Below are 57,671 nucleotides of genomic sequence, written 5' to 3'. Positions count from 1 at the left end.
TTTAGGCGCGATTTTTCCAGCACTAATAGAAAGTTACAGCATAGGCCTAACGCTCGCGGGGTTTTTCCCATTCGCCTTTTTTATCGCGTATGGTGTGATGTCTATTCCGGCGGGACTGCTAGTTCAGCGTTTTGGAGAAAAAACCGTTATGCAGCTCGCATTTACCCTTGCTGCAATTGGCGCAACGACCTTTGTGCTAATGCCAACGTTTGCCATTGCCATGGTTGCGTTGTTTATGCTCGGCTGTGCCATGGCACTACTGCAAGTGGCTATCAATCCACTATTACGCGCTAGCGGTGGTTCAGAACACTTTGCCGTGCTTTCGGTGTTTGCGCAGTTGATGTTTGGTGCTGCCGCAACACTCGCGCCTCTGGTGTATAGCAAACTACAGTCTCAAGTCACCACCGCAGAGGGATTTGGCGGGGCACTTTCTGGTGTTATCCCAGCAGACAAAGCTTGGCTAAGTATCTATGCGGTATTCGCTATCCTAAGCGTCGTGATGCTATTGCTCTCGCAATTTACGCCATTTAGCGCGGTACCCGAGCAGAAAAAGCAGCAGCTGAGCTGGTCACAAAGTATCGGTTTTTTTAAAGATAAAACCGTATTGAAATTTTTTGCCGCCATCGCCGCTTATGTTGCGCTAGAACAAGGTGTCGCTAACCTTATTTCCGTGTTTTTGCAGCAATATCATGGCCTAGACCCAGCCACCGAAGGCGCAAAAGTGGTGAGCGAATTCTGGTTATGCCTAACCTTAGGCTGTTTACTTGGACTGGCACTACTTAAACTTATTGATGCACAAAAGCTTTTGATTTTATTCAGCTCTGGCGCTGCTATCGCACTACTAAGTGCGTTATTCGGTAGCACTACCGTAGCGCTTATTGCTTTTCCAATTGTGGGATTCTTCCTCTCCATTATGTGGTCGGTCATCTTTGCTCTGGCATTAAATTCATTCAAAACCGGCCATGGCGCAATCACAGGGATTTTATGTACCGGGATCATTGGCGGTGCTTTTATGTCTCCCATCATAGGTTTTGCGGCTGAATTGAGTAACAACTTACAACTTGCTGCCCTGCTGTTACTACTGCCACTTAGCTATATTCTGAGTGTTGGTGTATGGGCTAATCCTTTGATTAAAAATAAAACTTTTGGCAATAGTCAAAAGACGCTGTCTCAACCTCTAAATGAAAATAGTTAAATTACGATGAATCACTCTTTGTTATGTATTGACTTGGGAGGCACCAAAGCGCTTGTGGCTTCGGTTGCCCACACTCAGGTCGAGCAGGTACGCCAGTATGCGGTGCCTAGTCAGGCCAACTTAGACCAAGTTAATGCCTTTGTTATCCGTTTAATTGAAGAAAACCTAACGACCGAAACAACTGGTATTGCGATTGGCGTACCAAGCACACTGGATGTGTGCAGCGGCACCGTGCTGACAACACAAAATATTCCTCATTGGCAAAATGTGCCTCTGAAGGGATTGTTAGAACAGCACTTTTCTTTGCCCGTTGTTGTCCATAATGACGCAAACTGCTTTGCATTTGGTGAATACTTATATGGTGGCCACCATGCCAACAACCTAATTGGCGTATGCCTTGGCACAGGCATTGGTGCCGGTTTTGTGTTTAACGGTAATTTATATACGGGTAACCATAGTGCTGCAGGAGAGCTAGGCAACTTAAGCTATCTTGATGGAATTATTGAAGATTATGCTTCAGGACAATTCTTTGGGCGACAAGGAATTGAAGGGAGATGGTTGGCCGAACAAGCACGCAGTGGCGACCCATTTGCACTACAACAATTTGAGACTTTTGGCGGTCACGTTGGTCATGCACTCGCGCAAGTAGTCATGGTGCTGAACCCAGATGTCATTGTACTAGGCGGCTCCGTGACGCATTCATATGACTATTTTAACGCCGCACTTGAAGCCAAGATGCAGCAGTTGCTTGGCAATGCTTTATATCAATCCGTTCGTGTCATTCCAAGCACCTTAAATCACGCGCCACTTTTAGGGGCATACGGATTGTTTCAACACAATAAAATTAACCATGATAACAAGGAACTAGCCAATGAAGTTTAATCGGCTTATGGCCCTACTTTTTGGGGTGTCGTCACCCCTTTATGCGCTCGACCAAACCGCAGTAAACTGGTTAGGCCAGAATCTTGATGTGAAGTACACCTTGCTAGATAGCAAGCCAAGCACCTGCCCCAAGGCACAACAAAAATGCTATTACTCAGAGCTGAGTTTTAGCGTAGCTACAGAAAATACCAAGGCAAATAATGACTTTGCTATCTTTTTTAGCCAACTGATGCCGATTTACCAAGTTGAGGGCGATAACTTTGCCATCACCCATATCAATGGTGATATTCACAAAATCACGCCTGCAGCAGGGTTTAGTGGGTTTTCAAGTACTCCCACTACCGTGCGCTTTTATACCAAGGACTCTCAGGTTACACGCTCGGAATTTATGCCAAATTATGTTGTAACGGACGCGCAGCTTAAGCTCACCCCACAAGTGATCAAAAGCACGCAAACCCAGCACGATAACGACACAGGACTTGAGCTACAACCTTATCTGACGTCATTTGATACGCTCAACCAGCTGCAAACCAGCAGTAAAGATGACACGCCGTGGATGGGCAGCGAATACTTATATCAACATCAAGTGAAGCCAACGCTCAATGCTGCAATTGGGCTGATACCAAAGCCCAAACAACTGACAGTGCTGTCCGATAAACGACTCAATCTAGCAGCCGGTATTAATCTGCAACTTTCAGGTATTTCAGCTGATGCTATCGCCATGGCACAACAGCGACTCAATACCCTCGGGGTAAAAAGCACCAAGGACGGACTTGTAGTTAATGTCGCTGTAAAGCCAAATAAACAATCAAGTCCACATTATCAACTGACGGTCGGCAAAAATAACATCTCAATCCAAGCCAATAACAGCGCCGCTGCATTTTATGCGCTACAAAGCCTTGCAGGACTGTTGGATATCAATGATTTGAGTATTCCCATGGTGGATATTATTGATACACCAAGGTATGACTTTCGTGGTTTACACGTCGATGTTGCCCGCAACTTCCGCTCCAAAGCCTTTATTTTACAAACCATTGAACAGATGGCAGCGTACAAGCTAAATAAACTGCACCTTCATTTAGCGGATGATGAAGGCTGGCGCTTAGCCATCGACGGTCTTGATGAACTCACCTCTATCGGCGCGTACCGCTGCTTTGATTTGACCGAAACTCGCTGCCTATTGCCGCAATTAGGCGCAGGGAATGATAAAAACGCGCAAGTGAATGGCTTTTACTCTGCAGAGGATTATATTGAGATCCTGCGCTATGCCAAGGCGCATCATATCGAGGTGTTACCCTCATTAGATATGCCTGGTCACTCACGTGCTGCAATCATCGCCATGGAGGCGCGATATAAAAAGCTGACGGCACAAGGCAAACCAGAGGATGCACAGCAGTACCGGTTAGTAGAAGCTGCTGACAAGACGCGTTATAGCTCCATTCAACATTACAACGACAACACGCTAAATGTCTGTATTGCAAACACTTACACCTTTATCGACAAAGTATTAAGCGAAGTAAAAGTGCTGCATGACCGTGCAGGTGTACCACTCAACACTTACCATATAGGTGCAGATGAAACCGCAGGTGCTTGGCTAGAGTCGCCGGCTTGTAAAAAATTGCAGGCAAGCGTGAAAGATTTTACTAACTTTAACGGTTACTTCATTGAGCGGATCGCAAAATTACTTGATAAAAAAGGAATACAGGTTGCAGGGTGGAGCGACGGTTTAGGTGATGTACGTGCTGCAAATATGCCAGCAAACGTACAGAGCAATGCTTGGGCGACATTAAGCGAAAACGGGCACGCCGTCGCGCATCGCTTCGCCAATCAGGGCTGGCAGGTTGTCTTGTCTAGCCCTGATGTAACCTACTTTGACTTTCCATATCAATCTCACCCAGAAGAGCGTGGTAATCACTGGGCAAGTCGCGCTATCGAAAGCAAAAAGATGTTTGAATTTATGCCAGACAACCTCCCTGCGCATGCAGAGATCTGGAAAAATACCAATCACCACGCCTACATAGCTAACGACAGCGACTCATCACTAAACAAAGGGGTTAAGTTTGCCGGGCTACAAGGGCACTTATGGAGTGAAATGCTGCGCAGTGATGCACAAGCCGAATACATGCTTTATCCACGGCTATTGGCCCTTGCAGAGCGAGCATGGCACCATGCCGAGTGGGAATTACCGTACCAAGCAGGTCGTATATACAGCCAGTCTAGCGGATATTTTACGGCTAAGCTACAGGCGCAACGTGAGGCTGATTGGCAACGATTCGTGGCTATTTTGGGCCTTCAAGAGCTGCCTAAATTAGCACAAGCCGGAATTGAGTTTCGCATCCCTGTCGTCGCCGCAAAACAGCTATCTGGAGCAAAACTCGACGCTTTTACTGCCATCCCGGGTTTTGTTATCGAAGCACAGCTTGAAAACGGCAACTGGGTGCCCTTCAATACCTCACTTAATCAAGTACAGGCGCTTAGAGCAGCGCAGCCAAACTCCGGCCGCAAAGGACGAGCTTTGAGTTTAGAGAAAAAATAACGAATAAGATCGACATGTGATGCTAAGCCCACTTAGTGCTTAGCATCTCTATCACCATTATCAGACGCAAAAGAACGTTGAAAAAATGTAATTAATAGCAAAATGTTGAAAAAGTAATAAATATGTTTTAGCTTAGTTGTTGTGTTACTTTTTTGTTCATTGAAGAATAAATCGGATGACATAACTACAATATAATGAGCTCAATCAGAGTCTATAATTTAGAAGGAATACTGAAATGAAATTATCGTTAAACAAGAAAAAAATCAAAGCTCTATCAGCTGATAAGCAAACTGTTCCAGCAGTAATGACTCCACAGGTTGCAGGCGGCGCGCTTCGTTTCAGCCAAGACAGGCTAACGCATTGTGTTGCCAATACGTGTGGTCGCCATACTTGCCCTGATATTTACTAATCGAGAGTAAATAATACAGTTCAGTGCCTCCAAGGAGGCACTTTAAAGCTTACTTAAATTTAACTTTTTTGTCGCTTTTTGTATAAATTCTCGACTCAGGTTCAGTCCACTCGCCGTTTTTCAAGTATTGTGTCGACACCGTAAATTGACCACTCTCAAACTTACTGATAGATTTCACCTTTGTAATACCATCTTTGTTATTGATAACCTCTTCGTATGCCACAAACTCGCTCTGGTTCAGGACTTCCATTGTTCCTTGGGTGTAAAATCCTGCCGTCGTAAAATAGTAAAACACTAGACTGTTTTTACTTTTATCCCAGAAAATTAATGACTCTCCGCCGTACATGCCATCGTTGATTGAATGTAAGGTACGAACGGCTGTTCCATTTAAAGCCCGTTCCCAGTGACTGACATCCTGCATCTTTGGTTTATCTGAAGGCACGTCAAAGTCCGATTGCCAAGTACCAAGATAAGGTGTAAACACCGAGAGTTCTTCATTTAATTTTTCATTAGCCCAAGATAGCGTACTGAATACCACCAATATGGCGAGCCCGAATTTTTTCATCATTTTTATTTCCGTTGATTGTGTCTCACTCAGTATAAAACTCAATACTAAGATTTGCGTAGCTAGTCAATCCCCATGTGGGGCAGTGTCTAATATAAACGGTAATAGCTAAACTGCTTGAGCTACAAAAAACTAAGGAAAATTACGAGAATCCATTCAAACATCAAATGTAACTTTATAACACAACAAAAAAGTGCGAGATAACATTACACCAAATATGCTTTAACTATAACATTAATTATTATCTAAAAACTCAATTACTTCAGCGATTAAAGTAGTCACTTGAGCCCGATCTTCCCAATTTACATTTTCCCAATCAACACCAAGGTCTAATTCAGAAATATCAGTAAATAAAAGCTTTTTAAGCAATGAACTCGAAGAGATATTCTTAATAATGTAGTTCTGTTTTTCAATACTAGTGGCAGCTTTCCCCTCTAGTACATCTGAGATTTTTGCACCAATCGCTTTTCGGTCACCAATATTCAATACTTTTTTATCGTGTTGGACCTTGTAATCATTTTCAATTTTCAAAACGATCTTTTTTACTTTTACAAAAGAAAAGCTTAATCCATTTTCGTATGCTCGAATGACCTCTGGGTACCTTGTTAAAACATTGTAGTTATCAAAAGCCCCAAAAGAAATACCAAGATATTTTGTCTTTTCCCTAACTGTAATTCGCTTTTCACCAATTTTAAGGCGAGCTTGATCCAAATAGTCAACTTCCATCATCGCAGCCAAAAATGCTTGAAGCTTACCGTATTGAGGAAGATCCTCTCTACTAGCATTTTCTTGAAACTGTTTAACTTTTGAGAGTATAGGCTTGCGCGCATAGACTTTAAACTGAGCAACATGGCCAAACCCATAAGCGAAAACCAGTGCAAAAAAGCGTCTGTGTCCAGTTAGTATCTGATACTTTCCATCATCGATAGGGTATACCGTAGGCACTTGGATCATTTCAGAAACAGCAATATTTTCTCCAAGCTCAACGATTGACTCAATTGTTGTATTCGCCTTTTTCCATTCACTTGAGCCATATTTAAGACAATTTATGATGCAAGATTTACCAACAAGAACATAGTTCTCCCCGTTGTATAGATCACATAGTTTACGCTTAGATATCGCTCTAGATATAAACTGTTTTGCATGTTCATCTTCAATAAAAATACATGGCATAAACCTAGCGTTGGAAATGTCCGGAGTAACCGAGCTGAGAAAAAGTGATTTATACTCAAATGATTCACTATGCAGAAACTCTTTGTTATTCAGTGTCGCAAGTAGAAGCTGTTCAAGGTTTTCAGCCATGATTCCTGATGACTCCGTATTAATATTTAGGTACAACAAACAGGTTGCACGCCTGTAAGGCACGCTCCCTATAAAATTTAATAGCTCAGATGCTATCTAAGGACAAAAGTAAAGTGCGTCATTATATTGCAACTTAAAAGGGTTTAGTATCTTTTAGTAAAATAATTACTACGTTACAAATTGACACTAACGCCCCACACTAATTTCCCATGCTCCCACCAAAAATCAGAAAATAAAAATAAAAGCTTAAAAATCAAAACTTTAAACTTGAACGTTTGCTAGGGTAGATAAGAATTCATAAGTACCAAATAAAACTTTTCCTCTGTAACCTTAAAGATAATATATAGGTACATAACTTCAACATCGAGCCGTACTTCATGTTAAAGCTCAACAGCAAAGTAGGTTACTCATGAAACAAAATACAGCGATAAAAATAGAAGAAACATTTAATCATACACTTTCAAGCAGAGAGTACCAGCTAATCAAGTGGGCATATAGTCATGGCTACTCTAAGGGACAAGCAAACGGCTTAGATGGTGTTTTCATTAGTTCCAGTGCAATACAAGGGCTACTTGATACCGATTTGCATAAAGAATTTGATACACAAGGCTTTATAACTGACCTAGCTTAAAGCGCTCTGAGTGTGTCAATTTAAACTAGGTAAAAGTACCCACTCATATAATTCCGACAAGCCTGACTGACCGCAAAATTATAATAAACGAGTCAGTCTGAGCTTGTTGGCTTTATGCACGGCTTAATTGCCAATCAATCTCAATAATATTGCGCCTTCTTTTGTGTTTATTTATTTGCATATAGCCTAATATTTCCAGAGCACACTGTGATTATAAGCTCTAATTAATGTCTCACGAATGAGATGCGCTGTTTAAAGAATATAATGATACATAGCATGTATGGTATGGAAGCGTCTGATATTAAACGCCTCAAAGAGCTTGAAGAAGAAAACCATAAGCTAAAAGATATGTTTGCAACGCTTAGCCTAAAGCACTCGAACTCATCAAGGAAAAAATGCTGTGGTAGAACGCCATTTGAAACATTATTAGATGGGAAATCGATCTGGGTTGAAAAGAATTTAGCCCAAATCGAGGCTGACAGTCACCGATTGAAAAACGGGTAACTGTCAGGTCAAGTCTGAGCTAGTACACATACTCATCGATTAGTATCTGCATAAATTAGTGAATTTGAAGATACACTGACGGTATCTAAAACTAGCTTTGAACTTCCCTGAAGTATATATATATTATTAATAAACATATTATTAGGTAATTCGGATGTTATGAGCTCAGGTTTAAAATCACCCAATTCAAATCTATATTTGAATATGTTCTTTCCGTCCGAGTGAAACAGCTCACCCTCTCTTAATGCAAAGGAATCTATAAAATAGCTTTTTGTTATGTTGGCTACATTTTTAGTACTCCCATCACTCTCTTTAACCCTGACACTTCCTTCAACATCGACATATATATAACTTCCATTTTTATAGGGGGCAAACCAGCTCACCTTGTCTAAGGGTAAAAGAATCATTTTCATAGCATTTAGGTCATAGAGAAATGCTTGGTTCTGTCTCAATTTGTCATTCTTTATTAAGCCAAAAACAACATTTTCAGATTTAAATCCTATACTTATTGGGTAGTTTTTTAGTGTAACCTCGGCTCGCAATTCTCGAGTTATTAGGTCATAGACCTTAAATGAATCCTTATATAGGAAGAGCGCCGTTTTTGATTTCTCAGCAAGATCAAAGTCTAAAATATTTCCTACCATCCAAGGTTCCTCACTGTCAATTCCAGAACCTGTAAGTACTAATTCTTTAGACCCATTACTGTGTTTCTTAAGGTAAGCATTGAATTCACCTTTGTAGATCGCCTTAAATTCATCTTCGCTACTCACGTAGAGAGGACTGAATTTCCTTTCTTGCAAATCGAAATCATAAATATCAAAAGAGTATGGAACACTCACAGCTATAATCTTGTTATTACTCAAATTGTACGCGAGCGAGTAAGCGCTTTTCTTATCTAACTTTTCGACTTTTGATACAGAAAACTTATTCAACGAAAAGTAGACTATAGCCTGATTGATATTATCAAACCACGATATTGAGTCATTCTCTTTATCGTAACTCACTCTCCATATTCTTCCTTCTGTTTTATATAAGCTTTTTACCTCTGTACCTTCAATGTCTGTCACCATTAATTCCGTAAATCCAAACTGCACTCGCTCAAAGTATACCTTCTTGCCCTGTTCATCAAAGTAAAGAAAGTTATCTCCAAATGAGCTAAGACTTGGAGAAGTGATCTGGTATTCATCACCTGACTTTATATTTCTAATCACAACTGTAGATAAGTTATTATTATTTCTATAGCCAAACTTAGAATATATTATTGTTTCATCGCTTATTCCGGCCATTACACGCTGTCGTTCATCGCAATTCATAACAAACTTTTGAGACTTTTCCTTATCCTCTAAGTCAACTTTCCAAATTTCACATTGGTTGTTTCTAATCTTTTTGACGAAAAGCTCGCTCGACTTTAAAGACCAACCTGAAGGAGAAAGATTAACATCTTGATGTGAAATCATATTTTCTTGATTTGTCACTAAATTTCTAACGATAACACTAGAAAACCCTTTCCCTTCAGGAGTAAATTCAAAAGCAATAAATCGTTCAGATGGGTGTATGATGATCGAGTTGTAGCTACCTTCAAGCCAAGAAATTGTTTTCTCATCAACACTAACTTCTCTCACATCTACATCACGTGTTTTAAACGATATAAATACGAATATCAGACTTGTGATTAGCATGGCAAGTACAAAATAGAAAATAAACGCCGTACGAGGGGGAAAAATTTTTGGCGCACTATCGTGAGGATAAGACTCGGATGTGTTTTCGAAATAAATGATTTCAGGCTCAAGGAAAAAGCTATAACCTTTACTGTAGTGCGTTTTAACCACAATACCTTGCTGCTTGTTTGAACGTAAGATCTTTCTTAGTTCTGACATAGCGCGATTGATAGCATTATCATCTACATAGCGCTGACACCAAACACTCTCAACAAGGTCTTGCCTTGTTACGACCGACTCATTGTTAACAATAAAATAACAAAGTAGTTTAAAGATAAGAGGCTCCAATTCTCTGGAGACTTCGCCATCAAATATTCTTTGTGACTTGGGGTCCAAAACCCATTCACCAAATCGAACTTCTCTAACTTTCCTTGAAAAACTCACTTCGTTCATTATTTACTTTTAGCTATAAATATCTACTTAATCATTCTACTCAATAAGTACAATAACTCAACAATTACATAGCGAAAATAAATAAAACCCAAACAAAACAACCACAACAATAAAACACAATACTAACAAATGCAACAAAAAAACTACACACAACCATGATTATCATCCATAATATTGATGTCGATTTTTGATTGCCACTCAAATGACACATCATTAGCTACAAACGTATAGCTTCCTTTTTCTTTGCTCTGGATAATAACTTTCGCAGATACCCCTCTATTACATAGTGTTACTATTTGTCCAACCTTGAAACCTTCATCAGTATCGCTAGGCATCCTGATAACACCATAAACCGTCCTACTCTTCAATTTCATAAGTAAATCACCAGAGCTAAACCCTTGTTGATCAAAGCTATGCTTTCTTATCCAATTAACTAAGCTGGATGATGTGGCTAATATTTTTTTTTCTTCATTTTTTTCATTGATATACTTAATTAAAATATCTCCTTCAAAAACTTCTACATTTTCCGAAGCTAAAAACTCAAAAGCAATCGCATTTTCATATGCATACACGAGTTCAACTCTTGGAGGCTCTACTTCAATAGTAAAAGATGGTGAAGTAGAAGCAGAGATCATTAAAGAATATGTAGTGAAGCACCCTAATAATGCCTTTCCTACATTCATTACTAACAATTCTAAAGTTTAGGTTCTGGATCAGCGACACTATGTGTGGTAGTCACAATACCGTCCGTATTACCGCCTACAACTTTTTTGGTTAAAGACTTATTAAAGTGACCTTTATCATTTAATTCTTTTAGATTTCTTTTTATAAATTTCAATTTCAGCATGACGTCTACACCTTTTATGTTTGTTTCTTCGTAGTTATAGTCTCAGTCGACCTTTCAGCTCAACCGTCCCACTCCAGAGTACAAACAAAGTGTAAAAATCAGTAATTATCAATCCTTAGAAAAAAATAAGAAAATGATATTTATAGCTTTATTATGGATGAAGATAATGTTTAATATGATTTCTTAGGTGGCTATTGTCGATAATATTTATAAAAAAGTTTTCACAAAATATGCTAACTTTTAGTTTTATTGGCGGGATAGCAGTGCTTTTCAAGCTAGTAGGCACACAAGGTAAAAAACTAAATCTGTTACCTAAAGACCACTAGGTCATTAGATCCACATAGCAGATTTGTAATTCCTCCAATTATACGCTCTAAATAACCTTTTAGTTTTACTTAGCTCCTGTAAGTCCAGATGCTACTTCAAGCCCAACTTACATATTGCTACTGAACAAATTCAAGGTATATCAATGTACTTATCAAAATTCTCATATTATTTAGTATTTGCTCTCGTCCGCAGGTAAGTTAGCTTAGTCAAAGAGAGCATTCTAAAGTCACTAAACTGAAGAATATCTCTAGATAGTACATAGCTAATACCTATTACCGACTATTAGCTTTTAGTCATTGCTTACCTTAGTTGCACTACCTGCGACTCCCTCCCTAAAAATACATACTGGAATTCGTGTTACCGCCCAGTTGGTAAAAAAAACATTGCAAATACACAATTAATACACATTTTAAAACAACAATTATACAACAAATTAATATCATAACTGCAATAGGGAAAGCGGGGAACGTTACCCTGTCTAGAGTAGTTGTTGCAGCACCAACACCAACAAGGAACAACGAACATGCTTGATTATCTTATTATTGGCGCAGGCCCAGCAGGGGTCCAAACCGCATACCACCTAAAACAAAGTGGCTTGTCCTACCTCATGTTGGAGTCAGGTCAGCGCGCAGGATGTTTTTTTGAAACATTCCCAATTCACCGGAAACTAATTTCAATTAATAAAGTATTTACCGGCTCAACAAACCCTGAATTCAACTTAAGACACGATTGGAACTCCATTTTAACTGATGACTACAGCCTCAACTTTTCCAGTTTTGACCGCGACTTTTTCCCAAGTGCTGATAACTTAGTCAAATACCTCAACCATTATGTTGACCAAAATCAGCTAAATGTTGCTTATAACCAGCGTGTTAAATCCGTCGAAAAGATTGCCGATCACTTTGTTGTGACCACAACTCATAATGAACAATATACAGCAGCCCGCGTCATCGTCAGCACAGGTGTCCCTAAACCTTATATTCCGAAGATCGAAGGAATAGAGCTAGTTACACAATACTCAGACTTAAATATTGATTTGGCACCATATGAAAACAAACGCGTACTTGTTATCGGTAAAGGAAACTCAGCTTTCGAAACGGCTGATCACCTTATCCCTGCTACCAGCCTAATCCACGTTTGTAGTCCAAACCCTTTAGATATGGCATGGAAGACCCACTATGTTGGCGACCTACGTGCAGTAAACAACAATATTCTAGATACTTATCAACTGAAGTCGCAAAACGCTATCTTAGACGCTGACATTAAGCGTATTGAGAAACAAGACAACCGTTTTATCGTGCACTTTAGCTATGCTCATGCTAATGGTGAGCAAGAAACCATAGGGTATGACGAGATCATTTGTTGTACTGGATTTGCCATGGACAGCAGTATTTTTGCCGATAGTGCAAAACCTGATCTCATGATTGAAGGCCGCTTCCCATCTCTAGATTGCAGCTTTGAATCCATCAATGTAAAAGGCCTTTATTTTGCCGGCACGTTGACACAATCCACCAAATATCGTAAGTCGACCTCAGGCTTTAGATACAATAGCCGCGCCTTAGTCGAGATGCTAAAACAAAAGCATCATGATACTACGCTTGCATGCGACCAACACTTAGGTACGCCAGAAGCAATCGGCAGTGCAATCCTGAACCGTATCAATGAGACAAGCGCACTATGGCAACAACATGGCTTCATGGTAGATGCAGTTACGGTATCACAGAGCGGTATGGCACAATATTATAAGCACCTGCCAAGTCCGTACCTCCATGCTCACCTAGGTGATCACTATCATTTGCAGATAGCATTAGACTTTGGTGCACCAATTGAAGGCGACCCGTTCAATCAGGTTCGAGTGCATAAAGACAACGCGACTGATGCGGAGTTAAGTAAATTCTTACACCCCATCATTGAACTTTGCTATCAGGGTGAAGTAATAGAGACTCATCATATTATTGAGGACCTAGAAGCGGACTGGACTGACGTAGAAGCGCACGTTAAGCCACTTCAACAGTTCATTGAGCGAGTATTACCAAAACTTGTTGGTGAGAAAATGCAAAATAAAGTGTCAGCATAACTCATAAATGAAAAAGGTTGGCAACCAAGCCAACCTTTTTCATTCTCTAAGAAACTTTAGACTCAGAGAAGTACTTTCGTCTCAACATATCATGAATAACAAATTCCTGTTCTCGACCATAAGCTTTAAACATACGGTTGTTATGCATATGCAAAAGAGAGCCGAGTAATGATTGTATACTCAAATTAAGTGAACCTGACTTTGCTAATGTCAAAATTTCCTTCACCACTGGCTCTGCCTGCTTCTGCCACGCCTCTAACAGCGCCAACATCGCTTGTTGCGTCTCATCACATTGCGCCAAGCTCGCAATATTAAGCTTGGTAAAGTCATCATCGAGCTGCGTTTGGTGATCGCGATAACGATTACCGAGCTGCTTTCTAAGCGCGCTACTCTCATTGAATTCTTTACCAAACCCCGCGCGTAATGAAGAGATCAGTGATAGCTTTTGTTCCGCATCATAATCAAACAGTGTAAGCAAACGGTTAGTACAAGCCAATACGATACGCCAACGGACATCTTCTCCGAATTCTTCAACTAGCTGACAACTTTTCGCAATAAGCTCACTGTCAAACATAAACAAGCTTTCGATCAAAGTCATCGATTGCGGACCGCCGTAGCGCTCGACTTCTCGCTCATAAGTCATTAATTCAACTTTATGCAGCTGAGAGCTCTCTATCATAGGTGACAATAGCTGATTGAGTTTTGGCAATAACTCTCCACAAAGCACTGCTGGCTTGCCTTGGAAGCGTAAGCGTAGGTGCCAATCCGGATCGCCATAGCGAATAAAGAACCACTTATCGAACAATGCACTATTTTCCTCAATAAGCGGCAATAACTGCTCATAAAGTAGCTGCTCAACAATGGTATTACCTGAATATATTTTTAAGCTGAGCCACTCGGAACCTGCACTGAAGCGCCGAGAGATTGGTGTGGCGGTAATATTTTCTAGTGGCTTTTCTGCAAAATGCGAATGGGGAGTCGCATTCTCATTAAGTAAAGGAACAATGATTTCATTTGCGTAATGACGACCTTGTGCATCCGTTACACGCGGCGTCAGCTGATATGCCAATACTTCGCTGAGCTCAACCGTATTGCGGCCTTTGGTTTCCATCAGCAACACTTCTACCATCGCACTTTGGCTTAAGTTCAAAGTTAAAACATTATCTCCTGCGGCAAAACTGACCCAATCATCTAACAAATACTTCTCTTTGAGTTGTTGAAGCTTATTTGCGTCGATGTGTTGATTAACTAATAACGCTTCAAGTTCTTTGCGTTCAATACGCCATGTTTTCTCATGTAAAATCAGGTTATCTAACATGATGCGCGGCACATAAGTTGCGTTTCTTAGGCTCGAAGGCAGTGAAAACTTGGGCGTTTCACTTTCTTGATGCTGCAACATACAAAGGAATTTATATGCGCTCAAGCTTCGAGCAGAAAAGTTATGTGCACTCGACAAACGCGGAATAATGCGTTTATTGAGTCGCTTACTCCAGAGTTTAACCTGCTGGCTTTCGACCCAAACATACAGATCACTTAGCGGGATCTGGTATTCAAGGTCTAGTGAACTGTCTGCCATAAAAACGATTTCGTATTGTCGCAAATGCGGCCTCGCAATCACGTTACCAGGCCTTCCCTCGGGCATATGTACAATTTCTGCGAAGATTACCTCTTCACTGTGACTATGCTCTTGCTCTAAATGATGAATAACCGATTCTTTTAATGTTTCATCAAGGTGGCAAAAACGACCCAAAAGATTAGCAGCCGACGGCCCATAACAGCCATTGAACTTGAACACAGGATTCGACTTTTCGTCCTCAAATAAACTCAACATCACAGCCATTGAACGTGGCAAGTTAAGTTCTACTTTATCCTTAACTTTTTGCTTTAATTCGCTACTGGTCAGGACCACACAGCTTTTGCCTAAATTACTTGGCAATGTCACAGCCTGCTCAATAATGTGATCCAGTTCGGTGTAGTCAGGGGCGCTAGCTTGTCCACTACTCGCTCGACCCAACTGTAAACCACCTACTAGCGGGGCATCATAGCCAGTTTCAGTGGAGACACTAATACCCGATTCATCATCCAACACCATATCCAAAGGTACAAATTGACCTTCAAACCGCGTGTTGAACTTATTAATAAAGTTTTCAAGTGGGTTATGCTTAGCGCTGCGATTTAAGCTCGCGATCAATTGCAGTTGTTTATTCACCCTTGCAACTTCTTGCTGTGACATTTCACAATGTAAAAAGGCGCGATAAGTATCTGATTGGAAAAGTTTGTTTTCTTGAACTTTAACCGGTAGCTCAGAAAGGTATTTAAAAATGGCTTGGTATTGCTCAGGCTTCGCTTGTCCCGCTTCATCCATCACTGCAAGGTCATGACTCGCCTGCTCCAACTTGGCGTAAACTTCCACAGGCGCAACATTTTTCAACGCTTTAATCAACGCGATGTCGGGACTTTCACCAGTAAGTGGTAGCGGAATATCGGGAATTAATACCCCTTCACTGATGAGCTCTTCAAGGTATGCACTAACTTCCTCATATTCTGCTTCACTATAGCGCAAACAAAATTGCTCAATGAGCTGAGAAAAGCTTAGCTTCTGTTTCGCCAGTTCCAGCATAGTGATGAAGTACTCATCACTATCAACGGCACTCAGGCGATACTGCATAGTGTCATCAGAAAGGTAAGTTTCGATGTAGCGGCACTGATCTGCTATAAAGTAATGAGATGGATTAGGTAAATAAGACAAATTATCTGATTTTGCTTCAGTTTCTGCTAAATGAGAGCGAATTGCAGACAGCAGAAACATGTCTAAGCGAGTTTTGCGGGAATCATGCTCTGCGCTATCACTCACAAGACGAGTTTCTGAGCCGATTTTACCCGTATGGACACCAGAAAAAAGACCAAAAGGTGTAGGTCGTGAAGACATTCGAATGAGGTATCGCAATAGCGCCAATGCGACTTTTTTCCCCTGCTTGGAGTTCGGCTTTTCACGCCACTGTTCCAATCGCTCTAATAGAGATGGACTTGCAACGTACAAAGCTTCCATCACCCCTGGTGTGGCAAGCCAGGCACTTAACATCGCATTACTATCTTGCTGATTGAACAAGGTTTCAATCGGCAGTTTTGGTGTTCGCAGAACAAAAAAGGAGTCTGTTGTTATTTTAGCTGGCATAGATACTCCTTAACTCATTAACAGACAATCGGTCCAATCAAGATTGTCATCCAGCACACCGATGAGCGCTAAACCAATACCCGCAAAACCCATTAAAAAGCTATGATCTTCCTGGTGTGCCTTTTCCAGACCGTTATATGAATACAGGGCTTCTAGTCCACGTTCTTGGTACTGATTTAAGCCATAATCTAACCAAGTTAAGGCGGCCTGCTGTAACTTAGGATGAGGCATAACTTGGTTGAGTAGTTGATAAATGGTTACCAACCCAAAAAAACCATGACAAAGTCCGGCATCGTTAATATGGCCTTGCTTCGCGTCTCTATCGACGTTAAACAACGCGATTTCCAGTGCCTGTTCAACATAACTTGGCTTGTCTAACGCATGCCCAGCTCTTGCAAGTGTTAACGCAATCGTTAAGTCACCATAGCACCAACCCAAGCGAGAATGGTGCTCATCTCCTGCACATGATCCAAAGCAAGCTTTCTTATCATCAGCATGACTTTGTTGTTCAAGCAGCCAATCACAGCCCGCAACGACCAGTTTTTGCGCCCGCAGCTTTACTTTTTCGTCCTGAAGCGCAGGAATAAGTGCCGCGATAATCCCGGGTACACCATGAGCAAGCCCAAGGTTAAACTCATGTTGTTCGAGATTTTCTTTGTCAAATCTATATACCGATTGCTTCGGCTGAGACCAAGCAATCTGCTGACCATCTAGCTCTACCGCAACCGACTCGTATCCCGTAACAAGACGATCAAACAAAGTACTTTGTTGTGTTTTTTTTGCACGACGTGAGATATAGGGAGAATATCCGGCAAGGCCTAACACCATTTCAATTTCTCCAGTCCAAGGAGAAAAGTCGAGTGCAGTGTCGAAGAAGTTATCTATCTCCTCCAGCAGAGCAGAATCATACTCTTCGTCGTCATACTGGTTAAAATACTCAAGCACCCAAGCTTGCCCAGCTAACCCTGAACTGAGTTCAGGGGTTTGCTCTGCCAATTCATTTTGGAGCTTATCTAGCGCCTGATGAAATTTTTCCTCATCGACCCAAGCATCATTAAAGTTTGCAGCTCGAAATAAAAACAACAAGTGTCCAGCTAAACCACTAAGCAAACCGTTACTGTTCACAGCTTCAAGATTTGATTCAACCTGCTTGGCTAGCTTTTCCACTATAGACAGGATTTGTTCTTTTTTTTCTAAATCTAACGCCTTTAGCATACTTATCCTTGTTTCAACTCTTAATTGTAATATCTGTACTTACCATAGGTAAGTTAACCTTTTGTTTAGCCAAACTCAAACTTTGATATAAAGGTTGCCATAAAAAAACAAAGTATTGACATTTATTCAAACTAACACTAGCTTAACTTTTGTACACACGCGTTCAATGCGTGTAGCAAAAGGATTGAAATAAAGGACTGCTATTAACCAACATAAGTAAGGAAAAACGAATGAAATTGACACTAAACAAAAAGTGCATAAAAGCACTCTCAAATGACAGCAAATCTATTCCAGCGAATATGACACCTCAAATTGCTGGCGGTGATGTTCGGGCTAATTCTCCGGCTGGCTCTCTATTCACAGATCGCTATGGCGATTGTTGGACAGGTCGTAACCACTCTTGCCGTGAGCATACTTGCCAGATCCCATAATCTGACTAAAAAGAGTAGGGAACTCTCTACTCTTTTTCAGCTTTAAAATACAAAACACCTGAATAAGCAAAAGATATTGTAAACACTAAAATTAATTAACTGTTACTTACATCTTTAATAAAACAAAAACCAATAAAGGAGTTAATTATGAAAATAGCATTCAAAAAGAAGATCATAAAAACACTTTCAACTACTCACAGCAAAACGCTAGATAAAAAAATGACACCGCAAGTAGCGGGTGGCGTTGACGGTAACGGACCCACTATCACAGAACTTACATGTTACGACGACTGCTTTGTGAAAGTCACTTTATGAACTATGCTTGTTATTCAAAAATAGAATAAAGCGAGCTGCATGCTCGCTTTATTTATTCAGATCCCGATGTCGAGGTTTGCTCTTCCCCTTCATGGTGCACTGGCTTTTTGAGCTTAATTTCTCTGTCAGCCGAGGCAATGGTTTCTTTCCGGTGCGCGATGATAATACGCGTTATCTTCAACCGAGACACCGCATCATTGATATCCTCTTCCAACCCAGTATCAAGGTGACTCGTTGCTTCATCCATAAACAGAATTTTCGGATCTTTATAGAGAGCACGCGCCAGGATGATCCGCTGTTTCTGTCCTCCAGATAAGCTCGACCCCATGTCACCAATCAAGCTGTCATACCCCATTGGCATATCGCTAATATCATCATGAATGGCTGCAAGCTGGGCACAGTGCACTACCTTTTCCATATTAATCGGGGAATCGAAAAAGGCGATATTATCAGCCACAGTACCAGATAGGAGCTCATCGTCTTGCATCACCGCAGCTATCTGCTGGCGGTATTGTCTAGCGCCAATTTGGCTAAGAGATATACCATCCACCAAGATTTCACCGCTGGATGGTTTATTTAGCCCCAGCATTAACTTAAGTAACGTCGACTTACCGCAGCCAGAAGGCCCTGTGATTGCAACTGATTCACCCGCATTGATTGTTAAGCTCAGTTTGTCTATGACATTTGGGGTTGCGTCTGAATAAGCAAACGACAAGTTTTTTACTTCAATTTTGCCTTCGATATTCAGTTTGCGATATTGATCTGGTTGTAACTCTTCTTTGTCCGTTAAAGCAATATCAGCGATACGGTCAAAGTGGAGGCCTAACATCTTAAACTCAATCAGTTTCTCTATAAGATTTGCGGTCTTATCCATAAACTGACGCTTGTAAGACATAAAGGCAAACAGCATACCGGTACTAAACCCACCTGCAATCACTAAATGTGCAGCCAAATAAACCACAATAATATTTTCAATACCAAATAGCGCGCGGTTAATCGCGTCATAGCCAATTTTAAAATTACCCAAGCGTATATTGTGGTTAATCGCGCTAGCATAGCGATTTTGCCACTGTCCTTCTCGCTTGACCTCTGAGCCAAATAATTTAATCGTTTGGATCCCGCGTACCGTTTCCATAAAGTTGGAATTTTCTTCCGCGCGCGCCATGATTTCTTGCTCACTGATATTGCGAAATGGCTTATACATGACCATTCTGATAATCGCGTAAGTGATCACAGCCACCAACACCACAGCGGATAGCATAGGACTATAAAAGAAGATCATCGCTAAGGTAATAATCGCCATTAAGCCATCAATAATCGCCTCAATGACCCCTGTTGTAAGGAGCTGCTTTACTTGCTGAAGAGAGCCGAAGCGAGAAACAACATCCCCCATATGGCGCTTCTCAAAATAGGCGATGGGTAAGCGCACTAAGTGGTGAAATAGGTTCGCCCCCAGTTGAATATTCATCTGATTACCAAAGTGCAGCAAGGTAAAGCCACGCAGTGCATTGGTGGCGATTTCAAAAAGCAGTACTAAAAAGAACCCAATCGCCAGCACCGTCAAGAGTGAGGTGTCACCAGTGAGTATGACATCATCTATAACCAGCTGAATATAATAGGGTGCTGCTAGCGTAAATACTTGCAGCAAAATGGAAAGTATAAAAATAAGTAGCAACGAGCGTTTTAAGCCCGTAATACGGCTCCAAAAATCGGAAAATCTAAGACTCGCTTTTTGCTCTTTCTTTTCGAAGTCTTTGGTTGGCGTCAACTCCAAAGCCACGCCAGTAAAATGCTTGGAGGCTTCTTCCATCGTAAAGATTTTTTCGCCACCAGCGGGGTCATGGATCACAATTCGCTTTTCGTTGGCCTTCTTAAGCACCACAAAATGGTTCATGTCCCAATGTAAAATTGCCGGTGTTTGCAGCGCATCTAGATCTTCAAGCTCAATTCGCAGAGGCCTTGAAGTTAAATGGAGCTTTTCAGCAAAGTGCATAATATCGAGCAGCGTACAGCCCTCGATTGAAATACTAAAACGCTGCCTTAAGCGAGTCAAATCAGTGCGATAGCCGTGATATCCAGCAACCATAGCAAGACTCGCGAGGCCACACTCTGCCGCTTCTGATTGGATGATCACTGGTAAAGATTTCCGCGACCAAAACTCTAACTTATTGGCTGCGCCTTCATGTTCCATTTCCATATCAACCCTTTTACTTCTTATAACTGGCCTTTGATGCTAAACACTGGGTCAAACAGCCAACGCAATAAAGAGCGTTCTTCTACCACAATATCCGCATCAAGCGTCATACCTGCACGCAAGACTGTATCTATACCATATGCTTTTACTGCTTGTTCATCCAACGCAACAACAACACGGTACGCAGGCTCTTGAATGATACCCGGCATGTTGGTTTCCTCAGGCAAGATCACACTATTACTGAGCTCTACAATCTTTCCTTTGTAAATGCCAAATTTTTCGTAGGGAAACGCGTGATAGCGTAGCTTAGTCTCTTGCCCTTCTTTGATAAAGCCAAACGCTGATGTGGGTATATAAACGATTGCTTGCATGTCACTGTGTTCGGGGATCAAGGTCAGTAAATGCTGACCCATGGAAACATTTTTGCCAAGTTTAGCGAGCAATCCCGTCACTACCCCTGACTGAGCTGCGCGAACTTCACCAAGCCGCTCCTGCTCAATGGACGAGATTTGTATCAGTAGATCTGCTTGCTGCGATTGCAGCTGAGAAATTCTGTTTTGATGTTCAATCGGCAGTTTCGCCAACTGATTTTTAATATTTTTCAGCTGTGACTCAAGCGCAATACGCTCTGAACGGATTGACGACGCTTGTTGCTTGAGTGAAAGCAAAGTGTCTTTTTGACGTTGTAGTTCAAGTTCAGAAATATAACCAGTGCCTTTTAAGGTCGCAATTTGCGATACTAAATCTTGATTAAGCAGTAGCCGCTCTTGGAACGTGCTTGCTTGGCTCTCAAGTTCTTTTAACTTTTCTTTTACAGTCGTTTCTTGTTGCTGTAGTTCTTCGATATCAAGCTCGTACTGACCACGAAGTTGCTCTATCTGCTGTAGTAAGTTCTTTTGCTGAAAGCGATATTGATTCAGTAACGCTTGATTCAACTCTGTGGCTTCAGTGCTATGTTTTGCAGATGCAATTCGCAGCAAAGGTTGCCCAGCAGCGACTTGTTCACCCTCTTTGACCAATACTTCAGACACCACCCCCTGTTGCATTGCAGCAATACGCAGCAATCCACCACTGGGCTCAATAACGCCAGACACTCTTTCCTTTCTGGTATAGCTACCACTTGATAGAAACACGATACTTAAAATCACAACCGTTAAAATGAGTAATCCCAGAGTCTTAAATACGGGCGGTTGGACTAAGCTAATTGTGCCCTCTAAGCGGTGCTGTTTATGCTCTAACACCTCACGGCGAAATAAATTTTCCATAGCACTTATCGGGTAATATTATTGTTAATATTTTTTTATTGAAAATACAATGTACCACGGGTGGTAACAGAAAGGAATGAAATAAGGCAAGTCGCACTTACCTTATTTAGGTTTAGAAATATTTAACGCTATCTGTATGATATTAAAAATTAAATAATATTATGACTTCTTTATTGGACGCTGCCAGCCATCCAAGTTACGCTGTTTTCCTCGCGCGACGGCCAATTGCTCATCTTTAACACTTGAGGTAATCACTGAACCTGCACCAATCGTTGCCGTACTACCAATTTCAACCGGTGCAACTAGTGATGAATTAGAACCAATAAAGGCATTATCACCGATAATGGTTTTTGACTTATTCACACCGTCATAGTTACAAGTGATGGTCCCGGCACCAATATTCACTTTTTCCCCAATTTCAGCATCTCCAAGGTAGGTCAAGTGATTAGCTTTTGAACCTTTACCCAAACGAGATTTCTTCATCTCGACAAAGTTACCAATATGAGAATCTTCTTCCATTATCGCGCCAGGACGCAAGCGAGCAAATGGACCTAAAGTACACTTATCAGCGACCAGCGCATCTTCAATAAGCGTATTAGCTTTAATAACTACGCCATTGCCGATTTTACAGTTTTTCAGTACGCAGTTAGGACCAATAACAACATCATCGCCAATTTCAACATGGCCTTCAAATATCACATTGACATCAATCTGAACATCTTCGCCAGTTGTTACCTGTCCACGCACATCGATACGAGCAGGATCCGCTAAACTAGCACCATTTATCATCAAGGTTTCAGCTTGCCAAGTTTGATAAGCGCGCTCTAAAGCAGCAAGTTGCACACGGTTATTCGCACCTTCAACTTCCATCTCATCATCAGGCTGTGCAGAAGTAATTTCTACCCCTTCGCTGTGCGCCATCGCCACGATATCAGTGAGATAATATTCACCTTGTGCGTTATTGTTCGATAGCTGCCCAAGCCACTTTTTCAATAATCCACCGTTAGCCGCCATTATGCCTGTATTGATCTCAGTAATAGCAAGTTGCTCCGCAGACGCATCTTTTTGTTCGACAATACCAACCAATTTACCATTTTCTCGCAGCATACGGCCGTAACCTGTCGGGTTTGCTAAATCAACAGTGAGTACCGCAAGGCCGTTATCTGGCGTGACATCCAGCAAACGCTGTAGCGTGCTCAGCTTTGTGAGTGGCACATCACCATAGAGGATCAGTACTTTATCATCATCACTGATATGCTCCTTTGCTGCCGCGACAGCATGACCAGTACCCAACTGCTCAGCTTGATGCACCCAGTTCACTTCATTATGTGATAACGCGGCTTGTAGCTGCTGCGCACCATGACCGAAAACTAAATTGGTAGACTGCGCGCCCAATGAGACCGCATTGTCGATAACATGCTGAACCATCGGCTTTCCAGCGATAGGGTGAAGTACTTTTGGCAACTTAGAGCGCATGCGAGTGCCTTTGCCCGCAGCAAGAATAATTGTATTTAACGGCATGAACACAGGATCCTTTTTCTTGTGTCAAAAAACAAACGTACGGTTCAATACTCTGTCTTTAATCCGGTCACTTCATTGTGCACCGTAATACTGAAATGGCTTTAGCAGACAACAAGCACTTACTAAGTACAAATTGCACAATATTGTAGCGAGGATTGATGAGAAAGGTAAGAGTGTACTTTTATTCCACACAGCGGTTTAGTCAAAAAATACGTTAAAAAAATGCAATAGTACCTACAAGACAGTCAGCTGAATCGTTTTAACACGCTAAAAGTGAGCTAAAGTGGCACGAAGCTTTCGCCTCGCACCACTCAGTGTTAAGCACCTATTTGGCTGGAGCTTGGGGCGGAGTCGGCGTGGTTGGGGCTGGTCCGCCATCGCCTTTGGTGACGGTTACATGGCGCTCTTTCACCACTTTACCACCAACAGTGTACTGGGATTCTTTCACTGTCACTTCACTTTCTGCTCCAACAGCTTCGATATCCGTATTTTTTGGTGTTTCTGGGGTCTTGCGACCTTTGATAAAATCAAACATATGTGCTCCTTTAACTATGCAGCTTGTTGTTTTTTCTGGTTCAACTCTTCTGCCTGCCCCTGATCAAACTTGATATGGCGATCAGCGAGGTGAAAGTATTTATCATCATGAGTTACCGCAATTACTGTTTTACCTTGCGATTTCAACCATGGCAGCAATTCTTGATAAAATAGCGCTCTAAAATGTGGGTCTTGATCCGCAGCCCATTCATCTAGCACGTAGATATCTTTATCTTCGAGAATTGAGGCGATCAATGCCAAACGCTTCCTCTGTCCTTGAGAAAACTGTGTGGCGGAAAACCCTTCCTCATCCACGCTTAGCTTGTGATCCAATTGAAACTGAGCCAGCAATGTATTCGCTGTTTCTCTATCTACTGGGTCACCTTTAGCATCTAACAGCTCGCGATAAAGATAGAAATCGGGCAGCACCATCGTAATTTTATCTCTATAGCTATCCAGTTGAGCTGCATGCACTTCCTGTTCATCCACTTTTATTACGCCCTTTGAGGGCGTGTAAAGACCCAATAGCAAGTGTAAGAATGTTGACTTACCACTGCCGTTACCACCGGTAATAAAAATAATTTCTCCTTTATTAAACGTCAGATTCAGTTTCGGCAAAGAAAAAGCGGTATCTTCTCCTTTCGCTTCATAAGCGAAAGAGACATCTTTAAAAACTAGCTTGTTCCAGTCTTCTGAAAGCGGCGTGTGCTGATCCGTAGTTAATCCACCTTGTTCACTGCCAAGCTGTAAAGATTCGATTTTTTGCATAGAGACGCGTGCCCGAGCGATGTTTTGCCATAGATTCATCACATACCCAAATGGTGCCGCAATGTAAGTTACGATAAGGATATAACTCATTACTAATTCAGTGCGCTGTAGATAATGACTGACCGCAACTATGGTGCCCAACGTGATGAAAATCACCACCTGACTTATATTGCGATTAATGTCCCAGGCAAAGCCATATTCACGCTCGCTGCTGCGTAACTCAGTCATCACTGGCTGTAGGCGCTTCTCAAAAAAGTACTGGCGTCTCGCTTTGTTGACTGTTAATTGTTTCGCGCCATCTAAAATGCCCTTATAGCCCTCAAATACATGGTCTTGATGTTCACGCATTTGGTTCGCGGCCTTGGTTATTTTTGTCATTACTATTTTTGTGATTAAAAATGACACTAACGCAGCTAATACAAGAATGCCAAACATGACTTCAGACAGTACAAATAGATAACCGAAACAAGCCAACAACAGAAAACTGTTATAAACGAAAGCTGGCATCTCAGCGAGCGCTCCCGAGATAGCATTCACATCATTGGTCAGAACGTTATATAGTCGCGCTCTACCAGCTTTTTCTAGTTTGTCGTAATCGGTTCCCAAAATTCGACTAACTAGGTTTTGGCGCACACTGTTTACTGTGCCTGCACTGTATTGAGAGAGAAAGTAACTCGTCGTCATTGAAGCCGCTAATAGAAACGTGACTAATACCGCAAACACAACAACCTCTAGAGGCTGAAAACCGGTTTCCCCACTTTCCCCTATCATATGAAACAAAGCTATCGATGTAGCCGCAGTAAACAAACTAGCGAGCCCCGATAAGAACATGATCTTTTTGAATTTTTTAATATAGTAAAGCAACATAATAAACCTGCTATTTTGGGGCTCGCAGTCACGAGCCACATGACTAACTTATAGTTCCACTGGCTCGCCCATTGAAACAACAATCCGACGCTCGCCTTTGAATGGATCGCGACCGTGTGATACCAACATGTTGTCCATCAGTAACACATCGCCTTTTTCCCACAAGAAAGTCACGGTCGCTTTTTTATAGGCTTCGTTAATATGCTCAATCACGTCGTCAGGGATCACAGAGCCGTCGCCATACATTGTGTTATAAGTTAACGCTTCTTCGCCAAATTGAGACACCAACTCTTTTCTAATCACTGGACACAAGCTTGACGGATGCCAGAATGCAGCATGGTTAAACCACACCTTTTCACCGGTATGAATGTGATCGCGAATAGCAGGACGCACTTGGCGAGTACGGATTTGATCGGCACTGATAATTTCCAACTCAACATCCGCTTTCTGACAGTATGCTTTAACTTCTTCAATATCATCAGTGTTGAATGCTTTTTGCCAAGTTGGGCCTAAGCCATTGCCATAGTTGCGTACTAACATCCAACCATGCTGTTCAAACTTGGCTTTAATATCAGCATCAATATAGTCATGCACTTTTCTAACGTCTGCGATAGGTGTCGCACCGCGCTCCTCTGCTGGGATCATGCAGCTAAATGCAATCTTCATTGGCCATTGTTTAACGTATGACAACTCGTTGTGCTGTGCGATGCTCAATTCATTAGGAAACTCAGTTGAGGTGTAAGCACCTTTGCCGAGATTGGTACGAGGTGTCGCGCCTTCCATATATTTTGCGAGCGTCGGAATAAACTCATTTGCGACGTCACGGAAGTCGTCTTCATTCTGTAGATTAAAACCACGTAATAGAATTGCACCGTATTGCTTCAGCTGTTGATCTATTTTTGCTGCATTGTCAGCAACCCACTGCGCAGCACTGTGTGTTCCGCTAGTATCTTCAATTACAAGCGGGAAATCTGGACCTTCAGGTAAAAAACGCTCCTGAAGTGCAGCTGGCATTTGACCATTGTATTGCTCTTTGAAAATTACAGTATCTTTTAACATGGATATTTCCTTTTATATTTTAGTTTAAATGTTTATTAATCAGTGTTTTAAGTTCATTTTCTTTCATAATGGCATGATGATCTGTGTCCTCAATGCCAAATGCTTCACAATGTGATAAACGTGTTGACCATCCCTCTACAGCCGTAAAATCGCTGGCGTAAATTAGTCGAGCACTGGATGCAGAAGGAATGCAGGTATGGGCTGAAAATAATGCATGGTTATGGCTCAATATCTGCCACTGCATCTGTAAATCCATTAAGGTAAACGCTTTAGAAACTAGGTGCTGTGTCACACACAACTGATGAAGCATCGCCAGACGTTGCTCGTGATCCAAATGCTGTACATCTTCAACGGCAATGCCATCCAGCGACACCCCAAGTTCTTCGGCAAAAGCGCCTAACCGCTGTAATTCACTTTGTTCAATATTTCTATGTAACTCAGGAACATATGAATCAATCATGGTCAGACTAAGTACTTTTTCTTGTGCCAACCTTTGCATGGTGTGACCAATTACTCCACCCATCGACCAACCGATCAGATGATAATTCGGGTGCTCGATATCAACCTCAAGCAAAGACAGATAATGTGTGGACAGCGCAGTGATCGATCTAAATTGCAAGGTAGTGGATTGCAGCCCGTAAATAGGTGCATTCGTTTCCAATTCAGAAACCAATTGTGCATAGCAAGTCAACTGACCACCCACAGGGTGAATAAACACAATCGGGGGTTGTTGGTCATCGCCTTCACGCAAACACACAAGTTGTTTAAGGTCACCATAACTATCCATTGCATCCACTTTTGCTGCCAGTGAACTCAACGTTTGCTGCTGGAAAACATCTAGTGCATTGAGCTGCACATTGAACGTCTTTTTAATTGCTCGGACTAGCGCGACCGCTTGTAATGAGTTGCCACCTAGCTCAAAAAACGACGACCCCTTAAACAGCAGCGTATCCGTCGGTAGCCTTAATACTGCTTGCCATACCTCTGCTAACTTGCACTCCGTCTCAGTGCTTAAACTGTCCCCGGATGGCTCAACCTCGACTTGTGGTAATGCAGAAATATCCAGTTTGCCGTTGCGAGTAACTGGCCAGTGTGTCATGGCAATATATTGTTGAGGTATCATGTAGCTTGGTAATTTCGCACTTAATGTAGCGCTCAACCCAGTACTATCAAGCACTTCAGATACACCTTGTACATATGCCACAAGCATAGGAGTACCACTTGCTAAATAACTAATCATCACATGTGCCCTTACGACATCAGGCAAAGCGAAAAGATGCTGCTCTATTTCAGCCAATTCAATACGATATCCGTTTAGTTTCACTTGAGAGTCAGCACGACCTACGTAGTGCAAAATACCGTCTGAAAAACGCACGATATCGCCTGTTTTGTATAACCGAGCATGGCATGATTGATGGTAACCAAACGGGTTATCAATAAAGCAGCTGGCAGTTAGCTCAGGTTTACCTAAATACCCTTCTGCAACGCCTTCACCACTGATATATAACTCCCCACTCATTCCTTCTGCGACTAACCTTTGATGATCATCAAACACATACAAACGAGTATTAGATAACGGCAAACCTAAATGTGGACAGGAGCCTGAGATTTCGGCAACCGTTGCATTGACGGTACATTCTGTTGGACCATAAACGTTTAATGCCGTCCGATCATGCTGGTGCTGCCACTTAACCAAACGCTGCCAAAGTGATTCAGAGATGGCTTCACCGCCTATGATAAGATTTGGTAGTTGCGCATCTAGGTCTTCGTCCAGCCACATTTCGACTAAGCTTGGCGTACAATCCAATACCGTCACGTTATTGTCGCTAAGGTACTCCCCCAGTTGTTGTGGTTGTAACTTAAGGGTTTCTGGTATCGGTGTTAACGCCATTCCAGCTATCAGCTGCAATAACCCCTGCAACGACGCATCAAAAACATAATTAGCATTCCATCCCCAGTTTTGTTCACCTTGGCATATTGGCCAACGTTGCATCTCTTCCATCAATGAAACTGCATTGCGGTGCGATACCATGACACCTTTCGGCTGCCCTGTAGTACCTGAGGTGTATATCACATAGGCAAGATCCTCTGCCGAGACGATAACAGAGGTAACTTCCCCAGCGACTTGTGCGGCTTCTAACATATTGACGGTAGTGCTTGGGCACTGAGCGCTATCAAAGCGCGTCTGATAACCAGGCTGTGAAATCAATAGACTGGCTTTAGCATCAGCTAGCACAAAATCTATCCGTTCTTGCGGCGCGCTTGGGTCTAGCGGCAAGTAAGCTGCGCCAGCAGTCATAATGGCTAACAAAGCAACGACCATCTCATCACTTTTGTCCATCTGCACAGCGATAACCTGTCCACGCTCAATACCATGAACTGTCTGGAGCACTTGCGCACACTTTGCTACACGCGATGCCAATACTTGAAAGGTCCAACTTTGATCCTGCCAGTGAAGCGCGATGTTAGTTGCGTGCTTTGCTACAGTATCTGACCAACATGTGACCAAACTCTCGGCAACAACAGGCTGCGTCGAGTCTAGCGGATTCAACTTAGCGAGTAGTGCTGTGGTTTGAACTTCGTTACAAAGCGTCAACGCGCTCATTGGTAAAGTCATGATATCGCGCTGCAAATTGCCTTTTACCAACGCGCGTAACAACTGCATCATCTGCTCGGACAATCGCTCAATGCTCGATGCTTTAAATAGGCTAATGTCGTATACCCAATTAACGGTTAACTGGTGGTCAGACAGCTCAAAATGAACATCTAAATCAAACTTGGTTGTGATCTTTCCATCCGTTAGCGAGGTAAACTCAACACCTGATAAAGCCTCTATCGAGTCTGCTTTATTAAACCGGAAGCTATCTTCTCCATCCGTAGTCAACATTATCTGAAATACAGGGCTTATCGCTGCGGAGCGATTCACATTTAGCGCATCAACTACTAAATCGAAAGGCACCAAATTATGTGATTGTGCGGCAATATTGACGTCACGTATGTGAGCTAAATACTCTCCCAGAGTCGCAAAGTCGGTGTGCGCCGTTAGTGCAATGGTATTTACAAATAGTCCAATTAAATCAGCTAGCTTTTGATCATGTCTACCAGCCACTGGCGCGCCAATTACACACTGAGATTCACGGCCATGTTGTGCAACAACAAGCGACAACGCTGCATGTGCCAACATAAATGGGGTTAGATTATGCGTGCCGATAAAATCCTTTAACGCCAACGCTTCAGCCTTTGCAAGAACCTGGGTTACAACGGCTCCAGCTTGCTGTTTAATTTTCGGCCGAGGAAAATCCAAGGTAATACCATGCTCTGCTGGTGCATCCTTAAGGCACTCCTGCCAGTGTTCAAGCGATGCTAAGCAGCTCTCACTGGTCAAGTATGTTTGCTGCCACACAGCATAATCCGTGTAACTAAGCGCATTATGCGGCAAATTTGGCTTCTTACCTTCTTGCTCACCACGGTAGAGTTCGGCGAACTCGTTAAACAAGATGTTCATCGACCAACCATCGGTAGCAATATGATGCAAGCACAATAGTAAGGTACCCGAATTTTGCGCAGCACCATCAATGTAAGCCACGCGTATCAGCGGAGAGCAGGTGAGATCAAATGATTCATTCAACTCACTTTGCACTCTCATTAACTCATCAGCATAGTGCTCTGCACTGGTATGGTAGTGAGCAATAGTAAATGCTGAAATTGGCTGAACCTGCTGTATCTCACCTTCATCGGTTTCATGGTAAGACGTTCTTAATACTTCGTGACGCTGAAGCAGGCTTAAAAACGCGCGTTCGGCTGAATCAATGTTAAAATCACCGCGAACTTCAAACTGATAATTTAGATTATATTGCGTACTACCATTACCAAGTTGGTCGATAAACCACATTCTGCGCTGTGCTGCCGACAAGGGATAACCTTGCTCCGAACTTGGCGCTTTGGTGACGCTAAGTAAGCTAGTGGTATGCTGATATTGCGCGACTAATTCGGTAAATTGAGCCAGTGTAGGCGCTTCAAATAAACATTGCACAGGCACTTCAGATTGTGCAGCATGATGAATTTTGTGCACGACATTCATCGCCAGTAGCGAATGGCCGCCGAGTTCAAAGAAATTACTTTCCATGCCAATGTGCTCTGGCGCAAACTGTAGAGCAACAGCCCAAATATTGGCAACTACACTCGCTAAAGCGCTAGAGGGTGGTGTCAGTTTCGTGGCCGTATTACTTTGCTCACGCACCAGGCGGGCACGATCTATTTTGCCATTTGCGGTGAGTGGCATCGCTTCTAAAATTACAATCTGAGCCGGGAGCATATGTAAAGGCAAGCACGGAGTAAGTGCCTGCTTAATCGCCTCAACACTCTGTACCTGATGGCAGGTTACATAAGCAATCAAGCTTTTTTGCCCACTCTCAGTTTCGACTTGTACTGCGGCCTCTTTGACATCGGTTAGATTTGTTAGCGCTTGCTCTATTTCACCGATCTCGATACGAAATCCGCGGATCTTTACTTGATTATCGGTTCTGCCGATATAACAAACATTGCCCTTTTCATCCCACTTAACCATGTCGCCGGTGCGATAAAGTCGCTCACTCGTAATTGAATCAACATGGACAAAACGCTCTGCTGTCATATCAGGTTTGTTTAAGTACCCTCTGGCAAGTCCTATTCCGCTTAAGTACAACTCACCAACAACGCCAACGGCACTGCGTTGCTGCTCTGCATCCAAGATATAACAACCCGTACCTGAGATTGCCTTACCGATTGGATATTGGACTCTCCCTATTTCTTCAATTTCATAGTAAGTACTAAATGTCGTATTTTCGGTCGGTCCATAAATATTCAATAAACGCGTGGGCTTACCATAAGCTAACGCGCGATCAATAGTATATTTATCGAGTTTCTCTCCACCAACCATGACATTATTTAGTGAGGCAAATGCACCTGGACGAATAGCAATGATTTGATTAAATAGCGCCACAGTGATGAACGCTGTGGAAATGTTCATGCGACGAATTTCATCAGCAAAGCGGTTGGCATCAAGTAAACAAGCCTTATCCATCCCATATAATGTTGCGCCGTTTGCCAATGCTCCCCAAATCTCAAATGTGGCGGCGTCAAATGCGGTATTGGAAATGAATAAGATATTTTCAGCCGAACTCAATGAGACATAATTAGGGTTGTGTACTAATCGCTCAATACCTAAGTGTTCAACCATCACCCCCTTTGGTTTACCTGTCGATCCAGAGGTGTAAATAATGTAGGCAAGATCATCGCCACTGGTGGTTAAATCAAGATTAGTACTACTGTGAGTTGCAATTTCAGCTTCAATTTCTAGCGCATCAATTGCCGCGACAGCAATCTCGTACTGATCAAAAATGGGTGCTAGCGCTGTCGTAGTCAGTACTTGCTCTAGCGCTGTATCTGCGATCATATATTGCAGCCTAGCAGCTGGATAATCGGGGTCTAGCGGGACGTAAACCGCGCCAGCTTTGACAATCGCGAGCATAGCAATCACGAGATCCGTAGAACGTTCGAATGTCACGCCAATGAATGCACCTTTACTTACACCTTGGCTTTGTAGGTATCTTGCTAATTGATTCGCTCGGGTATTTACTTCTCCATAGCTCAGAGTGTTACCGGCGACACAAATAGCTGGTTTGTCTGGGTTGCTACCTGCCCAGTGCTCTACATAGCTATGAATAGGTAAATTATTTCCCTGATATGCAGCGGATTGCTCCCATTCTTGTATCTGAGCAAGTTCGGCATCATCCGTCAGCACAAGTTGCTCTATAGGAGTATCAATATTGTCAGCAATTTGCTTGCAAATGGTCTGTAACTGGCTGGTCATTCTCGCGACGGTTTCGGCCTTAAACAGGTTAGTGTCAAATGAAAAGCTCACTTGAATGCCATCAACTGTGTCAACGATGTTTATTTGGATATCGTATTTTGCGCTTAGCTCTGCTGAGTCAAACGATTGCAACACGACCTCTCCCGCCAATGGGATCTCTGCCTCTGTGCTAATATCTAGATTATTCTGTACGAGCGCGATTTGAAACAGCGGATGATAACCATTGCTACGCTCTGGTTTTAACGCCTCAACTAAATATTCAAATGGAATATCCTGATGCTCAAGTGCAGATTCATTCACTTGTTTGGCTGCCGACAACAGCTGGGCAAATGACTGCTTTGAGTCTAGGCGTAAGCGCAACACTAAGTTGTTAATAAAGCAGCCAAACGTTTTTTCTAGTTCTTTTTGCTTTCTACCTGCCACTGGCGTGCCCACGACAACGTCGTCACTACCTGCGTAGCGCCCCAGTACCACTGAAATAGCGGCATGAAACAGCACAAATAATGATGTTTGCCGTGTTGTCGCCAACGCTTTTAGCTTGCGACTTAAAGAAGCTGATAACTGGGCAACTCTAAAGTCACTTCTACCACCGGTAGATGCCGGTCGTGAAAAGTCCAATGGGATACTATGAACGCTCGGCAAATCCTGTAATTGAGTTAGCCAGTAGGTCTTTGATCCCTCCACATTATCACTACTTAGCATCTCTGATTGCCAATTAGCATAATCGGCATATTGCACTGCAACGTCGGGAAGCTGTGGTGCAATACCATGAAATAAAGCGTTATAAATATGCTTGAATTCATCAAGTAGCAATGCCATTGACCAGCCATCAGCAGCAATGTGATGGACATTGAAGAACAAAATACCCCGCTCTGGAGATTGCCTTAAAAAACCACCTCGAAGCATGAGATCATGTTCAAGATCAAAAGGCCTGTCAGCATCCTTACGTACAAACTCAAGTGCAAGCGCTTCGCTTTCTGCAGCTGATAAATGACTATAATCTTCAATAATAAAGTCAACATCACCCGCTTCATGTACCGTTTGCACCAGCTGGTCGCCTTGGTAATGTACAACGGTGCGCAAGGCTTCATGACGAGCAACTATCATTTGCATTGTCTGACGAGCCATAAGCTCGTCAAACTCTCCAACTACGTGCACACCATTTGGCATATTGTAAGTCGCCGTAGCATCTGACATCTGCTGTGATAACCAAATTCGGCGTTGTGCAGAAGAAACGGGCAGAAGCCCATTTCTGTCTACTGGCGTAATACGATAACGCTGCCGTTCACCTTCTAGCGCAGCAAACCGCTGAATATATGTAATCAGAGCTGTTTTATTTTCCTTAAGCATCGCTATGAGTTCAGGGATCAGGTTACTCTTATCGCCAGTGATATTCAGGCTCTGGCCGTCCGTAGACAGCCTGAGGCCCAAAGTAGAGCACTGTTCAATGATGTGCTCTACACTCATATCACCATCCTTTCGTCATCATCACGCGCGACGCTGCTAGACATTACCAACTTTTGTTTCTCATAGAGCTCACACTGTTCAGCAAGTGCTTGAATAGTTGGGTTTTCCATTAGCACTTTTAATGGTATTTCAATGCTAAGTTGCTCGCGGCAGGCACTCGCAACTCGGATCCCCAATAGAGAGTGGCCGCCGATAGCGAAGAAGTTGTCGTCCATGCTGATAGACTCTTTGCCCAATAAGTCCTGCCAAATGGTTTGTAAACGCGCTTCCATCTCTGATCTTGGCGCAATGTAGTCATCAATCACTTCTTCAAGCTCAATGCTAAGTAGCGCTTTACGATCCTGCTTACCATTTTTCGTTAACGGGATTTCTTCAACTTCAATGATGACGGCAGCAACCATGTAAGCAGGAAGTTTTGCTTTCATCCAATCACTGAGTCTATTTTGGTTTACATCTGCACCTGCCACGTACGCGACTAGCTGTTCATCCTTGACGAGTACTGCGGCATCAGTTACACCCGCATCTTCCAAAATAACAGACTCAATTTCGTTTAGTTCGATACGATAACCACGTAACTTAACTTGGAAGTCACTACGTCCTAGGTATTCAATAGTGCCATCTGCCAGCCAACGTCCTAAGTCACCGGTTTTGTAGATACGACCAAAAGTAGCAGACTCGATGAAACGCTCTTCAGTTAACACATCATTGTTAAAGTAGCCACGAGCAACCCCTTCACCACCAATGTATATTTCACCTTTTGCACCAGCCGCTAACGGTGCTAGTGCATCATTCAAAATATAAGTCTGGCAATTCGGCAATGGACGCCCAATATTTGGTACAGACTCAGCGGTAATATCAGAGAAAGTCGCGTTAACAGTACATTCTGTAGGCCCATAGACGTTGAGCGCAAAACGTTGATGCTCAGAAGTATGTGATGCCACTTTTTGCCATAATTCAGAGCTGATAGCCTCACCACCGATTAATAAATTCGGCAATGCAATTCCCTGCTCATTGGCTTCACGAAGCACTAAATCAACTAATGCAGGGGTGGTATCGAGTACGTCGATTTTATTTTCGGTAAGGTAACTAAGTAGCTTGCTTGGATCCTTTCGCAATTCATCTTTTAGTAGATTAAGCTCCACACCAAAAGCCAACTGAGTCAGAGCCTGAACAGAAGCATCGAAAATCATCGGTGCGTTCCATGCCCAGCGATACTGACCTGAAACCCCACGCTCAGACAACAGCAGCTTCATGCTGTTTGCAAGATTCACCAAGTTACCGTGTTGAACTGCTACGCCCTTTGGCTTACCAGTAGAGCCTGATGTGTATAACACGTAAGCCAATTGCTCAGCTGACAAATTTATATCGTCGACACTGATCTCACCTGTTGCCACCAACTGTGTGTGATCGATAGTCAGTGTCTGACAATTGATGTCTTTGAATTTATCGTTGTAATGAGACTGAGCAACAACGATATGTAGTCCAGTGTCAGCGATGATGTATTCGATGCGATCATTAGGTGCTCCAGCATCTAATGGAACATATGCGCCACCCGCGTGCATCACCGCTAGTTGAGCAATTAGCTGTTCGATACTACGGTCGACACAAATACCGACAGGAGACTCAGTTACCACGCCTAGCGCTGTTAATTGCTGAGAAAACTCGCTGACTTTCGCTGCAAGCTCACCATAACTAATGGCTTCATCTTCAACTCGTAACGCGATTGCATCTGGGTTTTGTTGTGCGAATTCAAAAATCGACTTAATCAGATTGGTTTTGTTTTCAAAAGTATGTTCATTCGCATTTTGCCAAGGTTGTAGAGTACCTTCTGTCACACCAGAAATTGTCGAGATTTTCTCGTCTCCATTAGCGATAGCATTTGCTAGCAACGCTTCAAATGATTGAGCAAAGTTCTCCATGGTATGTGCGTCGAACAGATCCGATTTATATTGCCAAACCAGTACTAGCTTTCCTTCTTCCACCGCGGCACTTAGCGAGATATCAAAGTTGACCACGTCAACACCTGAGAGAATTTCTTCCGGATCCGACATTTCTAAACCAGGGAGCTGGAACGTACCGCTATCATGGTTTTGTAGTACAAACCACAGCTGGAACATAGGTTGATGACTGCTACTACGCTCAGGGTTCAAGTCTTCAACAAGCGCGTCAAACGGCAGGTGCTGATGTTCAAATGCCTCTAATAGCGTAGTTCTATTGCTGGCGATAAGTTCATTGAAGCTTGGATTACCTGACAAGTCAGTACGTAGCACTAGGTTGTTAAGGAAGAAGCCAATGAGTGGTTCAACGTTTTGGTGAATACGACCTGCGACTGGCGTACCCATAACGACATCTTCTTCGGCGCTCCACTGACCAACCAATAAGGCATAAATCGTTTGCAGAGCCATAAACTGTGTTACGCCCTGTTGTTGGCAGTATGCATCTAGTTTTTTCGTTAGCGCGACACTCAATTCACGGCGCAATGAATTACCTAAAAAGCCTTGCTGTGCTGGGCGACTACGATCTAATGGTAGGCTGTGTGTTGCTGGTAGGTCTTTTAACTGCTCGCGCCAGTAACCCACTTCATTTTCAAATACTTCACCTTGTAGCCATTGACGTTGCCAGTGTGCATAGTCCTTATATTGTACTTCCAACTCAACTAACGGATTCGGTTTGCCTTGACTGTACGCGGTATATACTTCCAAGAACTCTTTGACTAACACACCAAGAGACCAACCATCTGAAGCAATGTGATGCATGTTAAACAACACGTAGTGCTCAGACCCTGACGCTTTAATTAACTGAACTCGCAGCATAGTGTCGTTTTGCAGATCGAATGGCTTTAGCGCATCTTGCTCTGCCAACGAACGGATTTCGTCGTACAGGTCATCTCCTTGCAAGTGAGTGAAATCAATAATGGTCACCGCACTATCAACCTGATCTCGGATCACTTGTTCACATTTGTCGTTCGTTTCTTTGTATACAGTACGTAAAATCTCATGGCGCTCAATCACGGCATCGATCGTAGCAATGAAAGCGGCTTGGTTAAGGCTGCCATCTAGCTTAAATGCCGCTGACATATTGTACTGTGCAGAGCCTTGCTCAATACGGTCAATAATCCAAAGGCGCTGTTGAGCAAAAGATAGCGGAATAGGTCCATCAATCACCGCACGCTTGAGTTTTTGTTTTTCAACAGCACTTTTCTGTGCTGAAAATTTATTAATGAACTCAATAAGCTGCGCTTTATTTTCTCGTAAAATAGTGATCATTTCATTGCTCAATCCGCCTTTTGGCGCATCGATTTGCAAGTTGCCGTTCTCTACAGAGAGTCGAACTCCTTGCTCAAGACATTGATTTATTATTGTTTGTGTGTTCATGGTTATTTCCTTAAAGTTTGCGGCGAAGTAGTAGCTGTCATAGTTGGACTGGCCATACTTTGATTGTTAAAAATGGATGAAATTAGTTCTGCCAATTGGCTAACAGAGGGACCACTAGCAAATGTCGACACATTTAGTCCCAAGTTAAAATGCTGTTCACAAGATGAACATAAACCCTGTACTTGTAATGGATTACCTCCTAATTCGTAGAACCCTGCATCGACTTTGACTTGGTCTTTTTTTAGTAACGATGCATAAATATCATGCAAAATATCTATAATGCGTTCGCGCAGCTGTATGGCTTTGCTTTGAGTCTGTGCAAGACTGCCAACATGCTGAGTTGACGCTGATAGCTGGTTAAGTTTGATTAAGCGGAACTCTTCAAAAAGTGCGTTGACTGCTATCACTTTGGCATCTGATGTTGCTTGATATTGCGCTAGGATTTCAGTCAGGTGTGTATCCACCTCTGTACCATTGATAAGCAGATCCGTTGTGTGACTAAACGTAAGCCCAGTTTGACTGTGCATTAAATTTAAGTACCCAGGCGTCAGCTCAATCAGGTTTACTTGTTGAGATGCTAAGTAATCATTCAATTCAGTAATTGAGTATCGAGTCTTGGTGTCAACGATATGTAATTCGAAGCCAATACTCATTAGACATAGCGCCATGACAGAGCAATCGAAGGACACGGATGCATTCCAAATAAACTTATTACTGTGACTCTGCTGTGGTTGAAGCTCATTGGTGAGCTTGCCCGATAGCATGACGAGATCGTGTTGTGTCAGTGCTATTTCGTTATCGGATCCCGGATACAGAATACAAATAGGCTGAATCGATAACTTTGCTTCTGGCTCAAGAAATCCTGTCGGTACCTTAAAAGCCAGCGCTTCTGTTGTATCCAACACTTTTACCGGTGTATCAGCTAAGAATGATCCTAAATGACGCTGCGTAACCGCGAATTCCAGGTTAAAACGCTTGATTGCTTCATCTATCGTCTGCGTATCACTATCTGGGTCTAATACGATAAAGGTGATACCACTGAATAAGCAGGCCATCTGAGTGACTAATAAAGCCAAACCATGTTCTAAACAAACCCCTACCGAATAACCTGGTTTTACGCCTTGAGCATCTAAATAAGCGCGCATGCGTCTAACTTTGGCAAACAGGGCTTGCTGAGCAACTGTTTGTCCTTCGTTTACCACTGCCGTTGACTGAGGACTGGCGGTAGCATTTGCGACCACTCGTGCAGCAAACACTCCTTGCTCAACGATTGGCACTTCAATATTTTGTGAGGACATTTGTGTCAAAGGAATTAACGTGTCAGACCCTTCAAGGAACCATTGCAAAATAGCCTTAAAGCGCGCGGCGTATTGCGCTACCGTATCGACGTTAAACAACTCAGGGCGGTACTCCCAGTCCAGTGTTAATGTGCTTTCCTGTTCGTATACCGACAATGAAAGATCGAAGTTAACGCTAGGAGTATGAGGCTCCACCAGCTCAACTTTTAAATTATCCAACGTCATCGGGTTGAATTGTTGGCTGTGGTAAACAAACCAAAGCTGAAAGATCGGGTTGTAACTTTGGTTGCGTTCGGGATTTAATCGCTCTACCAATAGCTCAAAGGGAACATCCTGATTATCAAAAGCAGACATCACAGACTGTTTGGACTCGGCCAATAAGTCTTCAAGGGGTCGACCAAAATCAATCCTATTGCGAAGTACTATTGAATTAGTGAAACACCCTATTAATCCTTCGATATCAGGATGATTTCTACCAGCTACAGGTGTGCCAACTAGGATATCGCTTTCGCCACTTTGCTCTGCGATTAAAAGGGCATACACGAGCTGTAGTACCATAAACGGCGTCATGTCTTTACGCTGGCAAAAAGCCTGTAACTGTGAGCGCATTTGACTATCAATAGTCAACTTGTAACTACGCCCTTCAAATGAAGGTTGTGCTGGTCGAGGATAATCCAACGGCAAACCATGCACTTGTGGATGATCCGCCAAAAAGTCAAGCCAATGCTCTAATTGCGCATCCAGTAAACCGTCCTGAATGTTTTGATGTTGCCAATGCGCATAATCTTTGTATTGAATATCCAGAGTCGGCAGTTCAGCAGCTTCATTTCTCAACACACTGCGATAAAGCATCTTCAGCTCTTCGGTTAAGATGTTGATAGACCATCCATCTGCGGCAATATGGTGCAAAGTCAGTAGTAAAAAGTGATGTTCCGGCGCAGTTTTTATAATTTTGGCGCGAATTTTTAAGCCCACATCTAGTTGAAAAGGCATATTCGCTTCGGCTTCAACAAAATGTTCAACACTGGACATCACATCTTGTTTACCCGAGAGGTCTATCATTGGCACATCAAAGCTATAGTCTTCGAGCACGTATTGCTTAGCCGTATAATCGTCATCGATTAACACTGTGCGTAACACTTCATGGCGGCTAACTAGCTGCGCTAACGCATTCCGTAATGCACTAACTTGCAATGCCCCGGTGATGGAAAATACTCCGGGCATATTGTATTGAGCCGTGCCATAACTGAGCTTATCAATCACCCACATTGACAGCTGAGAGCGCGATAAAGGATGTCCACGTTCGATGTCCGACTTAGTCAGATTGCGAGTCGCTGGACTATATGATTGATCCTCCAACATCGCATCGACTTTGCTCGCCAACTGCCTAATCGTTGGCTGTTCAAAGATGCAAGCAAGTGGCAGATCCACTTGTAATCTTTGCCTTATCTGACCAAACATCTTCATGGCTAATAAAGAGTGACCACCCAGCTCAAAGAAGTTATGCGTCACGCTAATTGCATCTCGCTCAAATAGCGACTGCCAAATCGTGCTTAACAAATGCTCGGTGTCAGTTGTTGCTGCGAGAAACTCAACTTCTCGATGTGCGGGTTCAGGCAGCGCTTTGCGGTCTACCTTGCCGCTAGAAGTCAATGGAAATGCATTCATTTCGGTGTAAAAGTGAGGCACCATAAAGTTAGGTAACTCAGCTGCAAGCGCAGTACGTATGGCCTCAACATCAAGTTCAGCACTAGACTCGATGATGATATACGCAGCCAGCTTTACATCACTACCTCGCTCACCATGCGTGGTCACCACCGCCTGCTTAATGCCGGTCAGTTGCGATAGCTTTTCTTCGATTTCCCCCAATTCAATACGATAACCACGGATTTTTACCTGATGATCGATACGACCTAAATACTCAATCTCACCGGAGCGGTGTAAAGTGACTAAGTCCCCTGTTCGATAAAGTCGCTCTTTGGCAACTGCAGGTAAGTGCACAAACTGAGTAGCGGTAATATCAGATCGACCTATATATTCAAGCGCAAGACCATCGCCAGCAATACATAGCTCACCACTCACACCAACCGGAGCTAGTTGCCCTCGAGTATCAACAACAAAATGACGGTAATTAGGAAGTGATCTTGATAACCGGCAACTTGGTATACCATCTTTGTCTCTATGCACCTCTTCAACCAAGGAGTACACGGTTGCTTCCGTTGGCCCATAACCGTTAATAACTCGTTTCGATCGCAACAGCATTTGCTCTGCAAGTGCAGGATAAAGCGGCTCACCACCAGTGACTAATGTCGCTTGAGCATTTCCTTGCCAACCAGCCTCAACTAAGGCTTGCCACATCGTTGGAGTACACTGGAATAAGTTGTACTCACATGTATTTGCAAACGCTGCGAGTTTAAGTGCATCCTTACCTATCTGATGTCCAACCAACGTGACTTTGCCACCAACAACCAAAGGGGCAAATATTTCCAAAGTCGAAATATCAAACCCTATCGTTGTTGTTGCTAAACAATGACATGCTTCTGTAAGTTCAAGGCGTGCGACCATGCCACCAATGAGGTTGTCTAAACTACGTTGAGCAATCAATGCGCCTTTAGGGCGACCCGTAGACCCTGAAGTGTATAAAATATAAGCACCCACAGCTTCACGTTCAGTCAAAAAGCTAAGGCTATGCTGCCTTGGCGCCTCTATATCGGCGGTTAATTGGTCAATAAGTAACGTACATTTCGCATCAATCGGAGTCGTTTTCGATACCTGCTTATCAGTCACCAACAGCGCAGCCTGACTATCAGTAAACATAAAGGTCAGACGATCAAGCGGATATGAAGGGTCTAGCGGTACATAGGTTACGCCTATAGATAAGCAAGCTAATAGCGTTGCAACCATATTCTCATTGCGATCGAGGCATAACCCTACACAATCGCCAGATTGGAGCCCTTGTGACGTTAAAATTTCAGCTATTTGCACCGCTTTTTCGCTTAATTCTCGATAAGTCCAAGTAGATTCACCAACAACTAGCGCAATACTATTTGGGCGGTCTGTTACTTGCTGATTAAAACGTTGCACTAGGCTACTACTGTCACACGCTTCCGAGCTGCCGTTTAGCGTTTGATAAGCCTGAAAGTCCTGCTCATTGAAAAAGTTAAAGCCTGAGATCTGCTGCTCTGGGTTGTGACGTATAGCTTCCAAAATAGCAAACAGACGTTCGAATATGACTGCCACATCAGATTCATCAAAAAATGCGCGATTTGCTTCAATCTGTAAAATCACATCTTGATGGTCGCCATATTCACAAAGATTGAATAACAAAGGTGTGGTTTCCACCCCAGGAGGGATAAACTCTGATTCGGCGTCTATCTGTCCGTCTGCATATTTATAATCTAGCTTTTGATAATTGAACTGGACATCGAATAAGCGCTCAAGGTCTGGCTTCAACTGACGAGCGTGCTCAACAATTTTACTTACCGGATATTTCTTAAACTTTGAGACATCTCGCATTTGCGTGCGGATCTCACTCGCAAGGTCCGCCATGGTCCACTGTTGATCAATGCCAAAACGCATTGGTAAAACAGAAACTATGCCGCCAATTGCTCGCACGGTGGCTTTATCACGGTTGTGAAACGGCAAAGCCAAAATAATGTCAGATGTATGATATTGAAGGTTTAAATAACATGAGATAGCTGCCATAAACAGATGATGTATACGAACTCCCATGTTTTTTGCCAGTTCAGATAGGCTAGTATAATCAGCCTGAGCAATCGCATACTGGCTCAAAAAGCTCTCATGCATCAGGGGGGTATTTAGCTGCTTGGGAACAAACATTCTATCTGGCAATTGGCTTCTGAACTTTTGCTGCCAGAAGTCTGCTGTTGCAGCACTAATATCCACATTGTGATTCATATAATCGACAACGTGCTCAAACTGCGTCAGCTGGATAGGCTCAACAACGCTGTTTCCATCTTTCTGTGCCAAATAATATCTAAATAACGTATCAAACCAGTTGCTGTAACCAAATCCATCGGTAATCAAGTGATGCGCAATCGGTACATACCAATACTCATCGCTCGTTAATTTGAGCAAGAAGGTTTGATATAAACCTGGTTCAGATAAATCAAAAGGCTGCATTAGCTGTGTTTTTACAAACTGCTTCGCTTGCTCTTTCGCATCAGAAGCGGCACTAAAGTCAAGATATTCGAACTTACACGCAACTTCAGCGCGACACTGAACTGGTTGACCCATCTGTTCTTGGAAATAGAGGTGAAAAACATCGTTTTCAGCCACAAGTTGCGCCATAGCCTGTTGAAAGGAGGCCACACAAATAGGCTCTTTAATTGTTATCACTCCACCAATGTTATAGTTTGGTGAGCTTGGATATCGTTTTTGATCCAGATAAATATCGAGTTGTGCAGATGTCAGCATCATACCCTTATCCTCTGTGAGTTTATTATTGTTTTTCATGGTTTATTCCTTAGACTCAGCGGGGAGTAGCTTGAGCGAGTAAACGGTTTCCTGCGGCAAAAATGGCGAGAATACCCCTTTTTGCCAGTCGTCATGCCCCGCCATCCAGTATGGCGACATTGGATTGGACGCTTGACCTACAGGCATATGAAAGAATCCACTTTGCTCTTCACCTGGTGTCACCCCCATTCTCATCGAGGCACCGAAGCTTTGCTCCTGTACTAGGGGCATGTTGATATCTCCGTCAGCACCGTATTCTGGGATATTAAAGAACCTCCCAATGAGTGGCAGAGCACCAGCGACAGGATGAGAAATAGCAACTTTGTTGTAGTCACCCCATTTGGCATTCGCAATCGAACCATGAGTGTTATTAAAGTGGTCATTCAAAAAAGTCAGAGCATCGGCATACAAAGCTTGCCAAGACTCAAAATGTGTATTTAAGAGATGGTCAGGGTGCTCATTGACTAACTTCCAGAGTGGCCCTTCCCACTGGCTGGTTAAGCTGAAGTAGTCAAAAACATTTAGGTCGGGATTACTTTCATTAACTCCACTCAGAATGCCGCTAAAAACTCTGCGTGCGACTTGAGTTCTGAATGCTCTCACCAACAAATAACCGGTGGAGTCTTTAAGTGCTTTACCATTCCAGTTATTGACAATTTTTCGGTATTCGGCCAATTCAGGATATTTGGCCATGAAGTCTTCATTCATAATAGACAGCAGCAGATACTGCCAACGCTGGAGAAATATTGCGCGACTATCGAGCTGTGTACGCAACATCTGGGCTTCACTAGGCTCATGCATCACTCTGAGACCGTTATGAATTTGCTGCGCTCTCGCGCCAAGGGCGTAGTTTTCGCGACCAATAATATCTAGTTCATCACCTGAAACGACTCGTGCATTCGCAGTAAAAATAAAACCCGATTCAGGATTAACACGTTTCGGATATTTATCTGTCGTTAAGTACCCTGACCAGTCATATTCTTTATTGTCATAGTCGATGGGAGCCCATACTGAATGGGCTCTCTTTGGTAATGCCCCCAACATCGTCCAGCCAATATTCCCTTGTTCATCACCCACCACTACATTGAGATGCGTCATATGCGTGTTATTGAATAAAGGCAGTGCGGCATCAACGCTAGATGCACGCTCAACCTCCAATAACCCTAAGTTGACTGCAGAGGATGAATGGGCGACCCAACGTAAAACCAATAAATCGCCATTCTGTTCACGTTCAACGACTGGTCCGTAAGGTGTGATATCAACGACATATTCCACAGGTTCAGCATCCTTGACATCAATGTGCTGTGTAACATGTGTGACTAGTTCTTGGCCTCTATCTGCAGGGATCCGCAGCAAATCAGACCAATCCCCCATAGAATTAGTGAAACCCCAGGCTATATGTGTATTACTGCCTGCAATCATCAGCGGTAGACCGGGTAACGAAACACCGGTTAATTTGCGGTCTTCATTCGCTTCGTGCCAAGAAAAGCCAACTCGATACCAAATATTGGGAACATTGAGGTTTAAGTGCATATCATTGGCAACTAAAGCCTTGCCGGATTTTGTATTTGCACCCGACACAGCCCAGTTATTACTGCCAGCAACTGAAGGGCTATCTTGTAACGCCATTGTATATAAAGAATCATCCTGCTCATGCAACGCCAGAATGTCTTGATTAGTGTCAGTAGCGCTTTTTAGTGAGTAAACTTCAGCACTAGGAATAGATGTAGCGGCAAGATGCTGTGTATCTAATGGTTGATCCCAAGAAGTACCCAGCGGCACCAGAAAGTCAACCAGTGCCTGTGGTAAGTTTTGTCGTAATTTATTTAGATAAAGTGTATTACGGTAATCATGGCCTTGCATTTCCATAAACATGGCAAAAGAGACTAAGAATGAATCCTCTGCTTGCCAAAGATTTGGTGATGCCTGCAACAAAGTATATTCAAATGGCGCACTGTCTAGCTTTTCAAGCCCAGCATTTACGCCTTCGACATAGGCATCAAGTAATGCTTTATGCCTAACATCTAAACTTTCATAAGCTTGTCGCGCAGACTTTCTGAACTGATGCAGTCTAGCTTCCTTGTCAGCACTAACAAAAGACTCACCAAAAAGTGCACTAAGTTCCCCAGCCGCCTTTCGACGCAGGTAATCCATTTGAAAAAAGCGCTCTTGAGCATGTAAGAAGCCCATTGCTCGAGATACATCCATTCTTGTCTGTGCAATAATGGATGGCACACCGCTTCTGTCTCTGTCTATAACAACTTCATTTTCAACATGAGGAAGATTAACTTCACCATTTAATAAAGGCAGAGCAGAATTCAGTCGATCCCATAACCAATAACTAGCGCAACTGGTTATTACCATAGTTGATAGGCCACTAAATAATAGTGCCTTCTTTATAGTGCTATGTTTTCTTTCTATGCTCATCTTCGCTTTCCAATACCTGTTCCTTGTGCACGACACACGGTGAACAAAACTAAACTAGCCAAGATAATTGAATAATCAGCACAGAAAGACAAAACACTTCCCATTATAATGTGTTACATTGGTTGGTAACAAAAAAACACATTAAATAAACACAATATAATCATGAATGGTAATAGTGTTAACAGGGCAATTTGGTTAGAAGATAAACAAATTACAGTTGGTCAATTTCAGATCGATTTCAAAAAAACACGCTTGTATGACAACAATGCCGTGGATGAAGCCGAACGAGTAATTAAGCTAGAACCCTTAACTATGGAGCTTTTATGCTACTTGGTTAAGCGCCAAGGTGACTATGTAAGCCAAAAAGAGCTGCTTGATCATGTTTGGGATGGGCGCATCGTTTCAGACAATGCTATTCGCCGAGTCGTTAAAAAGCTCAGAGATGCGCTAGGTGACGATGTAAAGTCTCCTACTTATATAAAAACCGTGCCTAGCAAAGGCTACCTGCTTATTGCCGAAGTAAATATCGAGACGGTCACACAAGGTAACGACACTGATCACATCGCTGGAAATATCCAATCCCCTGATAATAAGAACATTAAAAGAACTCTTCAGAATAAATCTAAGTATTTGTTTATATTACTTATAGTAACATTGATTTCTTGCTATGTGGCTTACGCTTATATTTTGAAACCTACTAAAAAGGAAATACAACAAATAAAAGCAGTCACCAGTATGTCAGGTGAGGAGGATTGGGCAGATTACCACAAAAAGTCGGATATGGTCGTCTATTCTCATCGCAAAGACGTGTCGGGTTTTTTTAACTTATACATTAAATCTTTGTCAACCAACGTTACTAAAAGGTTAAGCTCAGGAGAGGCTAATTATTATTCCGCTAAATTCTCTAAAAATGGAAAGAAAATCGCTGCACAAAAACAAAAAGGCAATCATGCAGAACTAGTCATCTTATCGCTAAATGATGCAATGGATGTTTCTAAGGAAGAGGTGATCTACAAGTATGATACATCTCAGCCAAATTTATCCTGGGCTCCAGACGATAGTGCATTGTACTTTTCCCTGAAAAAGCAATCGGATTATCCAAATACCATCTTTAAGATCGATATTAACAGTAAGCGCCTAACTCAGGTAACTTACCCAGACTTTAATCCTTATGGAGATTACTTTTCAGCGATTTCAGGAGATGGATCACGCCTTGGCGTTTTAAGATACTCAAATTATCAACGGACACACTTGATCATTTTAGAATTGGCCTCTGGAAAAGTGCAGAGCAATACCGTACTTGACTTTATACCGCAAAACATCGTTTGGGATGAAAGCGGTTCAGGCCTTTATCTTTCAAATAATAATGAAATCTTCTTTTTTAACGCTCAGAAAAATGAGCTCACCCCTCAAGTGCAAACCGATTTTGGACTATCTTCAATTTACAGTACCTGCGGAAAACATTGCTTGTTAGTGGGTAAGGAAGAAGAAAATGTGCGTGATATTATTGAAGTTAAGAATCCATTTTTTGACAATAGTATCAACAACTTATTTGAGTTTTCACTTGCGGGTAAAGAGGGACATCCCGATTATCTGGCTGACTCAAATAGCATAGTATTCCGCTATGAATATGACAATATTCCACAAATCGTGACTTATTCAACATCAGGAAAAATGGAGTTATTAACCGAGTTTACTCAGCATCACAATATAAGCGACCTGGAGTATCACCCAAAGCATCACTCCATACTCGGTATTTTAGACCGCCAACTATTTACCTTAGATATCAATAGCAAACAAATACACTATCTAACCACTCAGTTAGAAAATATTCAAAATCCGAGCTGGAGCAATGATGGACGTTCAATCTACTTCTCACGAAAGGAAGGCAATCAGTTTTGGCTTATACGCCAAGATGTCAACAGCGGAAAATCAGAACCACTACTTTCTAATGTAGTCAGTGCAAAAGAGGATCCCAAAGGCCAGTATCTATATTATCAGCGTACTGATGGCCAATTGTATCGAGCACCATTAGACACGATGAAAGAAAGTAAACCGATAGCAAAGCTAGAGTTAGCGTCTAATATTTCTTGGCACCTTACATCTCAATACGTCTATTATTCCGTTTCAAATGGTTATAAGTATGATTTGGTTCGTACAGATTTAAATTCAGGCAAGTCTGAGCGAGCTTCTCTACTGAAATACGCATTCTACGCAAAATTTCAACTCCACCCGAGCGAACAAAAGCTATTGCTACTGCAACGAGCAGCACCGAGTACAGACCTTTACAACGTCTATTTTTAACTCGATACGATAAAGTGTCCTCTGCATCACATATCATTTTGCAGAGGACAACGGGCTAGAACGATCATAGGTGTTAAAACGCCTTTCTTAACCTTTTACTATGTGACTTTAAATAATCCAACTACCGCATGTAAGTATCCACTTGGCGGTAGAGTGTCATTATTACTCTTCCGTTGAGTTATCTTCCGGCCAACACTTAGGGAAGTTTGGGCAACTTGGGGTAATAATCTCACCATTTGGGGTACCCGTGGTGTTGGCACCATTCGAGTAATAAGGTTGCTCGGAAGCCTTTGCTGGTGCCCACAGAATAAAAAACACGGTGCCGATAAAAAGTGATTTCATTGTTGTTGAGTTTATTTTAGAAAACATATTATATCCTTGTGTAATTTTTGTTTTTAATTGATTTTAATTATATTTTTTGCTTAGTAGTGCTTATTCAGTAACATTATCACTACTGAGTGCATCACCTATTACCACTTTTTCAGCATTGGAAATAGGATGTAAGCAATCTCTTCGATGCTATCGTTTTATTCTTTATTTGTGCTGTGTTGTGACGTTGATGTTGGAGGTAGCGCCGGCCAACATTTAGGAAAACTAGGGCATGCAGGTGTTACTACAAAGTCATCCGTTACTGTTGCACTATCTTGGCTGTTAGTATCTTGCTCATAAGCATTTACAGATACTGTAGTTAAAGTAAGTAGAGTTGTTAGCGCTAGTTTTTTTAATGTAGAGAACATATTTATTTCCAATTTTTGAGTTTAATTTATATCGAGCATTCATTTACTTTATTATCGTGCTTCGATTTGATGAATCTACTTTAAGCGTAAAAAGCCTATTTACCACCCCACCATTCATGACTACGCATTATTTCAATTGATTACATACCAAAAATATAAATAAAACCAACAAAAACAACAATATGTAAAAAATCAATATTGCTATCTTTTATCTATTACTAAGTACTCTTTTGTTTTATTAGGCCATTCATAGCGGATAGTCACAGGAGTGTGAAGATGAAACGGGACCTGAATAGTTGTAATATGAGGATAAGTTAACATTGCTAACTAAGTTTTAGTGTGTAAGCCGCTATCATGAAATAAATCTGTCACAATACTTCAATGCCAGTTAACTCACAATAATGACTCCCAAGCTTACGGAAATCAGATCGTAATGTTAAATAAGCGGCTTATTTTTGGGTGTAATATTCGATTAATACTTCATGTCATAGCGCTCAGCACAGACTCAAATGCTCTTATACATTAGGGCATAATATGACACATAGTGTAGCCTTGATGGGGGTTCCAACTTTACACGTTTCATAGCAAAACCAGAGCTCTTCAACTCATAAGTGATACAACGTGCAGTACATAAAAAGACCACAACTAAGTGTGGCCTTGATGGGGTTCAACTAGGTAAATAAATATTATGAAACCGTTTCAGCGTGTGGGAAGTGGGCTTCTCGCTCTTTGTATTTGGCGAAAACGGGTAAACTTAACAAGGCAGCCATAACAGAAAGAGAAAATATAGCACTGAATGTCATACCACCAACGATCACAATGGCCAAGCCACGATAAATCTCCGAACCCACGCCAGGAATAATGGCCAGAGGCAACATTCCAAAAATACTCGTCAGTGTACTCATATATATAGGCCGCGCTCGTGATTTAATCGCTAATTGAATTTTATCGCCTATGGTATAGCGCAAACTATCAAGCTCATTAAAATGACCTACAAACAGAATTGCATTATTAATAACGAGTCCTATTAGAATGATGAACCCCATCATTGAGATAACATCTAAAGGTTGATAGGTAAAAAGATTAACGGTATTGAGTGCTAACATCCCGCCAATCAGTGCAATAGGTAACGATAGCATAATAGCCAAACCATTGCGGAAAGACTTAAACCACCCGGATACAAGTAAAAATAGAATTAGCATTGCAAAGCTAAACTGTTGCAGCATATCCGAAATAAGCTCATTTAATTTACTCGCGCTACCACGATAGGACACCGAAACGGACTGTGGCATATGTTGCCCAATAATAGGGGCCACTTGAACTTTGAGATCGTCAATAAAAGTGGATAAGGCAACGCTAGGCGGTGGCGTTACATTAATTGATAATGTACGAAAGCCATTTAGACGATATAAAGAACTTGGCCCGACATCCAACTCATAATCAACTAAGGTCCTTAACAGGGTGACTTTGTTTTCAAGTGGAAAATACAACGGTGTATCCATTACATTATTGATGGCATCCCAATCTTCCCCTTTGATATAGATTGGTAAGTTTTTTGTGCCATTAGAATATTCCCCAATGTAGACACCGTCGGTCAGAGCACGTAACTTCTGTGACAAATTATACTGGGACTCTCCCAACTCAAGCAGCTGATTGTCTTTTGGAGTAAAGATAATTTGTGGGTCATCATTATAAAGCGGTGTGTTGCTCCACGGGTTGGCATAACCCATATTGGTGTTTAGATGCTCATACACTTCTCTCCCAATTAATTGCAAATCATCCAGCGACGTACCGGTAAAGTCGATAGTAACCCGACGATTGGTAGACAAACCAAAACCAAGTAAAGAGTTAAAGTTGGCATACACATTCGCATGTGGAAAATCCGTTTCTAGTATATTTTTTGCCCAAGATTTTAATTGCTCAGCCTGCTCAGGTTCTTTGGGATATAGCACCAACTGGACCGACGAACTTCCCGAAACAAATGACAAAAATTTATCAATAAGCGGGCCTTGTTGCTGTTCCTGCTCAGCTTCAATCAGTTGATTTATGGGCATCAACAACTCACTGGTTAACGCTTCATGATTCATACTTTGGTTGACATTAACAGACACGTTAACACGCGTTCCTTCCACTTGCGGTAGAATGTTCAACTTAGGCGCGAGTAATATCAGTCCGGCGATTGGTACTACCACTAATAACAGGAGCATCGCACTTCGGTTTCGTGAACTTACTACCATACGTGCAAGGCATGCAGAAATTCTATCGACAAAGTCTCCTGTCGTATCCAGAGCTTTGATGCTAGGCAAAATATAGCGTAAAAGCAGTGGTAACAGCAGTAATGCAACAAACAAAGAAGCGCCTAGAGCCGATGAAATAGTGATGGCCAAATCGTGGAATAACTTGCCCTCTGCACTTTGCATCAAAAGTATTGGAGCAAATACGATAATGCTAGATACCACTGAATTTACCAGCGCTCCCGATACCTCAGCCATCGTTTTATGTATCGCATCTACAACACGCTCCCCCTGCTCTCGATATCGCACTGCAGTTTCAACCACGACGATAGCAGCATCCAAAATCATGCCCGTCGACAGAGCAATACCGGCAAGCGATATCACATTAAATGTTCTACCCAAAACTTGCATAGCCAAAAATGTGGCCAAAATGGAAATTGGCAAACTGATGAATATCATCGCGATAACCGGGAGCTTTCTAACAAACAAAAATAGAATTAAAGTAGATAATACAACCCCAAGGATCAGGTTATTTTGCACCATACTTACTGCACTATTGATGGTTTTAGAGTCATCCTTGGTCAATTCCATTTGTACACCTAGCTCAGGCAGTACTGTAGTATTGAGTTCAGTCATCACTTTTCTTAGCTGTGCCAAAGATGCCAAAGCATTTGAGCCAGTTGCAGCATTAACGCTGACATAAAAAGCTTGCTGTCGCTTCCAGTAAACTGGCGATGAATCAGTAACAAAGGCATTTTCGATGTAGGCAACATCACCGAGTGTAACCACCTTTTGATCATTCTTAGCGATAACTAACCCATTGAGATCTGAGATATCACGACGTCCCTCAAAACGTACCGCAAAGTTGCGTGTACCTTGTTCAACGATACCGACACTTTGATCTAGAGAATTGCGCAAAATATTTAGCATTTGATCTATCGTCAATGTGTATTTAGTCAACTTTTCAGGGTCAAAAATAATATCTATGCGCTGTTCAGTAGACGCTAAAGGCGAGAGGCTGCTAATGCCCGGAATCGCTAGGATTCTAGGTCTGACATATTTCTCAAATACTTCTGTGTATCTTGCTCGATCAGCCGGAACCCCTGCACTATTTGGGAAAAGTACTAGCCCGGCAATGCTTCCTTTATTATCTTTTGACTTGTTTTGAATGATTGGTTCTAGTGCTGTTTTTGGCCGCGTATTAAATTGATTCATCTTATCGATAACTTCAATATAAGCTTCCTGCATATCGGTGCCTGGCTGAAAGGTCATATTTACCCAAGCAAATCCCGTCCCAGTATCGGTTTCATAACGCAACACTCCGGGCACTTTACTTAGCAGCTCCTCTACTGGTTCAACAATCTGACGTTCCATTTCCATGGGCGATGCGCCCGGCCAGAAGTTTCCTACAACAATTCGGTCTTCACCGATATCTGGAAGTAATTGAACAGGGAGTTTGGGTATAGCGGCAATACCCAAGATGATTATGATGAGAAAAAAACTCACCACGTAGTGAGGATTTTTCAGTATTCTGCTATTCATAATTGAGCTACCCTTTCATCCACTTTTACTACATCACCGGATTTCAAACCTAGCCCACCTCGAGTGACAACGACCTCCCCGGCAGATAGTGCACCGCTCACGACATAATCACCATTAATGCCAGCAAGCACCTTTACATTGGCTTTTTCTACTGAACTATCAGCTTTTAACTTGTAAACAAAACTATCCTTGCCTCTTGGGATCAGCGCATCACCAGGAATAAGCAGACTATTTGGTATCGTGATTGTGAGTTTTATGGACAGGTTAGAGCCTAATACTAGCTTATCTTTCAATTCAGGTTCCGGTTCAACAAATAGCTTTACAGCGCCAGTCCCTACACTTACTTCAGGTACTACTCTCGCGACTTTGGCTGTGCCTATGCGCTTCGGTACCTGTAGCTCACTTTCGATGATCAGTTCAGCATGCTCATCAATATAATCAAGTAGTTCAATGGGAAGCTGACTAGATAGCTCTATCGCAGCAAAATTATTGACTCTCGCAATCGCATCCCCTTCTTGGACAAATTCGCCTTTACGTACGAAGGTTTCTGCAACAAAGCCACTTTCAGAAGCACGAATTGTGCTAAGCGAAATATGTCTTTGGATTTCTGTCAGACTGACTTCAAGCTCAGATACCTTATTTTTGGCGCTCGCAAGCTCATAAGTAAGCTGATCTAACTCCGATTGATTAACACTTTTAGTTTTTGATAAGGTTTCGAGTCGCTTTAACTCAACATTAAGATGCTGTACCTGAGCCTCAGCTTGGTGAATCTCAAAGCGCTTTTTTTGCTCCGACAACGATAGAAATTGAGTATCCAATTGTGCAATCACATCGCCAGCATTTACTCGCTCTCCAATCTTTTTAATCCTAAGAACGTGCGCACTGCTGTAACTAGATAGTACGATGGCATCTGAATCAACAACCTCTGCAACCAACTTACTCGTGATCCCTCGGCTGTTTTCGACAACCGGAGCGGTAGTCACGATACGCTGCGCCAAGCTGTGCTGAGACACAAGGAGTAGCAACAACAAACCGACTTGATGCGTAAAAATTTTCATAACTTGATCCCCGTTGATTTCACTTTTCTCTGTGTTTGTTTGGGTGAGTTTAGAGAGTAGAAAGCGGATACGAGAAGTGAAGTGTTGTTACCTCACGCCACAACGTGTGACCAAGTAATTATTAGCTTAATAAACATATAGTTATAAAAATAAATACAAAAAGTAATGAATCGTGACAAACAGCTTAAGCCTGCATATTTGATACGTCAGCATTCCTAAAAAAGAACTTCAGCATAAAGAATTAACACTGTCACAATAAGTTGGTGGCCATTTTGTAGCTCTCCTAAGAGTAGGAAAGGTTAAATGTACTAAGTGATACCAATTCGCTTAATTAAGTGAATTGGAATAAACCCAAGGAGGCAACCTCGGTGAGAAATCTTGAACTTCGTTTGGGTCGGTCGGCTTGATACTTTCAAATTGATTGGGTGGTATACACCGTGCATAAAAAAACCCACGCAACGCGTGGGTTTTTGATAACCAGATAGGTGGTTGCTTATTTGCGCAGCTGGCGAATAACGCGTAGTTGAGCAAGGGCTTCTTCTAGTTGTACTGCAGCTTGTTGGTAATCCAACTCACCAGTAGTACCAGAAGCCATTTGCGCTTGCGCTTCACGTTTAGCTTCTTCAGCAGCTTGCTCATCAAGCTCTTCCGCACGAATAGCAACGTCCGCTAGAACAGTTACTGTTTGTGGTTGAACTTCAAGCGTACCGCCTGCAACGTAGATAACTTCTTCTGAGCTATCTGCTTTAACCAAACGTACCATACCAGGTTTTAGGCCAGTCAGTAGTGGCGCGTGACCTGGATGAATACCAAGCTCACCTTCACTACCTGTCACTTGGATAGTAGTCACAGCGCCAGAGAACAAGCTCTGCTCTGCACTTACTACATCAAGGTGTACTGTCATTGCCATAACAACCTCCTAATTACATGTTTTTAGCTTTATCGATCGCTTCGTCGATTGAGCCAACCATGTAGAATGCCTGCTCAGGCATATCATCGTAATCACCGTTTAGGATGCCCTTAAAGCCAGAGATTGTGTCTTTAAGAGATACGTATTTACCAGGTGCACCTGTAAATACCTCAGCAACGAAGAATGGCTGAGATAGGAAACGCTGGATCTTACGTGCACGAGATACAACTTGCTTATCTTCGTCAGATAGCTCGTCCATACCTAGAATTGCGATGATGTCTTTCAGCTCTTTATAACGCTGAAGAACTGTCTGAACGCCACGTGCTGTGTCGTAGTGCTCTTGACCGATAACTTGTGGGTCAAGCTGACGTGAAGTTGAATCTAGAGGGTCTACCGCAGGGTAGATACCTAGAGACGCGATATCACGAGAAAGTACAACTGTCGCATCTAAGTGAGCAAACGTTGTTGCTGGAGATGGGTCAGTCAAGTCATCCGCAGGTACGTATACCGCTTGGATTGAAGTGATTGAACCTGTCTTAGTTGATGCGATACGTTCCTGTAGAACACCCATTTCTTCAGCTAGTGTAGGCTGGTAACCTACTGCTGAAGGCATACGACCTAGAAGTGCTGATACTTCAGTACCTGCTAGTGTATAACGGTAGATGTTATCTACGAAGAATAGTACGTCACGACCTTCGTCACGGAACTTCTCAGCCATTGTTAGACCAGTTAGTGCAACACGTAGACGGTTACCCGGTGGCTCGTTCATCTGACCATATACTAGAGATACTTTGTCTAGTACGTTTGAGTCGTTCATCTCATGGTAGAAGTCATTACCCTCACGAGTACGCTCACCAACACCTGCGAATACTGAGTAACCGCTGTGCTCGATTGCGATGTTACGGATAAGTTCCATCATGTTTACGGTTTTACCTACACCCGCACCACCGAATAGACCAACTTTACCACCTTTAGCGAATGGACATACAAGGTCGATAACCTTGATACCAGTCTCTAGAAGTTCAACAGAGTTGCTCTGATCTTCGTATGATGGTGCTGCACGGTGAATAGACCAACGCTCTTCTTCACCGATAGGACCCGCTTCGTCAATCGCGTCACCAAGTACGTTCATGATACGACCTAGTGTTGCTGTACCAACTGGAACCTTGATTGGCTCAGCTGTACCTTGTACTGGAGTACCACGACGTAGACCGTCAGTACTACCTAGTGCGATACCACGTACCACACCGCCACCTAGCTGCTGTTGCACTTCTAGTGTCAAACCAGCTAAGTCGCCTTCTGTAACTTTTAGTGCGTCATATACGGCTGGCACGTTGTCTTGTGGAAACTCGATGTCCACAACGGCGCCGATAATTTGGACGACCTTACCTAAACTCATGTCTATTCCTCTTATTAAACTTTGCCGAAGCGTTACACGGCAGCCGAACCGCTCACAATCTCACTGATTTCTTGTGTGATTGCGGCTTGACGTGCCTTGTTGTATACCAGCTGTAGCTCATCAATCAGGCCACCTGCGTTATCTGTTGCGGCTTTCATCGCAACCATACGGGCAGCTTGCTCAGAGGCAGCATTCTCAACTACGCCTTGGTAAACCTGAGACTCAATAAAGCGCACAATTAGTGTCTCTAAAATCGCCTCTGGGCTTGGCTCATATAAGTAATCCCAAGCGTGAGCTGATACTTCTTCTTCAGCTTTTGGCAAAGGTAATAACTGATCGATAACAGGCTCTTGTTTCATTGTGTTGACAAACTTGTTGTACACAACGAATAAGCGGTCAATTTTTCCTTCTTCGTATGCATCTAGCATTACTTTTACAGGACCAATTACGTCCTGTATTGAAGGTGTATCTCCCAGCCCTGCCTTTTTGGCTTCAAGCGAACCACCAAAACGTTTAAAGAAACCAGCAGCTTTGCTACCTAGTGTTGCGAACGACGCCTCAACACCCTTTTCTTTCCACGCTTTCACGTCTTTCGCTACACGCTTAAACTCGTTTGAGTTTAAGCCACCACAAAGACCACGGTCTGTAGAGATAACGATATAACCAACTCGTTTCACATCACGTTCTTCTAGGAACGGGTGATGGAAATCAAGATTAGCCTGAGCAACACGACCGATCACTTTGCGTAAGTTTTCAGCGTATGGACGACTAGACGCTACGCGTTCTTGTGCCTTCTTCATTTTAGAAGCGGCAACCATCTCCATTGCGCTGGTGATCTTTTGAGTATTCTTGATACTCCCGATCTTGCTTTTTATCTCTTTTCCGCTGGCCATGACTCTCTCTCCGAATCTCGGTGAGTAGTTACCTACTCACCTTAATAACACATTACCAAGTTTGCGTAGACTTGAACTTCTCAAGAAGCTCTTTAAGCTGCGCTTCGATCTCGGCGTTGTAGTTACCAGTTTCATTGATTTGAGCCATTAGCTCTGCGTACTCGCTCTTAGCAAATGCGATTAGGCTTGCTTCGAAATCAAGGATCTTGTTGATTTCGATATCTTTTAGGAAGCCTTTCTCTACTGCAAATAGCGATAATGACATATCAGCAACAGACATCGGTGCGTACTGTTTCTGCTTCATTAGCTCTGTTACACGCTCACCGTGTTCAAGCTGTGCACGTGTTGCATCATCAAGGTCAGAAGCGAACTGAGAGAACGCCGCTAGTTCACGGTACTGAGCTAGCGCTAGACGGATACCACCACCTAGTTTCTTAACAATCTTAGTTTGAGCTGCACCACCTACACGAGATACCGAGATACCAGCGTTAACCGCTGGACGGATACCTGCGTTGAACAAGTCAGTTTCTAAGAAGATCTGACCGTCAGTGATTGAGATAACGTTGGTAGGTACGAATGCAGAAACGTCACCACCTTGAGTTTCAATGATTGGCAATGCCGTCAATGAACCTGTTTTACCTTTCACTTCACCATTAGTGAACTTCTCAACGTAGTCAGCGTTTACACGAGACGCACGCTCTAGAAGACGTGAGTGAAGATAGAAAACGTCACCTGGGTATGCTTCACGGCCTGGTGGACGCTTAAGTAGTAGTGAGATTTGACGGTAAGCAACAGCTTGCTTAGACAAATCATCATATACGATTAGTGCATCTTCACCGCGGTCACGGAAGTATTCACCCATAGTACAACCAGAGAACGGCGCTAGGAATTGTAGCGCTGCAGATTCTGATGCAGAAGCAACTACTACGATAGTGTTTGCAAGTGCACCGTGCTCTTCTAGTTTACGTACT

General features: G+C 42.6%; 35 protein-coding genes (2 of these 35 cut by a window edge). 10 read left to right on the top strand and 25 right to left on the bottom strand.

Features of this window, described 5'->3' with window-relative positions:
* From A587_RS0117205 to A587_RS25210, 4 genes are all read left to right on the top strand, one after another.
* A protein-coding gene (locus tag A587_RS0117205; RefSeq protein ID WP_017218577.1) for an MFS transporter crosses the window boundary here: on the top strand, positions 1–1,195 show its 3' portion. Its footprint begins 71 nt before the window's first position; only the last 1,195 of its 1,266 coding nucleotides appear in the window; its start codon lies beyond the left edge, outside the window; it ends in the stop codon at positions 1,193–1,195.
* A gap of 6 nt (positions 1,196–1,201) precedes the next feature.
* Positions 1,202–2,077, top strand: coding sequence for an ROK family protein (locus tag A587_RS0117200; RefSeq protein ID WP_017218576.1), 876 nt, complete (start codon positions 1,202–1,204; stop codon positions 2,075–2,077).
* Positions 2,067–4,613 (top strand): family 20 glycosylhydrolase, encoded by a 2,547-nt coding sequence (locus tag A587_RS0117195; protein WP_017218575.1) that lies wholly within the window; start codon positions 2,067–2,069, stop codon positions 4,611–4,613. Before A587_RS0117200 ends, A587_RS0117195 begins: the two co-directional genes overlap by 11 nt.
* A 235-nt stretch (positions 4,614–4,848) precedes the next feature.
* Positions 4,849–5,022, top strand: a complete 174-nt coding sequence (locus tag A587_RS25210) for a hypothetical protein (protein WP_017218574.1) — start codon at positions 4,849–4,851, stop codon at positions 5,020–5,022.
* 49 nt (positions 5,023–5,071) lie between these two features.
* Here A587_RS25210 and A587_RS0117185 read toward each other — a convergent pair whose 3' ends face one another.
* A complete protein-coding gene (locus A587_RS0117185; RefSeq protein WP_017218573.1) occupies positions 5,072–5,590 on the bottom strand; it encodes a hypothetical protein in 519 nt (172 codons plus the stop codon).
* A 231-nt stretch (positions 5,591–5,821) separates the two neighbouring features.
* A complete protein-coding gene (locus A587_RS0117180) occupies positions 5,822–6,889 on the bottom strand; it encodes a ParB/RepB/Spo0J family partition protein (RefSeq protein WP_017218572.1) in 1,068 nt (355 codons plus the stop codon).
* Positions 6,890–7,298: 409 nt separating this feature from the next.
* Between A587_RS0117180 and A587_RS24195 the strand changes: the two genes are divergently transcribed.
* Both A587_RS24195 and A587_RS25065 read left to right on the top strand, forming a co-directional pair.
* On the top strand, positions 7,299–7,520 hold the full coding sequence (locus tag A587_RS24195; RefSeq protein ID WP_017218571.1) for a hypothetical protein: 222 nt from the start codon (positions 7,299–7,301) through the stop codon (positions 7,518–7,520).
* 264 nt (positions 7,521–7,784) lie between these two features.
* Positions 7,785–8,024, top strand: a complete 240-nt coding sequence (locus tag A587_RS25065) for a hypothetical protein (protein WP_017218570.1) — start codon at positions 7,785–7,787, stop codon at positions 8,022–8,024.
* A gap of 32 nt (positions 8,025–8,056) precedes the next feature.
* Here the strand turns inward: A587_RS25065 and A587_RS0117165 are convergent, their stop codons facing one another.
* The 3 genes from A587_RS0117165 to A587_RS25060 all read right to left on the bottom strand — a co-directional run bounded on the left by A587_RS0117165 (position 8,057) and on the right by A587_RS25060 (position 10,982).
* A complete protein-coding gene (locus A587_RS0117165; protein ID WP_017218569.1) occupies positions 8,057–10,135 on the bottom strand; it encodes a winged helix-turn-helix domain-containing protein in 2,079 nt (692 codons plus the stop codon).
* A 143-nt stretch (positions 10,136–10,278) separates the two neighbouring features.
* The gene (locus A587_RS0117160) at positions 10,279–10,818 is read right to left on the bottom strand and encodes a hypothetical protein (protein WP_157234672.1); all 540 of its coding nucleotides are present in this window, start codon (positions 10,816–10,818) and stop codon (positions 10,279–10,281) included.
* Positions 10,819–10,829: 11 nt separating this feature from the next.
* Complete coding sequence (locus A587_RS25060; protein WP_017218567.1) at positions 10,830–10,982, bottom strand: hypothetical protein; 153 nt, start codon at positions 10,980–10,982, stop codon at positions 10,830–10,832.
* A gap of 850 nt (positions 10,983–11,832) precedes the next feature.
* On the opposite strand from A587_RS25060, the gene A587_RS0117150 reads away from it, so the two are divergent.
* The gene (locus A587_RS0117150) at positions 11,833–13,386 is read left to right on the top strand and encodes an NAD(P)-binding domain-containing protein (protein WP_017218566.1); all 1,554 of its coding nucleotides are present in this window, start codon (positions 11,833–11,835) and stop codon (positions 13,384–13,386) included.
* A 46-nt stretch (positions 13,387–13,432) separates the two neighbouring features.
* Here A587_RS0117150 and A587_RS0117145 read toward each other — a convergent pair whose 3' ends face one another.
* Together A587_RS0117145 and A587_RS0117140 are read right to left on the bottom strand one after the other, a co-directional pair.
* The gene (locus A587_RS0117145) at positions 13,433–16,561 is read right to left on the bottom strand and encodes a lantibiotic dehydratase (protein WP_017218565.1); all 3,129 of its coding nucleotides are present in this window, start codon (positions 16,559–16,561) and stop codon (positions 13,433–13,435) included.
* A 9-nt stretch (positions 16,562–16,570) separates the two neighbouring features.
* On the bottom strand, positions 16,571–17,776 hold the full coding sequence (locus A587_RS0117140; protein WP_017218564.1) for a lanthionine synthetase C family protein: 1,206 nt from the start codon (positions 17,774–17,776) through the stop codon (positions 16,571–16,573).
* A gap of 230 nt (positions 17,777–18,006) precedes the next feature.
* Between A587_RS0117140 and A587_RS0117135 the strand changes: the two genes are divergently transcribed.
* Positions 18,007–18,207 (top strand): hypothetical protein, encoded by a 201-nt coding sequence (locus A587_RS0117135; RefSeq protein ID WP_017218563.1) that lies wholly within the window; start codon positions 18,007–18,009, stop codon positions 18,205–18,207.
* Between the two features lie 147 nt (positions 18,208–18,354).
* Positions 18,355–18,522 (top strand): hypothetical protein, encoded by a 168-nt coding sequence (locus A587_RS25055; RefSeq protein WP_017218562.1) that lies wholly within the window; start codon positions 18,355–18,357, stop codon positions 18,520–18,522.
* Positions 18,523–18,574: 52 nt separating this feature from the next.
* On the opposite strand, the gene A587_RS0117125 is transcribed toward A587_RS25055, so the two are convergent.
* The 10 genes from A587_RS0117125 to A587_RS0117080 form a co-directional block, all read right to left on the bottom strand.
* On the bottom strand, positions 18,575–20,719 hold the full coding sequence (locus A587_RS0117125; protein ID WP_017218561.1) for a peptidase domain-containing ABC transporter: 2,145 nt from the start codon (positions 20,717–20,719) through the stop codon (positions 18,575–18,577).
* A gap of 17 nt (positions 20,720–20,736) precedes the next feature.
* Positions 20,737–21,981, bottom strand: a complete 1,245-nt coding sequence (locus tag A587_RS0117120) for an HlyD family secretion protein (RefSeq protein ID WP_017218560.1) — start codon at positions 21,979–21,981, stop codon at positions 20,737–20,739.
* Between the two features lie 159 nt (positions 21,982–22,140).
* Complete coding sequence (gene glmU, locus A587_RS0117115) at positions 22,141–23,502, bottom strand: bifunctional UDP-N-acetylglucosamine diphosphorylase/glucosamine-1-phosphate N-acetyltransferase GlmU (protein WP_017218559.1); 1,362 nt, start codon at positions 23,500–23,502, stop codon at positions 22,141–22,143.
* Between the two features lie 325 nt (positions 23,503–23,827).
* Positions 23,828–24,037 carry a hypothetical protein gene (locus tag A587_RS0117110; RefSeq protein ID WP_017218558.1) on the bottom strand — a complete coding sequence of 70 codons (210 nt, stop codon included), beginning with the start codon at positions 24,035–24,037 and terminating at the stop codon, positions 23,828–23,830.
* Between the two features lie 14 nt (positions 24,038–24,051).
* Positions 24,052–25,671: a cyclic peptide export ABC transporter gene (locus A587_RS0117105; RefSeq protein ID WP_017218557.1), complete on the bottom strand. Its 1,620-nt coding sequence runs from the start codon at positions 25,669–25,671 to the stop codon at positions 24,052–24,054.
* Between the two features lie 48 nt (positions 25,672–25,719).
* Positions 25,720–26,730, bottom strand: a complete 1,011-nt coding sequence (locus A587_RS0117100) for a TauD/TfdA family dioxygenase (protein WP_017218556.1) — start codon at positions 26,728–26,730, stop codon at positions 25,720–25,722.
* A 19-nt stretch (positions 26,731–26,749) separates the two neighbouring features.
* On the bottom strand, positions 26,750–34,048 hold the full coding sequence (locus A587_RS0117095; protein WP_017218555.1) for a non-ribosomal peptide synthetase: 7,299 nt from the start codon (positions 34,046–34,048) through the stop codon (positions 26,750–26,752).
* On the bottom strand, positions 34,045–37,422 hold the full coding sequence (locus A587_RS0117090) for a non-ribosomal peptide synthetase (RefSeq protein ID WP_017218554.1): 3,378 nt from the start codon (positions 37,420–37,422) through the stop codon (positions 34,045–34,047). Before A587_RS0117090 ends, A587_RS0117095 begins: the two co-directional genes overlap by 4 nt.
* Positions 37,423–37,424: 2 nt before the next feature.
* Complete coding sequence (locus tag A587_RS0117085) at positions 37,425–43,196, bottom strand: non-ribosomal peptide synthetase (RefSeq protein ID WP_017218553.1); 5,772 nt, start codon at positions 43,194–43,196, stop codon at positions 37,425–37,427.
* 3 nt (positions 43,197–43,199) lie between these two features.
* Positions 43,200–45,623 carry a penicillin acylase family protein gene (locus A587_RS0117080; protein WP_017218552.1) on the bottom strand — a complete coding sequence of 808 codons (2,424 nt, stop codon included), beginning with the start codon at positions 45,621–45,623 and terminating at the stop codon, positions 43,200–43,202.
* Positions 45,624–45,785: 162 nt separating this feature from the next.
* On the opposite strand from A587_RS0117080, the gene A587_RS0117075 reads away from it, so the two are divergent.
* Positions 45,786–47,927 carry a winged helix-turn-helix domain-containing protein gene (locus A587_RS0117075; RefSeq protein ID WP_017218551.1) on the top strand — a complete coding sequence of 714 codons (2,142 nt, stop codon included), beginning with the start codon at positions 45,786–45,788 and terminating at the stop codon, positions 47,925–47,927.
* A 162-nt stretch (positions 47,928–48,089) separates the two neighbouring features.
* Here the strand turns inward: A587_RS0117075 and A587_RS0117070 are convergent, their stop codons facing one another.
* The 8 genes from A587_RS0117070 to atpA all read right to left on the bottom strand — a co-directional run.
* Positions 48,090–48,296 (bottom strand): hypothetical protein, encoded by a 207-nt coding sequence (locus A587_RS0117070; RefSeq protein ID WP_017218550.1) that lies wholly within the window; start codon positions 48,294–48,296, stop codon positions 48,090–48,092.
* A 158-nt stretch (positions 48,297–48,454) separates the two neighbouring features.
* Complete coding sequence (locus A587_RS0117065) at positions 48,455–48,664, bottom strand: hypothetical protein (protein ID WP_017218549.1); 210 nt, start codon at positions 48,662–48,664, stop codon at positions 48,455–48,457.
* Positions 48,665–49,350: 686 nt separating this feature from the next.
* Positions 49,351–52,440, bottom strand: coding sequence for an efflux RND transporter permease subunit (locus tag A587_RS0117060; RefSeq protein WP_017218548.1), 3,090 nt, complete (start codon positions 52,438–52,440; stop codon positions 49,351–49,353).
* The gene (locus A587_RS0117055) at positions 52,437–53,498 is read right to left on the bottom strand and encodes an efflux RND transporter periplasmic adaptor subunit (protein ID WP_017218547.1); all 1,062 of its coding nucleotides are present in this window, start codon (positions 53,496–53,498) and stop codon (positions 52,437–52,439) included. Before A587_RS0117055 ends, A587_RS0117060 begins: the two co-directional genes overlap by 4 nt.
* A 493-nt stretch (positions 53,499–53,991) precedes the next feature.
* Positions 53,992–54,408, bottom strand: coding sequence for a F0F1 ATP synthase subunit epsilon (locus A587_RS0117050; RefSeq protein WP_010376888.1), 417 nt, complete (start codon positions 54,406–54,408; stop codon positions 53,992–53,994).
* Between the two features lie 13 nt (positions 54,409–54,421).
* Positions 54,422–55,807 (bottom strand): F0F1 ATP synthase subunit beta, encoded by a 1,386-nt coding sequence (gene atpD, locus A587_RS0117045; protein ID WP_017218546.1) that lies wholly within the window; start codon positions 55,805–55,807, stop codon positions 54,422–54,424.
* A gap of 32 nt (positions 55,808–55,839) precedes the next feature.
* On the bottom strand, positions 55,840–56,700 hold the full coding sequence (gene atpG / locus A587_RS0117040; RefSeq protein ID WP_017218545.1) for a F0F1 ATP synthase subunit gamma: 861 nt from the start codon (positions 56,698–56,700) through the stop codon (positions 55,840–55,842).
* A gap of 52 nt (positions 56,701–56,752) precedes the next feature.
* A protein-coding gene (atpA, locus tag A587_RS0117035; RefSeq protein WP_010376884.1) for a F0F1 ATP synthase subunit alpha crosses the window boundary here: on the bottom strand, positions 56,753–57,671 show its 3' portion. The gene runs 623 nt beyond the window's last position; 919 of the gene's 1,542 nt are visible here — the last part of the coding sequence; the start codon falls outside the window, past its right edge — the gene reads right to left on this strand; it ends in the stop codon at positions 56,753–56,755.

The sequence above is a fragment of the Pseudoalteromonas sp. NJ631 genome (assembly GCF_000276645.1).
In the GTDB taxonomy this organism is placed as follows: Bacteria; Pseudomonadota; Gammaproteobacteria; order Enterobacterales; family Alteromonadaceae; genus Pseudoalteromonas; species Pseudoalteromonas piscicida.
This window is presented reverse-complemented; position numbering and strand designations above follow the sequence as displayed.

Bases quoted from the DNA above. Each gene is read 5' to 3' on its own strand.
- A587_RS0117200 (WP_017218576.1), top strand. From the start codon at position 1,202: ATGAATCACTCTTTGTTATGTATTGACTTGGGAGGCACCAAAGCGCTT.
- A587_RS0117195 (WP_017218575.1), top strand. From the start codon at position 2,067: ATGAAGTTTAATCGGCTTATGGCCCTACTTTTTGGGGTGTCGTCACCC.
- A587_RS25210 (WP_017218574.1), top strand. From the start codon at position 4,849: ATGAAATTATCGTTAAACAAGAAAAAAATCAAAGCTCTATCAGCTGAT.
- A587_RS0117185 (WP_017218573.1), bottom strand. From the start codon at position 5,590: ATGATGAAAAAATTCGGGCTCGCCATATTGGTGGTATTCAGTACGCTA.
- A587_RS0117180 (WP_017218572.1), bottom strand. From the start codon at position 6,889: ATGGCTGAAAACCTTGAACAGCTTCTACTTGCGACACTGAATAACAAA.
- A587_RS24195 (WP_017218571.1), top strand. From the start codon at position 7,299: ATGAAACAAAATACAGCGATAAAAATAGAAGAAACATTTAATCATACA.
- A587_RS25065 (WP_017218570.1), top strand. From the start codon at position 7,785: ATGATACATAGCATGTATGGTATGGAAGCGTCTGATATTAAACGCCTC.
- A587_RS0117165 (WP_017218569.1), bottom strand. From the start codon at position 10,135: ATGAACGAAGTGAGTTTTTCAAGGAAAGTTAGAGAAGTTCGATTTGGT.
- A587_RS0117160 (WP_157234672.1), bottom strand. From the start codon at position 10,818: ATGAATGTAGGAAAGGCATTATTAGGGTGCTTCACTACATATTCTTTA.
- A587_RS25060 (WP_017218567.1), bottom strand. From the start codon at position 10,982: ATGCTGAAATTGAAATTTATAAAAAGAAATCTAAAAGAATTAAATGAT.
- A587_RS0117150 (WP_017218566.1), top strand. From the start codon at position 11,833: ATGCTTGATTATCTTATTATTGGCGCAGGCCCAGCAGGGGTCCAAACC.
- A587_RS0117145 (WP_017218565.1), bottom strand. From the start codon at position 16,561: ATGCCAGCTAAAATAACAACAGACTCCTTTTTTGTTCTGCGAACACCA.
- A587_RS0117140 (WP_017218564.1), bottom strand. From the start codon at position 17,776: ATGCTAAAGGCGTTAGATTTAGAAAAAAAAGAACAAATCCTGTCTATA.
- A587_RS0117135 (WP_017218563.1), top strand. From the start codon at position 18,007: ATGAAATTGACACTAAACAAAAAGTGCATAAAAGCACTCTCAAATGAC.
- A587_RS25055 (WP_017218562.1), top strand. From the start codon at position 18,355: ATGAAAATAGCATTCAAAAAGAAGATCATAAAAACACTTTCAACTACT.
- A587_RS0117125 (WP_017218561.1), bottom strand. From the start codon at position 20,719: ATGGAAATGGAACATGAAGGCGCAGCCAATAAGTTAGAGTTTTGGTCG.
- A587_RS0117120 (WP_017218560.1), bottom strand. From the start codon at position 21,981: ATGGAAAATTTATTTCGCCGTGAGGTGTTAGAGCATAAACAGCACCGC.
- glmU (WP_017218559.1), bottom strand. From the start codon at position 23,502: ATGCCGTTAAATACAATTATTCTTGCTGCGGGCAAAGGCACTCGCATG.
- A587_RS0117110 (WP_017218558.1), bottom strand. From the start codon at position 24,037: ATGTTTGATTTTATCAAAGGTCGCAAGACCCCAGAAACACCAAAAAAT.
- A587_RS0117105 (WP_017218557.1), bottom strand. From the start codon at position 25,671: ATGTTGCTTTACTATATTAAAAAATTCAAAAAGATCATGTTCTTATCG.
- A587_RS0117100 (WP_017218556.1), bottom strand. From the start codon at position 26,730: ATGTTAAAAGATACTGTAATTTTCAAAGAGCAATACAATGGTCAAATG.
- A587_RS0117095 (WP_017218555.1), bottom strand. From the start codon at position 34,048: ATGAGTGTAGAGCACATCATTGAACAGTGCTCTACTTTGGGCCTCAGG.
- A587_RS0117090 (WP_017218554.1), bottom strand. From the start codon at position 37,422: ATGAACACACAAACAATAATAAATCAATGTCTTGAGCAAGGAGTTCGA.
- A587_RS0117085 (WP_017218553.1), bottom strand. From the start codon at position 43,196: ATGAAAAACAATAATAAACTCACAGAGGATAAGGGTATGATGCTGACA.
- A587_RS0117080 (WP_017218552.1), bottom strand. From the start codon at position 45,623: ATGAGCATAGAAAGAAAACATAGCACTATAAAGAAGGCACTATTATTT.
- A587_RS0117075 (WP_017218551.1), top strand. From the start codon at position 45,786: ATGAATGGTAATAGTGTTAACAGGGCAATTTGGTTAGAAGATAAACAA.
- A587_RS0117070 (WP_017218550.1), bottom strand. From the start codon at position 48,296: ATGTTTTCTAAAATAAACTCAACAACAATGAAATCACTTTTTATCGGC.
- A587_RS0117065 (WP_017218549.1), bottom strand. From the start codon at position 48,664: ATGTTCTCTACATTAAAAAAACTAGCGCTAACAACTCTACTTACTTTA.
- A587_RS0117060 (WP_017218548.1), bottom strand. From the start codon at position 52,440: ATGAATAGCAGAATACTGAAAAATCCTCACTACGTGGTGAGTTTTTTT.
- A587_RS0117055 (WP_017218547.1), bottom strand. From the start codon at position 53,498: ATGAAAATTTTTACGCATCAAGTCGGTTTGTTGTTGCTACTCCTTGTG.
- A587_RS0117050 (WP_010376888.1), bottom strand. From the start codon at position 54,408: ATGGCAATGACAGTACACCTTGATGTAGTAAGTGCAGAGCAGAGCTTG.
- atpD (WP_017218546.1), bottom strand. From the start codon at position 55,807: ATGAGTTTAGGTAAGGTCGTCCAAATTATCGGCGCCGTTGTGGACATC.
- atpG (WP_017218545.1), bottom strand. From the start codon at position 56,700: ATGGCCAGCGGAAAAGAGATAAAAAGCAAGATCGGGAGTATCAAGAAT.